Here is a 48,044-nt window from a genome sequence, read left to right on the forward strand (position 1 = left end):
CGCGGGCGGTGCCGCGGCTCGGCGCCTCGCGCCCGCACGCCGCCGGCCGGGCGGCGCTGGGTTCCCCCCCCCCCCCCCCCCTCCACCGGCACCGTGCAGGTGTGGTGCCGGGCGGCGACGCAGAGCGGTCTGACCGACCTGGTGAAGAAGTTCAACGCGTCCCAGAACCGGCTCACCGTCGAGCTGACGCCGGTTCTGGACGCCCAGTACGTGACCAAGCTGGCGACCGCGATCCGCGGCCGGACGGTGCCGGACCTGGTCGACATCGACGACATCAACTCAATGCTGTTCATCTACCGCGACGCGTTCACGGACCTCACGGAACCGCTCGCCGCGCTGGATTTCCGGGACCAGCTGAGCCCGGGCCACCTGCGGCTGGCGACCAGGAACGAGCGCGTGTACGGCGTTCCGTACCTCGCCGACAACTCGATGTTCTGGTTCAACACCGAGCTCTGCGACAAGGCGGACGTCGATCCGGACGAGGCCGTGAAGTCGTTCGGAAACCTGCTGGACGCCGCCCGCCGGTTGCGGAAACTCGGCGACGACATCTACGCCTGGAGTTTCCCGGCGAACAGCCCGGGTGCGCTCGGGTTCGTCGTCCAGCCGATGGTCTGGGCCGCGGACACGGATCTCATCCAGGGCACCATCGGAAGTCAGTCCGGGCACATCATTGGGAACGACACCGTCCGGCAAATGCTCGAGCTGCACCGCCAGCTCTGGGTCGACGGTCTGGTGCCGCGGCCGAACTTCTCGGACGACGCTTCCCGATGGGGCAGTGATTTCCGGGCCGGAAAGGTCGGAATCTTTCCGTCGAACTACAGCGTGGTGGTGTCCGGATCGGACCCGGCTTTCCAGAAGAAGGTCACGCCGCGGCTGTTGTCCGGACCGGACGGCGGCGCGGCGTTCTTCGACGGCGGCGACAACATGTGCATTCCGCGCGGCGCCCGGAACGCGTCCGGCGCGTGGGAGTTCGTCCGGTTCGCGCTGGACCTGCCGCAGCAGATCGACCTGCCGGCCGGCGGATACACGCCGGTGCGGTCGGACGCGCGGACGCCGGAGTTCGCGAAGAAGTACCCGTTGGCGACGCTGCCGCTGGAACGCATCAAGGAGGGGTACGCGCCGACAACGCTTTCCTACAACCTCCTCTACAACCAGCCGGACGGGCCGTGGCTGCAGATGTTCCGCCGCGCCGTGTTCGACGGCGAGCTGGAGGCCGCCATGAAAGAAGCCCAGCAGAACTATGACCGCATTCTCCGTCAGGGGCAGGCATGAGTACCGCGGTGCGCGGCAATCGTCGCCTGGATCCGGGTCTGCGCCGGGCCGCTTCGGCACGCGGCCGAGTGGGTCGCGGCTCGCTGACCCATCCGTCGCGAACCGGCCTGCTCCTGGTGAGTCCCGCCGTACTGTTCGTCGGCGTCTTCGTCCTTGTCCCGCTCGTCTTCGCCCTCGTGATCTCGCTGACCAACTGGCCGCTGATCGGCTCCGTCAAGTTCAGCGGGCTGAAGAACTACACGGCGATCGTCTCCGACGCCGCGTTCGCCAAGTCCGTCCTCTACACGCTGCTCTACACGGTCATCGTGACCGGACCGATCCTCGTGCTCGGGTACGCCCTCGCGGTCCTGGTACGCCGGAAGCGCCGCGGCTCGACGCTGCTGCGCACGGTCTTCTTCCTCCCGTTCGTCGTCGGCTTGTCGACGCTCAGCTTCGTCACGGTCCTGGAGGCCCAGCCGGAGAGCGGAGTGATCAACATCGTGCTCCGCGAACTCGGGATCACCGACGGTACGACGGCCTGGCTGGTGGATGGGCCACTCGCGACCGGACTGATCTGCGTGCTGGTGATCTGGGCGGTCAGTGGGCTGACGATGATGTTGCTGATGGCCGGCATGCAGGCGATCCCGCGGGAGTACTACGAGTCCGCCGAACTGGACGGCGCCGGCTGGTGGAAACAGGAACAGGAAATCACGATTCCGATCCTGCGCCGGACCATCGCGATGGCGGTGATCATCTCGGTGATCGGGTCGTTGCTGGCGTTCTCGCAGTTCTACATCCTGACCCGCGGAGGTCCCGGGACGGACACCACGACGGTGGTGCAGTACATCTACAACCGCGCCTTCGTCCAGCTGCAGCTCGGTGCCGCGACCGCGCTGTCGATCGTGCTGGTGATCGTGGTCGGGCTCGTCACCGCGGCCCAGTTCCGGCTGCTCCGGGAGAAGGACTGACGATGCGACTCAAGAACACGTTTTACGTCATCGGTGGCGGCGGGGCGTTCCTGGTCTTCGCCGTACCGTTGCTGTGGGCACTCTTCCGGTCGGTGCAGCCGAACGACGTGATCGTCGCGGCACCGGACGGAAGGACGTTCTTCCAGCTCACCTGGGACAACTTCCGGACCCTGATCGAGGGACCCGGAAACCTGATCCGGGCGGTCGGAAACAGTCTGCTCGTGGCGATCAGTACGTCGGTCCTGACTGCGCTGCTCGCGACGCTGGCGGGGTACGGGTTCGCGCGTTTCCGGTTCCGCAGCGGGCCGGTGTTGTTCGCGCTCGTGGTGGTGTCGATGATGATCCCGTTCCAGGCGATCCTGACGCCGCTCTACCTGGAGATGAACGTCCTGCGGCTCACCGACAGCCTGCTCGGGCTGGTGCTGTTCTACACCACGGTCAACCTGCCGTTCGGGGTGTTCGTGATGCGGAACTCGTTCTCCTCGGTGCCGGTCGAACTCGAGGACTCCGCCCATGTCGACGGGTGCGGAACGTTCCGGATGATCGGTTCCGTACTGCGCCCGCTGATCACTCCCGGCGCCGCGACGGTGGCGCTGTACGCGTTCCTCGCCGCCTGGACCGAGTTCCTCGGAGCGCTCACGTTCCTGACCAAGGACGAGCTGTACACGCTGCCCGTCGCGCTGGTGAACGTCCAGGCCGGCGCGTACGGCGAGATCAACTTCGGCTCGTTGGTGGCCGGATCGGTGATCGCGATGATTCCGTGCGTCGTGCTGTACGTCGGCCTGCAGCGGTTCTACGTGTCCGGTCTCGCCTCCGGAGCGGTCAAGGGCTAGACCGGAGCTACAAGCTGGGCCGGATCTCGTGGTCGGCGTGCGCCGTGGCGTGGGCCTCGCCGACCTGCCGGCACAGCGCCATCAGGTCTTCCTCGTTCCGGACCTGCTGCTTCGCCTTCGGGCCGAGGTCCGTGATGTGGTCGCGGGCCCGCAGCAGCCGCTGGAAGACTCGCTCCCGCTCGGCCGGGTCGTCGGTGTACTCCGGGTCGAGGTAGGCGACCGCGTCGCGGCGGATGTGGGCCATCGCGGTCTGCGTGCGTCCGCGGGTGCTGAACAGTGAGGCGAAGATCGTGATCAGCAGGACCACCAGGATCACGGCCAGCGAGAGCCCGGTGCTGATCTCGGCCACCTCGACGTGGTCACCACCGTTGATGAACGGCAGGTTGTTCTCGTTCAGCGCGTGCAGGATCAGCTTGGCGCCGATGAACACCAGGATCGCGGCCAGGCCGAAGGACAGGTAGATCAACCGGTCCAGCAGGCCGTCGAGCAGGAAGAACAGTTGCCGCAGTCCGAGCAGACTGAACGCGGTCGCGGTGAACACGACGTACACGTTCTGGGTGAGGCCGAAGATTGCCGGGATCGAGTCCAGCGCGAACATCAGGTCGGTGAAGCCGATCGCGACCATCACCAGCAGCATCGGCGTCAGCATCCGGCGGCCGTCGACCCGCGTCGTCATCCGGTCCCCGTCGTACTCGTCGGTGGTCCGGAACAGCCGCCGGGCCATCCGGACGACGATGTTCTGGGCCTGGTGGGATTCCTCGGTTTCCGGTTTGAGCATGTTCCCGGCGGTCAGCAGCAGCGCGATTCCGAACAGGTAGAACACCCAGGAAAACGTGTGCAGCAGCGCCGAGCCGACGAAGATGAACGCGGACCGCGCGATCAGGCTGACCACGATCCCGACCAGCAGGACCTTCTGCTGGTTCTCCCGTGGCACCCGGAAACCGCTCATGATGATCAGGAACACGAACAGGTTGTCCACCGAGAGCGCTTTCTCGGTGATGTACCCGGCGAAGTACTCCGAGCCCATGCCGGTGCCGCCGATCAGCAGCGTTCCGAGCCCGAACAGGATCGCGATCCCGACGTAGACCGCGGACCACGCCGCGGCTTCGCGGAGCGTCGGCACGTGCGCCGACCGGACGTGGAAGAAGTAGTCGAACAACAGCAGCCCGGCGATCGCCAGCAGCGTCAGCACCCAGACCAGAGGGGACACGGTCATGCCCTAACCCAACCATGCTCGCCCTCCGCGTCTGCCCGACTTCGAGAAAATTGCCGGAAAGGCATCTTTGCTCTTTGGGCAACTTCTGTTACGGTCATGACATGGCAGACGGGTTGCGCGAGCGCAAGAAACAGGAGACCCGGATCGCGCTGAGCTGGGCGGCGGTCCGGCTCACCGTCGAACGCGGGTATGGCAACGTGCGGATCGAGGACATCGCCGCCGAGGCGGGCGTCTCGCTGCGCACGTTCCGCAACTACTTCGACAGCAAGGCCGACGCGATCGCGGCCCGCGAGGTCGACCGGAGTCTGCGGATCGCCGAGGAGCTCCGGGCCCGGCCGGCGGACGAGCCGCTCTGGACCGCGCTCCGGGTCGCGATCGAGGCTCATTTCGCGCTCGGCGAGGAGGGCCACGGCGGCCGGCGCCCGCCGGACGAGAAATGGCTGACAGGCATCCGGCTGATGATGACCGAGCCCGCTCTGCAAGGTGCGGTCGCGCGCGCCTATGCCCGCGCCGGGGATGAGCTGACAGCCGCGATCGCGGACCGGACCGGTACGTCGGGGCTGTATCCCCGGCTGGTCTCGGAGGTGATCAACGCGACCCGTGGCGTTGTGACGGCGGAGTGGCTGCGCGCCGACCCGCCGCGTTCCGTCGCCGACCTGCTGTCGGAGGCGCTCGACCTGGTCGCCGCCGGCCTGCCGATCCCCGAGTAACACCCAGCTTCACAGCTTTGCGAACCCCGGTGAGTCGCCGGGGCGGTCAGTCACGCCTGAGTGGAGGGACGTCATGGACGCCGAAGTCGTCATTGCCGGGGCCGGACCGAACGGCCTCATGCTGGCCGGTGAGCTGCTGCTCGCCGGAATCCGGCCGATCGTGCTCGAGAAACTGCCGGAACGCAGTACGACGCCGCGGGCCAACGGTCTCGTCGGCCAGGTCGTCCGGATGCTCGACCGGCGCGGAATCTACGAACGCCTGAGCGGTACGACGGGCGCGCCGCGGCCGGCTCCGGGTTTCGTGTTCGGCGCGATGCCGTTGCGTCTCGACCTGCTCGAGGAGAACCCGGTCTATCTGCTGCAGGTGCCGCAGGTGCGGATCGAGGAGGTTCTCGAGGAGCGGGCGCTGGAGCTCGGGGCCGAGATCCGGCGCGGTCACGAGCTGCTCGGATTCACCCAGGACGCGGACGGGGTGACGATCTCGCTGTCCGGTCCCGAGGGGGAGTACCAACTGCGGACCGGGTACCTCGTCGGCGCCGACGGTGGTCGCAGCGTGACGCGGAAACTCGCCGGGATCGACTTTCCGGGCGTCACCAACGACTCGATGGTGTCCCGGACGGGCAGTGCCACGGTGCCGCCGGAGTACATCGTGAACGGGGTGCTGAAGGTTCCGGGGTACGGCGTGATCCCGCCGTTCCTGCATCAGCGGACGGAACATGGACTGTTCGTGTGGGCACCGTTTCCGAATCGGTTGCCGGCCGTGAGTACGGGCGAGTGGGACACGCCATCGGATGGCGAGATGACGTTCTCGGAACTGCAGGCGAGCGCGGATCGAGTGCTCGGCGTACATCTGCCGCTGGTCGAGCCGACAGGTGACGGGGTGCGGCAGTTGCGGCGGGTTGTGGGCGGAAACAGCCGGCTGGCGTCACGGTTCCGTTCCGGGCGGGTGTTGCTGGTCGGTGATGCCGCGCACGTGCATTCCGCGATCGGCGGGCCTGGGCTGAATCTCGGGCTGCAGGATGCGGTCAACCTCGGGTGGAAGCTGGCTGCTGAGGTACAGGGTTGGGCTCCGCCGGGGTTGCTCGACACGTACGAGTCCGAGCGGCGGCCGGTGGGGGAGCGGGTGGTGCTGCAGACCCAGGCCCAGTCCGCGCTGATTGCCCCGGGCAACGACGTGACGGAGTTGCGGAAACTGTTCGGGGAGTTTCTCGACGATCCGGGGAACGTGAAGCGAGTGGCCGACCTGATTTCCGGCGCGGACATCCGGTACCACGACGGTCCGCACCCGATGGTCGGGCGATGGGCACCGGATCTCAGGATCGAACGCGATTCCGGGACGGTGCGGCTGACCGAGCTGATGCACGCCGGCCGTTCGCTGCTCGTCGACCTGACACCCGACGGCGCGTTCGCTGCCGAGCCCGTTCCGGAACAGGTGGACGTGATCACCGGCCGCGGCGAACGCCAGATCGCCCTCCTCATCCGCCCCGACGGCTACGTCGCCTGGGCCACAGAACCCGCCGATGCGGCGGCCCAGGATGTGAGTGGTTTGCGCGAGTCCTTGGGGCGGTGGTTTCAGGCGCGGCCCTTGACCAGCGCGACGAGGTAGCGGCAGGGCGTCGTACCGGGGTTGTGGAAGGTGGTCGCCGACGGTGGGCCGAGGTGGAGGCAGTCGCCGGTGTGCAGGTCGTGGACCTGGGAGCCTTCGTGGAAGCGGAGGTGTCCGTCGAGGATCCACAGCTGCTGGTTCTTGAAGATGTAGGCGTCGGCCGGGTACGAGACCGAGGCGCCGGCCGGCAGTTCCACCTCGACCAACTCCAGCGGCCCATCGGTCGCCGGGGACACCGCCCGCCGGCGGTACCCGGTGACCGGATCCGTCCAGACCGGCTGGTCGTCCGCTCTGCGGAGCAGTTCGCCTGTGGTTTCCGCGCGGGCGACCAGTTCGGACAACGTCATTCCGAGCGCGCCGGACAACTTTCCGAGCAGTACGGCGGTGGGTTGCGCCTCGCCGCGCTCGATCTTCCCGATCATCGCCCGCGACACTCCCGACCGCTCGGCCAGCGCGTTCACGGACAGGTCCTGTGCGGTGCGCGCCTGCTGCACGGTGGCCGCCAAGGAACGAGACAGATCGTCGATCACGCTTGCCACTATAGCGCCAGTTGTGGCTACTATCGTGCCATGGTTCAGGTCAGAGACGCCTCGGAAGCTGATGCCGAGGCCTGCGCGGCGATCTACGCGCCCTATGTCACCGGCACCGCGATCACCTTCGAGATCGACCCGCCGACAGTCGTGGAGATGGCCGAGCGAATCGCCAAGGCGCAGTCGACCCATGCGTGGCTGGTCCTCGAAGACGAACACCGCGTCGTCGGGTACGCGTACGCCGGTCCGATGAAACCGCGCGCGGCGTACCGCTGGTCCTGCGAAGTCAGCGTGTACGTCGAACCGGGCCGCCGCCGCTCCGGCGCCGGCCGCGCTCTGTACGAGGCGCTGTTCGCCCGCCTGACGGACCGCGGTTTCCGGACTGCGGTGGCCGGTATGACTCTTCCCAACCCCGCCAGCGAGGGTCTCCATAAGTCCCTCGGCTTCGAGCCCATCGGCACCTACCGGAACATCGGCTGGAAACTCGACACCTGGCACGACGTCGCCTGGGCCCAACGCCCCCTCGCCGAACTTCCCGACCCGCCGGCAGAACCCAGCTAAGACCCTAACCATCCGGTGCCTAGCTCATCGGTGGGCAGGTGCCCCCGGGGGTGGTGGCGAGTTCGAAGTGCCACATTTCGTTGGCGAGGGTCTGGCAGAGGCCGTAGCGGTTGCCTTTGCGGATCAGCCAGTCGTCGGCATCGGTGGGGCCGATGTCGACGGCGTGTCCGGTCACGTGGTGCGACTCGTCCGGGTCGGCGACCCACTTCAGTGCCTTCTTCTTGCTGCCGTATTTCCGGATCGCCTTTTCCAGCAACTCTTCCTGGTATTTCCGGCTCCGCCAGCCGGTGGTGACCTGCATCCTGATCCCGTCGTCCTTCATCGCGGCCTCGGCCCGCTGCACCGCTTTCCGCAGCGCCGGGTCGAGCCTGGCGATCCCGGGCAGGTCGGTGTCCGACGCGGAGGTGTGATCCGGCAGTACGCCGTCCGCGGCGCCCGGACCGCCCGAGCCGGAGCCACCGCGATCGGATCCGCCCCGCATCGGACCGGAGGTGGACGCCGATCCGGGCGGCGTGTCCTGCGCGGAAACCGCTGTACAGGCGGCCAGCGAGAAACTGATGACTGCGGCAACGATCGCCAGGCCGGCCGGAGTGGCCGACCGGCGTCCGCGTCGGTAGATGGCAGCGAGGTGATCGATGAGCATGCCGACAGTCCATCCGGAACGATGTTGCCGGAGCGTCTGCAATTTCGAATACGTTTTCCATACACCCCACCTGCTTCAATGGACGGTATGCGGGTGCTGGTCGTCGAGGACGAGGTCTATCTCGCGGAAGCGATCCAGGCCGGTCTGCGGCTGGAGGCGATCGCGGCCGATCTGGCCTTCGACGGGCACTCCGCGCTGGAGTCCGTGACAGTCACGGCGTACGACGTTGTGGTGCTGGACCGTGATCTCCCCGGGGTCAGCGGCGACGAGGTGTGCCGGCAGATCGTTGCGCAAGGCATCGGGTGCCGAGTGCTCATGCTCACCGCGGCCGGTGATCTCGACGACAAGGTGGCCGGGTTCGAGCTCGGCGCCGACGACTACCTGACCAAACCGTTCGAGCTCCGCGAACTCGTCGTACGCCTCCGTGCGCTGGTACGACGGCCCGCCGCGACGACCCCGACCGTGCTCGAGTACGCCGGGGTGCGGTTGGACCCGTTCCGGCGCGAGGTGTACCGCTCCGGACGCTACGTGAAGCTCCAGCGGAAACAGTTCGCCGTACTCGAGGTATTGATGGCTGCTCGTGGTGGGGTGATCAGTGCGGAAACCCTGCTGGAGAAAGCGTGGGACGAGAACGCGGATCCGTTCAGCAATGCGGTCCGGTTGACGATCTCGGCGTTGCGGAAACGACTTGGTGATCCGTGGGTCATCCACACCGTCCCAGGTGTCGGCTACCGGATCGGTGACGCGTGAGCGGCGGGGTGATGGTGGCGTGAGCGACGAGCAGTTGATGACCTGGCGGCCGCGGTTGACGGTGCGGCTGCGGCTGACGTTGAGTTACGCGGGCCTGCTGGTGCTCTCGGGCGCCGTGGTCGCATGCATCATCTGGCTGGTTTTCCGGATCGTTCCGAACTACCCACTGACCGCTGCCAATCCGCGTGACCTGCGCGACGGGCTGCCGCCGTCACGCGGCGAGATCCTCGACCTCGTGGTGAAACTCTCCGCGGCGGCAATCGGGTTCCTGGCAATCGTCGGGCTGGTCGCCGGGTGGTTCCTGGCGGGCCGGATGCTGAGGCCGCTGCAGGAAATCACCGCCGCAGCACGGAAAGCGGGGAGCGGATCGCTGGACCACCGGATCGGGCTCACCGGGATGCGGGACGAGTTCACCGAGCTCTCGGACACGTTCGACCAGATGCTCGACCGGCTGCAGTTGTCGTTCGAGCAGTACCGGCGATTCGCGGCGAACGCGTCGCACGAACTGCGGACCCCACACGCGGTGATGAAGACGATGCTGGACGTCGCGCAGGCGGATCCGGACCATCAGGATGTTCCGCAACTCGTGAAACGACTGGCGGAAACAAACCAGCGCGGGATCGACATCGTCGAGGCACTGCTGAGCTTGACGGCCCTGAACAACCGGAACGCACTGAGTGAACAGGCCGGCGAGCTGGATCCGGTCGACCTTTCCGCGGTACTGCGGGCCGCCTGGCCGGCGTTGTCGGCGGAGGCTGCCGGAGCCGGCGTCACGCTGTCGTCCGAGCTGACGGAAACTGTTGTCGAGGGCAATGATGTTCTGTTGCACCAAGTGGTGACCAACCTGGTGCAGAACGCGATCCGGCACGGCGGCGGGTCGGTCGAGGTCACGGTTTCCGGCGGCGCACTCGTCGTACGCAACGATGGTGAGCTGCTGGATCCGGAACGGGTTCGGACCTTCGTCGAACCGTTCACGAAGGATCGGTACCGGGCCGGTCACGGGCTCGGGCTGGCCTTGGTGGATCGGATCGTCGAGGTGCATCGCGGGCGCTTGGAGCTCGTCGCGAATCCGGGCGGCGGGCTGACCGCGACCGTCGTACTGCCCGAGGCTGTCGTGGATAGCTGAGCCGACAGTTGGTTGGCCCGGTCCGAGAGCGAGGATTGTCAGGTGAGTGATGACCGCCAGCCGCAACCCGCCCAGCCACACGACAGCCAGCCAGAATCCACTTGGCCGGCTGCCAGTCAGTCAGTCGACCGCGAAGTGACCGTTCGGTTCGCCCGCGAGGAGGACGACGCCGCGCTGCTTGCGATCGAGCGGAGCTCCTGGGATGCGTCGTCCGGGTTCCCGTCCTACCAGGACAACCTCCAGGACACGTTCTTCAGCCGCAGCGGTCCGGAGGCACACCTGGTGGCGGAGTACGGCGGGAAGGTGGTCGGCTACCTCAGGCTTCAGGACAAGTACCCGTTTCCCGAGGGCTCCGGCGTTCTGACGATCAACGGTCTCGCGGTCGCTCACGACGCCCGTCGCCTCGGCGTCGCCAACGCCCTGATGGAGGCCACCACCGCCGAGGCCCGCAACCGCGGCGCCCGCAAGATCAGCCTGCACGTCCATAGCACCAACACGCCGGCCCGCCGCCTGTACGAACGCCACGGCTACGTCCTCGAAGGCACCCACCCCCAAGAGTTCCTCATCGAAGGCACCTACATCGACGCCCTCGACATGGCGAAAACTCTGTAGCGACTGCGGGGGAACAGTAGCGAAGGCGCCGTGCTCATCCGGGGGTGGATGGGCGCGGCGCCTTTTGGCTAGCGGTGGGGGTTACGGGTTGAGGCCGTGTTTGTGGAGCCAGGGCTCGGGGTCGATCGGGTCGCCGCCGCCGGGGAGGACCTCGAAGTGGACGTGCGGGCCGGTGGTGTTGCCGGTCATGCCGATCCGGCCGACCATGGAGCCGGCGTCGACCGAGTCACCGACCGAGACGTCGAACTCTTCCATGTGGCTGTACGACGTGACGGTGCCGTCGGAGTGCCGCACCTTGACCTGGCGGCCGTACGCGCCTTCGAAGTCGGCCTGGATGACCGTACCGGCCATCACCGAGCGCACCGGCGTACCCATCGGGGCCGCGAAGTCCAGACCCGTGTGGTTGTGCGCCCAGCGGCCGCCGGCCTGGTTGAACCGGGCGGTCAGGTGGTAGCCGGTGGTCGGCAGGACGATCTTGGCCTTGGCCTTCTCGGCGGCCGCCTTGAGCGCCGCGGCCTTCGCGGCGACCTCGGCCTTCGCCTCGGCGAGGGCCTTGGCGTTGGCGGCGGCCTTCTTCGCCGCGGCCGCCTTGGCCGCGGCCAGGGCGAGCGCCCGGCGCTGCGTCAGGGCCGCGTTCGCGGCGAGCTTCGAGGCCCGCTGCTGAGCTGCCTTCTGCGCGGCCTGCTGAGCCGCCTTCTGAGCCGCCTTCTGGGCAGCCTGCTGGGCGGACTTCTGCGCCGTCGCCAGCGACAGGTCGATCCGGGACGTGTCCCGCGATCCGAGGTCGCGCCGGTCGATACGAGCGGCGTTCAGAGCGTCGGCCTGCAAGGGGTTCAGGCCGGTGCTCGGCGCCGGTGACGACGGACCGGATGCGGCCGAACTGAGGCCGACGGTGGCGGTTCCGGCCGCGGCCGCCAGGGCGGCGGTCAGACCGATGATCTGGGTACGACGGGTCGCGTGGCGACGGATGAAGCGGTGCTTGGCCACCCGGCGCAGCGCAGCCGGACGACGCGACGCCGGCCGGTCTGCGTCCGGCGCGTCTTGATGAGGGGGCACGACAAAACCTTCCAGGGAGGGGCTGCCGCCGCTGAGGGGGTACGACGACTGAACGACCATAACGACCGGGTCACGAACGCCTCAAACACAGATTGCGGAAAGTTCAACGAAATCGAACACGCTCGGTGAGGCCACCCTGCCGCCCGGTGCATGCTCAGGCGTGAACCGCCTGGGGAAGAAAGGCGGCGTCGAGGTGACGCGGATCACGTCCAGATTAGGGCCGAACGGCCCTTTCGGACCGGTATAAGCCGTCCACATATTGAGAGCTTTGTCGACCAACTTACTAATCTTTCAGGCGCGTCCCATACTGAAGTGACACGGCCGACGAGAGGGGACGGACATGACGCGCAAGCCGCCGTACTACCGCCTCCACATCGACCTGCTCCGCGTCTCCAGCGCACTCTGTCTGCGCTGATCCGGTGTCTGAGCCGTATCTGAGCTGAGCCACCGCACGTCCTGCTGACGGCGTCCGCTTCCCGGACGTCCGCTGCCACCTGCCGCCCTCCGCCGCCGAAGGGCCCGCGAAGCCTGCCCACCGCCAGGGAGTCTCATCGTGTCCACCACGTCAGTCACGTCCGCGTCCGGTACGACCGGTCCGCCGGCGACCGCGATACCTCTCGAAGCCGATCTCCCCGTCGTCGCCCGCCGGCATCCGTGGCGCTGGGTCGGCGTCGGCGTCGTACTGGTCCTGCTCGCGATGTTCGTGCACGGCCTCGTCACGAATCCGGGGTGGGACTGGCCGACGTTCTTCCAGTTCTTCGCCACCCGGACAGTGTTTTCCGCACTCTGGGTGACCATTCAGCTGACGGCGTACGGCACGGTGCTCGGCTTCGTACTCGGGGCGGTGCTGGCGTCGATGCGGCTGTCCAGCAGCCCGTTCCTCCAAGTCGTTTCCTGGGGCTACATCTGGGCGTTCCGTTCGATTCCGTTGATCGTGCAGCTGCTGTTCTGGTTCAACATCGCGTACCTGTATCAGGAGCTCAGCCTCGGCATCCCGTTCGGTCCGGAGTTCGTGCACTTCAGTACCAACGACCTGTTCGGTCCGCTGGGGGCCGCCGTACTGGGGCTCGCGCTGCACCAGGCGGCGTACGCCGCGGAGATCATCCGTGGCGGAATCATTTCTGTCGACGCCGGCCAGCTGGAGGCCGCCGCGGCACTCGGCATTCCGAAACCGCGCCAGTTTTTCCGGATCGTGCTGCCGCAGGCGATGCGGTCGATCCTGCCGAACGGCGCGAACGAGGTGATCAGCCTGTTCAAGGGCACCTCGATCGTCTCGGTGATGGCGATCCCCGAGCTCTTTTACCAGGTCCAGGTGATCTACGGCCGGAACAGTCGCGTCGTACCGCTGCTGATGGTCGCGACGGTCTGGTACATCGTGCTGACCACGCTGCTGTCGATCGTGCAGTACTACGTCGAGCGCCGCTTCGCCCGCGGGACGACGCGATGATCGACATCAAGGGCGTGCACAAGAGCTTCGGCGACCTCGAAGTACTGAAGGGGATCGACCTCGACGTACCGGCCGGCGCGGTCACCGTGATCCTCGGACCGTCCGGATCGGGAAAGTCGACGTTGCTGCGGTCGATCAACCACCTGGAGAAGGTGGACCGCGGGCTGATCCGGATCGACGGCGAGCTGATCGGGTACAAACGGCGCGGGAACAAGCTGCACGAACTGCGGGAACGGGAGATCCTCCGGCAACGGTCGCAGGTCGGGTTCGTGTTCCAGACGTTCAACCTGTTCGGGCACCTGACCGTGCTGCAGAACGTCGTCGAGGCACCGGTTTCCGCACAGCGCCGGAAACGCAGCGAGGTCGAGCCGTACGCGCGGGAGTTGCTGGAGCGGGTCGGGGTCGGCGACAAGGCCGACGTGTACCCCAGGAAACTTTCCGGCGGTCAGCAGCAGCGGGTCGCCATCGCCCGCGCGCTGGCGCTGAAACCGAAGGTCCTGCTGTTCGACGAACCGACCAGCGCGCTCGACCCGGAGCTCGTCGGCGAGGTCCTCGACGTGATCAAGGAACTCGCGCGGGACGGCGCCACGATGGTCGTCGTCACCCACGAGATCGGCTTCGCCCGGGAGATCGCCGACACCGTGGTCTTCATCGACGGCGGCCGGATCGTCGAGTCCGGCCCACCGCGCGCGGTCCTCGACAACCCTGTCCACGAGCGCACTCGCGCCTTCATCTCCAAGGTTCTCTGACTGATGAAACGACTCCTGCTCATCGCCGCGGCCGGTCTGCTCGTACTCGGAACGGCTGGTTGTGGCACCGAACCGCAGGCGACTGCGGCCTCTGACACCGGCGTGAACACCTCCGCGGAGCAGAACCGCGTGACGACGACGAAGAACGAGGCCGCCGCCGCGCTGCTGCCCGCCCAGGTCCGCGACCGCGGCACCTTGGCCGTCGGTGCCGGCTTCGGCAGCGGCAGCGTGCCGCTCGGCTTCTACGCCGACGACAACAAGACCCCGATCGGCCTCGAGGTGGACATCGCCTATCTGGTCACGCAGGCGCTCGGCCTGCGGCCGGAGATCGAGGTGACGAGTTGGGAGAACCTGTTCGTGGGTCTCGACTCGGCCAACTACGACGTCGGGTTCTCGAACATCACGGTCACCGAGAAGCGGAAACAGAAGTACGACTTCGCGACGTACCGCAAGGACGACATCGCGTTCGAGGCGAAGAAGGGCGGCAGCTGGCGGGTCGCCGGCGCCAAGGACATCGCCGGGAAAACGATCGCGGTCGGTTCCGGAACGAACCAGGAAAAGATTCTGGTCGACTGGAACGAGGCGAACATCAAGGCCGGGTTGCCCGCAGCAACCATCAAGTACTTCCAGAAGAACACCGACACGTACCTGGCGCTCAGCTCCGGCCGGATCGACGCGTACCTCGGGCCGAACCCGTCGATCGCCTACCACGTGAAGACGTCCGGTGAGACCGAGACGATCGGCAAGTTCTCCGGCGCCGGGCCAGCGTTGCAGGGGCTGATCGCGGCCACCACGAAGAAGGACAGCGGCCTGGTCAAGGCGTATCAGGCCGCGATCAACGGCGTGATCGCGGACGGCAGCTACGCCAAGGTCCTGGCCCGCTGGAACGTGAGCAACGAAGCCGTCACCACCTCCGAGATCAACCCACCCGGCCTCCCGCTGACGAGCTGAGGACATCAGATGAGAAGACGTTGGACCTTGCTGTACGGCGTGGTTCTGCTGGCGGCGGCCGCCTGCGCCGGCCCGCAGACCAGTGCGCCCCCGAAGAGCGGTGACGCGTCGCAGGTCGCGTTCGACACCTCGGCGACGCAGCAGCACATCACCACGGCGAAGGTGGATGCGATCGCAGCGGAACTGCCGAGGGCGGTGCGGGAATCCGGGAAGCTGGTGATCGGGAACGGGTCAGCGGGCGGTGGCCTGCCGCCGCTCGGGTTCACGGCCGACGACAACAAGACGCCGATCGGGACCGAGATCGACATCGCGTACCTGGTCGCGAGCGTGCTCGGGCTGCGGCCGGAGATCGACACGACCAGCTGGGAAAACTTGTTCCTGGGACTCGATTCCGGAAAATACCAGGTCGGAATCTCGAACATCGGGGTCTCCGAACTGCGCAAGGAGAAGTACGACTTCGCGACGTATCGGCTCGGGCTGCACGCCTTCGAGGCGAAGCTCGGTTCGGGACTGAAGATCAGCGGACCGGCGGACATTTCCGGAAAGACCGTCGCGGTCAGTTCCGGAACGTTGCAGGAAGCGATCCTGGTCGACTGGAACAAGCAGAACGCCGCGGCCGGCCGGAAACCCGCGAACCTGAAGTACTACCAGCAGGCCGCGGACACCTATCTCGCGCTGCAGTCCGGGCGGATCGACCTCTATCTCGGTCCGAACCCGAACGCGACGTACCACGTCGCCACGCAGCACCAGACCGAGATCGTCGGCACCGTCTCGTCCAGTTACCCGGTGCAGGGGCTGGTCGGGATCACCACGAAGAAGGGCAACGGCCTGGCCAAGCCGCTCGCCGACGCGCTGAACGCCGCGATCGCCGACGGCAGTTACGCGAAGGTCCTCGCCAAGTGGGGCCTGCAAGGCGAGGCCGTCCCGAAGTCGTTGGTCAACCCGCCCGGCCTTCCCAAGAAATAGGAGAGCTCCATGGCGATCATCGCAACGATCTCCAGCAGTCCGTCCGTTCCGTCCCGCACCGATGCGGTCCTCGACTATGTCACCAAGCGTCTGATCAGCCACGGCCACACCGTGACCCCGATCGTGCTGCGGGATCTCCCGGCCGAGCCGTTGCTGCACGGGCAGGCCGATCATCCCGCGATCGCCGCCGCGGCCGCGGTGCTGGAAACCGCGGATGCCGTTGTCGTCACGACACCGGTCTACAAAGCGGCGTACTCCGGGTTGTTGAAGGTCTTCCTGGATCTGCTGCCGCAGTACGCGTTGAAGGGCAAGAATGTGTTGCCGTTGGCAACAGGTGGGACGCCGGCGCATGTGCTGGTGATCGACTACGCGCTGCGGCCGGTGCTGACCAGTCTCGGGGCGGGAGCGATCGGACAGGGCTGGTTCGTGCTGTCGTCGCACATTCAGGTGTACGACGGGGGCGGGGTCCTGCTCGATGCGGCGGCGTCCGTCCCGCTGTATCAGGTGACCGAGGCGTTCCTCGCGACCGTCGAGGGCGGGCCGGCGGAGGAGAGCGTGCCGGTGCCGATCGGTGCGGTGGAGGCGGTCCGTGTGCGTCCCGAGGATCCGGCGGCGGCGCCGCTGCTCGCGGATCTGGTGGTCGAGTACAGCACGCGGTACGGGCGAACCAACGAGAACACGCAGCTCACCGAAGTACCGCCGTCGGATTTCCATGCCGAGCAGGGCGGGGCGTTCGTGCTGCTGCGGTACGGCGGTCGCACGGTGGCCGGCGGCGCGATCCGGAGGTACAACGACGAGACCGCGGAGGTGAAGCGGATGTGGACGTCGCAGCTGCATCGGCGGCAGGGGCTCGGTCGGCGGGTGCTGGCGGAGCTCGAGGCGGTGGCTGTCGATCTCGGGTATCGGCAGTTGTATCTGACGACGGGTCCGCGGCAGCCGGAGGCGGCGGGGTTGTATCTGGCGGCCGGGTTCCTGCCGCAGTTCGACACCGAGGTGGATCCGGAAACGATTGGTCCGTTGCCGTTCCGGAAAGAGATTCCGGTGGCTTTCCGGGTGGCGTCATGATCATCGGAGTCGAGATCGATGGTGCCGGTGGTGACTCCGCGGCGTGGCGGGGGTCCGAGGTTGATCCGCGGGCGGTGCTCACCGGGGAACTCGCCGTACGGGCGGTGCAGCGGGCTGAGGCGGCCGGCGTCGACTTCGCGACGTTCGTGGATGCGTTGGAGGCGCCGGACGACGTACCTGGGCAGGTGAGTGTTCGGCTGGATGCGCTTGGGCTGGCGGCTCGGGTTGCGCCGGTGACGCGGCGGATCGGGTTGCTGCCGACGATCACCGTCACGCACACGGAGCCGTTCCACGTGCAGGCGTCGGTTGCGACGCTCGACCACATCTCGGCCGGGCGTGGCGGGTGGGTGGCTGATGTTTCCTCTTCTGCTGAGGCTGCGGCGGTGATTGGTCGTCGCGAGCCGGCACCTGCGGCGGAAACGTGGCGCGAGGCGCGGTACGTCGTTGATGTCAGCCGGCGGCTGTGGGATTCGTGGGAGGACGACGCGATCATTCGGGACTCGTTGACGGGGCGGTACATCGATCGGGACAAGCTGCATTACGTGGACTTCGAGTCCCCGACGTTCGCGGTCAAGGGGCCGTCGATCGTGCCCCGGCCTCCGCAGGGGCATCCGGTGACTGCGATTCGCGTGAGCACGCCAGAGGCGCTGGAGGCCGCCGCGGACGCCGAGCTGGTGCTACTGCCGGCATCGGACGCCCTCCCAACCCAGGTACGGGCGTTGCGCGGCGAACACCGGGGCGCACGCGAAGCGCCGCGTGGCGCGGGCGGGGCATCGGGGACGGGACCGCGTCGCGAGGCCGGAGCGACCGAGGGTGGAGCGGTCGCGGGTCTAGCGGGTGGGCGGCGGAGTGTGGCGCTGACGGCGGGGGATGGGGGCCGGAGTGTGACGGTGTCGGCGGACGCGGCTCGGCGGGACGAGGTGGCTGAGCGGGGTGGCAAGGCTCAGCGGGGTGATGCGGCCGCGCGCGGTGATGCGGCTGGGCGGGGGTCGGGTGGGCCGGTGGTGCTGGCTTCTGTGCGGGTGGAGTTGCATCGGGATGGGGTGGAGCGGGTGGTGCGGGCGATCGAGGGGTGGATCGCGGCGGGGGTTGACGGGGTGCATCTTCGGCCGGGGTCGTTGGAGCTCGATGTTCCCTTGATCGCGGACGAGTTGTTGCCGGCGTTGCGGAAACGCGGACTGGTCGGGCCGCCGGAACGGGCGGGAAGTTTCCGCGGCCGGCTCGGACTGCGGCGGATGCGGAACCGGTACGCGGGGAGTCCGCGATGACGAAGCAGATCCACCTCGCGGCGCACTTCCCCGGCGTGAACAACACGACCGTCTGGTCCGACCCGGCCGCCGGGTCGCAGATCGATTTCGGATCGTTCCGGAAACTCGCTGAAACCGCGGAACGCGGAACGTTCGATTTCTTCTTCCTCGCCGAAGGCCTGCGGTTGCGGGAGGTCAAAGGCAGGATCCACGACCTCGACGTCGTCGGCCGCCCGGAGTCGTTGACCGTGCTCAGCGCCCTCGCGGCGGTCACCACTCACCTCGGTCTGGCCGCCACCGTGAACTCGACCTTCAACGAGCCGTACGAACTGGCCAAGCGCCTGTCCACCCTCGACCATCTCTCCGGCGGCCGCGCGGCCTGGAACGTCGTCACCTCCTGGGACGCGTTCACCGGCGAGAACTTCCGACGCGGCGGATACCTAGACAAGGCCGACCGCTACGTCCGCGCGCAGGAATCGCTCCGGATCGTCCGGAAACTCTGGGATTCCTGGACCGCCGACGACCTCGTCCTCGACCAGGCGGCGAGCGTTTTCGCCCGCGAGGGCGCTGGGGCCTTCGCGGACGAGGGCGACCACTTCACGATCCGCGGACGGTTCGGGCTGCCGCCATCACCGCAGGGCCGGCCGGTGATCATCCAGGCCGGTGACAGCGATCAGGGCCGGGAGTTCGCGGCCTCGAGTGCGGACGTGATCTTCAGCCGGCACGGGACGTTCGAGGCCGGGAAGACCTTCTACAAGGACGTGAAGTCGCGACTCGCGAAGTACGGGCGGGCCGAGGACTCGCTGAAGATCATGCCCGCGGTGACGGTCGTCGTCGCGGACACCGATGCGGACGCGATCGAGAAAGCGGCGTACATCCGGGAGCAGCAGGTGTCGGGGCCGACCGCCTTGGTGCTGGCCGAGTTGCTGTGGGGTCGCGACCTGTCGGCGTACGACCCGGACGGGCCGCTGCCGGCCGAGGACCCGGTGGTCGGTTCGTCGGTGACGCAGGGGCGGGTCGGCTACAACGATCCGTTTCCGATCGTTGCGGAATGGCGGGCGCAGGCGGAGCTGCACGGCTGGTCGCTGCGGCAGACCGTCATCAACCAGCAGAACCGCCAGACCTTCGTCGGCTCGCCGGAAACAGTTTCCGAGGCGGTCAGCCGGCACGTCCAGGAGGACGCCGCCGACGGTTTCGTCCTCGTTCCGCACCTGACTCCCGGTGGACTCGACGACTTCGTCGACCGGGTCGTCCCCTTGCTCCGCGAGCGCGGCGTTTTCCGTTCCGAGTATTCCGGTACGACGCTCCGCGACCACCTCGGGCTGCGCGGATGACGGACTCACGGGCGAGCGAAATCCGGTGCGTGCCGCTGCAGCGGATATCCCCTGAGGCTGCCGGTTCGCACGCTCGGCACCGCGACGGGTCCGCCCGCTCTGTGACCGGGGATGGGACGGCGACCATCGTGTTCGTCGGCGGGGGTCCGCGGACCGTCGGGCTGCTCGAACGGTTCGCGGCGAGTGCGCCGGAGCTTCTCGACGGGCGAGAAGTGCACATCCACGTGGTGGATCCGTTTCCGGCGGGTGGCGGGCGGATCTGGCGGCGGGAGCAGTCGCGGCTGCTGTGGATGAACTCGATGACGTCGGACATCACGATCTTCACCGACGAGTCGGTCGAGTGCGCCGGGCCGATCACGCCGGGTCCGGATCTCGCGACCTGGGTCGCCGGTGAGGGCGCGGTGATCCTCGAGCGGGCCGGGCTCGAACCGCCCGGGCCGATGGACTTCCCACCGCGTCTGGTGCAGGCGGAGTACCTGGCGTGGGTGTGGGAGCGCGTCGTCCGCGATCTCCCCGCGACCGTCACGACCCATCGGGAACGGGCGGTCGCGCTGATGCCGGATCAGCGGGTGATCCTCGCGTCCGGCCGGGAGATCGCGGCCGACGCGGTGGTCCTCGCGCTCGGGTACCTGGATCGGTTGCCGACGGCCTCGGAAGCGGCGTGGGCCGCGCAGGCCGCGGACGCGGGGCTGACGTACGTCCCGCCGGGCTACACCGCCGACGTCGACCTCGACGGGTTGTGGCCGAACGCGCCAGTGATCGTCCGGGGATTCGGGCAGGCGTTCGTCGACCTCATGGTGCTGCTCACCGAAGGCCGTGGCGGCTGGTACGACGAATGCGGCGGACTGCTCACGTACCACCCTTCCGGCGACGAACCGATCCTGTACGTCGGTTCGCGCCGCGGCGTCCCGTACCACGCGAAACTCGGCTACACCGTGGCCGGTACCAAGCCGGTGCCCACGCGCTATCTCACCAAGGAGGCGTTGGGCGGCGGCCTGCTCGACTTCGATCGCGATGTGCTGCCGTTGATCGAGAAGGAGTTGGCGCACGCCCACTACCGGCAACTGTTCACCGCACATCCGGAACGCACCCGGTGGTCCTGGGCCGACTTCGCTGCGGTGCTGGACCGTTGGGAGCCGGCGGAGTGGGATTCCGCGGTTTCCGCCGCCGTTCCGGATCCCGACGACCGATTCGTCCGGCACGAGGTGGACCGGCCGCTGGCCGGAAAGTTGTTTCCGGAACGGAATCAGTTCGAACGTTTTCTGACCGAGCTGATCGAGAAGGACCTGCTGCGGCGCGCGGATCCGGCGTACTCGGCCGATCTGGCGGTGTTCAACGCGCTGCTGAGTATCTACAGCGTGCTGTCGCGGGCGATCACCGACGGGCAGCTGTCCGACGAGGACCGGGTCCGGCGGGTGGAGTCCGAGTGGCACGGGTTCTTCTCGTTCGTGGCCAGCGGGCCGCCGCCGCGACGGCTCGAGGAACTGCTCGCGTTGCACCGGGCCGGCATCGTACGGTTCGCCGGGCCCGACCTGGAAGTTGCCATCGACAACGATCAGTTCGTGGCCCGGAGTCCCGGCGTGGCAGGCGAGGTCCGGGCCCGGGCGTTCGTCGAGGCGCGGTTGCCGAGGCCCGACGTACTCGCGACGACGGATCCGCTGCTTCGCGGACTGCTGGACTCCGGCGCGCTGGCCGCCGACGAGTTGTTCGCCGCTGACGGCACGAGTCTCGGCGGCGGTCAGCTCAAGGCAGACTCCCGGTCCCGCGCGATCCGCGCCGACGGAACGGTCCATTCCGCGTTGTTTCTGCTCGGTCCGTCGGTTTCCGGATCGGCCGGATCGTCGGGTTTCTCCCGGCCGCACTTCAACGGTCCCGGCTTCCGGCAGAACGACGCCGTCGCCCGCGACCTGCTCACGCTGCTCGCACCCACCGTACGGAAGGAAGAACGCCATGCCAGTTGAGTTCCTCGGCATCGCCGGGACGAATCCGGCCAGCGAGGTCACGCCGCGCACCGGCGGTCCGCTGGACCTGGAGTACACGGCCAAGCTCGCCCGCGCCCACGAGGACAACGGGTGGGACCGGATCCTGTTCGCCTACCATTCCGGCTCGCCCGACCCGGCCCAGGTCGCGGCGTACGTCGCCGGCCGGACCGACCGGATCAACCTGGTGGTCGCGCACCGGCCGAACGTCGCCTACCCGACGCTGACCGCGAAGACCTTCGCGACCCTGGACCACATCAGCGGCGGCCGGTTCGAGGTGCACGTGATCACCGGCGGGTCGACCGCGGACCAGGCCGCAGAGGGCGACTTCCTGGCCAAGGACGACCGATACGGGCGGACCCGCGAGTTCATCCAGATCCTCAAGCAGGCCTGGACCTCGGACGAGCGGTTCGACTTCGCGGGTGAGCACTACCGCTTCGAGCAGTTCCTCGCGGACATCAAGCCGTTGCAGCAACCGCGACCGCGGATCTCGTTCGGTGGCTCGTCCGCGGCGGCGTACGCCGTTGGCGCGGCCGAGGCGGACATCTTCGCGCTCTGGGGCGAACCGCTGTCCGGGACCCGGGACCAGCTGGCCACCATCGACGCGGAGGCCGCCCGTGCCGGACGCGCCGACCGGCCGGCGATCCAGATCGCTTTCCGGCCGATCATCGCGCCGACCGCGGAGTTGGCCTGGGAGAAGGCGGAAAACGTTCTCGGCCGGATCAAGAACGCGCAGGCCGGCGGCGTTCCGTTGAGCACCCGGCTCCGGTCGAAGACGCCGGAAAACGCCGGATCGCAGCGGTTGCTGAAGGCGGTCGCGGCCGGTGAGCGGCATGATCGCGCGCTCTGGACGGCGCCGACCGGCCTGACCGGTGGTGGCGGAAACTCCACGGCACTGGTCGGAACGCCGGAAACCGTGGCCGCCGCGTTGCTCGACTACTACGACCTCGGCGTCCGGATCTTCTCCGCCCGCGGGTACGACATCTACGACGACGCGATCGACTTCGGCCGGTACGTCATCCCGCTGGTGCGCTCCGAGGTGGCTCACCGCGAACAGAGGAAAGCGTCATGACCGTCATCTCCGACCTCGAGCAGGACTGGCACACCTGGCACGCGGCGCGCGAACGCGACCTGGACACCGACTACGGCTGGCTGTCCATCGTGGCGTTCGACTGGCTCCCGGTGGAACCGGGCACGATCGACGGCCTGCCAGGCACCTGGTGGGCCGACCAGCAGGCCCATGTGACGGCAGCCGGCGACCTGACGCTCGGCGGGGAGCCAGTCCGGGGAACGATTTCGGCCAGCGTTCCGGAAGCCGGTTCACTGAGCTGGCTGCTGTACGGCGACCGTTTGGCGGAGCTGGTGTTGCGCGGTGGACGGTACGCCGTCAGGCAGCGGGATCCGCGCGCTGTCACGAGGCAGCAGTTCCGCGGCGTACCGGCGTACCCGCTCGATGACGGTTGGGTGGTGACGGGGTACTTCAGCCCGTTTCCGAAGGCGCAGCAGTTGGAGGTTTCGACGGCGCGGGATGACCTGCGGCAGCATGTGACCGCTGTCGGGACCGTGCACGTGGCGCTGGGCGGTACGGCGTACGAGCTGGTTGCGACCGCTGCGGGGGACAACCGGCTGAACGTGTCGTTCCACGACAAGACGAACGGCGAGGAGACAGCGCCGTGGCGGACGCTGACGACCGGACCGGTGCAGCGGGACGGCTCGGTGCTGATCGACTTCAACCGGACGATCAACCTGCCGTTCGCGTTCACGGCGTACGGAACGTGTCCGGCACCAGTTTCCGGAAACCGCCTGGCCCTGCCGGTCACCGCGGGCGAGAAGAAACTCCGATGAAGTTCTGCACCTTCACGCTGATCGACAACTCCCCGGACCCGATCAGCGGGGTGCAGCTCACGCCGGCGGAGCGGTTCCAGGACGTGGTCAGCCAGGCGCAGTGGGCGGACGAGCTCGGCTTCGACGCGTACGGCGTGGGGGAGCGGCACGCCCAGCGGTTCATCTCGTCGTCTCCGCCGGTCGTGCTGTCTTATATCGCGGCGGTGACGTCTCGGATCCGGCTGCTGACGACGGTGACCGTACTGTCGTTGCTCGACCCGGTGCGAGTGGCGGAGGACTACGCGACGCTGGACCAGCTGTCCGGTGGGCGGCTGGACATCATCATCGGCAAAGGAAACGACCCGGAACAGAACGCACTGTTCGGGTACGAACTGGACGGACAGTGGGACCGGAACCGGGAGAAGTACGAGCTGCTCCGCCGGCTGCTCCGGGAGATCGGGGTGACGTGGTCGGGGAAGTACCGGCCCGCGCTGACCGACGCGACCACGCAACCGCGGCCGTACCGTCCGGAGGGCATTCCGCTCTGGCACGGTTCGGCCTCGTCGACCGAGTCCACCGAACTGGCCGCCCGCTGGGGTGACCCCTTGTTCTCGGCGAACGGGTTCCATCCGCTGGAGAAGTACGCCGGGCTGATTCGGCACTACCGCGAGCGTTGGGAGGCATACGGCCGTGACCCGGCCGACGCCGTGGTCGGTGCCGGGTTCAACGGGCTTTACGTGAAGAAGACCTCGCAGCAGGCTGTCGACGGGTACCGGCCGATCTTCGATGCCTTCATGGACTCACCGGGCGCCCGGCACAACCAGTTGCCGTTCCGCACGCTCGAGGAATTCCTCGAGGGCGGGTCGGTGCTGGTCGGGTCGCCGGAACAGGTGATCGACAAGTTCGGGCGGTACCAGGAAACGTTCCGGCACGAGCTGTCCGGGATTTCCCTAGCGGTCGCTGGACTCCCGGTGGATGAGAACCGGGAGTCCGTTGAGACCTTCGTCACAGAGGTGATGCCGGTACTGCGGTCTTCGTACCCGAGTCGTGTCTGGGCCTAGCCGTACGTCGGCTCCTGCGGCCAGCCTTCGGGGGAGTCCTCCCAGTCCTCCTGGCGGCCGTACGGCGCGAGGTCGGAGACGCTGGTGCTGAACAGCAGCCGGTCGACCCCGCGCTGCCCGGTGGAGTAGGTGCGGTAGACGGTGTCGCCGTCGCGGAGGAACAGATTGAGCAGGAATCCGCCGCCCGCGCCGCAGTCCGCGGAAAACGTCGTACCCGCGGAGGATGCGAACGGGATGTGTTCCCAGCTCATTTCCTTCCAGTAGCCGGCCATCTGGTCGATCGGCATGTCGGACACGGTGGCCCAGGCGATGTCGTTGCGCGCCAGGCCGGGGAGGTTGGCGACGTTCTTGGTGAAGTACGTGCAGCCGGGGCAGAACGCGTCCGGGCCGGCGTTCATGAACTGGTACAGCGCGAGCTGGCGGTGGTCGCCGAACAGCTCCCGCAGCGTCACCGGGCCGGCGGTCGAAGTGAACGTGTACTCGTCGAACCGCACCATCGGCAGCCGCCGGCGCTGGGCCGCGATCCGGTCGAGGGCGCGGGTGGCCTCTTTCTCGGCGGCCAGCAGCTCGGCGCGGGCCTGCGCCCACTCTGCGGGCGGCACCACCGGGGGCATCGCTGTCTCGGACATCGGCTCTCCTCTCGTAGGTCTTGTCCTGATGACGAAGCCGCCGGACCGTTCTCGACACCGGTTCGGAAAATTGGTCAGGAGCACTCCGTGGAGCCGGTATGCTTTCCGGGACGGACTGAGGGGCCTGCAAGGCGCTCCTGACCCGATTTCACATCGGGCCGGGAGACCGTGTAATCTCTCTCCTCGGCCCGCCCCTTTAGCTCAGTCGGCAGAGCGTCTCCATGGTAAGGAGAAGGTCTACGGTTCGATTCCGTAAAGGGGCTCAGAGTGTGGCATCCCATCTTCGGGTGGGATGCCTGACTCACCCGGCGGGGTAGCTCAGGTGGTTAGAGCACACGGCTCATAATCGTGGTGTCGCGGGTTCGACTCCCGCCCCCGCTACCGAATCAGTATTTCGAGAGTGCGATCACCCAAGTTGCGTACTCATGACATGAAGAGGTAGCTGTGGCCAAGTCGACCGACATTCGCCCGAAGATCACGCTGGCGTGCACGGTGTGCAAGGAGCGGAACTACATCACCAAGAAGAACCGGCGCAACGACCCGGATCGTCTTGAGCTGAAGAAGTACTGCCACCGGTGCAACGACCACACCGACCACCGCGAGACCCGCTGACCTCAGGTCGTCTTCGCAAGGGCCGCTTCGGATCATCCGAAGCGGCCTTTTGCTGTTCCCACGAGCGCCCTCACACCGTGAGGATCGGGCGCCCACCCTCGTAGGCGGTGAGACGCTCGTCACGAGGAGTGAGGCAGCAGGACCCGCACAGAGTGCCGTCGCCGACCTCGCTCGTGTAATAGAGACAGCAGGTTTTCCGCAGGTAGACGAGTTTCTCTGCCGCGATCTCGACGTCCCCGAGTCGGGCCAGTCCACCTGGCGCGTTCGCCGCGAAGGTCCGCCACCGCTCCAGCAGGAACGCCGGCTCCACGGTGACCTCCTCCCGCGTGGCAGCGCAGAATCCCATCGCACAGCCCGCCGCGACGCCGCCGTACACCTGCCGGAGCCCGGCCCGGGTCCGACGGTGCAACTCCTCGGAAAGTGGCAGCAGGTGTTTCCGCAGTACGACGTCGTACAACGTTTTCAGGCCGCCGGGGAGGAAACCCGCGGAACGGATCGCGACGGCCGCGATTCCGTGTCCGTCGTGCGGGCGGACCCAGAGGTTTTCCGGGCGGATGTCGAGTACTCGGCCTTCCAACGCCCACAGCAACAGCGCGGTCGCCGGCGCACGACCGGCGTAGAACGACATCAGACTGAGCGCGTTGGCGTGGGCCGAGCGGTGCGAACTGGCCTCGTCGTCGCGTTTGAGCAGCTCGGTGAGCTCGGGACTGCCCGGCTCGAGAATGCGGTCCACCCGCAGCCACTCGGAGCCTTCCGGCTCGCCGATCTCCACCTTGTACCGAGGCGCGTACCTGGCCAGCGCCGCCACTGCCGTCACGTTCGACCTTTCCGTCGGATCGTGGGTGGCGGAAACCCGGGCCACAGTCTGCCAGTAGGGTTAGCGGATATGACGATCGACGCCACGATGGTCGGCCGGAGCTACACGGCCGCCGAGTCCTACCAGGTCGGCCGGGAGAAGATCCGGGAGTTCGCCGACGCGATCGGTGACGGTAACCCGGCGTACCGGGGCGATGACGCGATCGCGCCGCCCACGTTCGCTTTCGTGATCGGCAGCCGCGCGCTCGAGCAGCTGCTGAACGACGACGAACTCGGTCTCCGGCTGGACCGGATCGTGCACGGCGCGCAGAAGTTCAGCTACACCCGCTCGATCAAGGCCGGCGACGAGATCGCCGCGACCGCCACCATCACCACCGTGCGCAAGGCCGGTCCAGTCGAGGTGATCATGTACGAGACCACCCTGGCCACCGTCGACGGCGAGCCGATCGCCACCTCCACGTCGACCCTCTCGCACAACCGGGCGGACGCATGAGCGAGCGCAGCGAGCGAACAAACAGTAGAGCCGAGGTAGGCACGGAGCTCCCGCCGCTGACCGTCACCTTCCGGCGCGAGGACCTGGTCCGGTACGCCGGCGCGAGCGGCGACTTCAACCCGATCCACTGGAGCGACCGGATGGCCGGCGCGCTCGGGCTGCCCGGCGTGATCGTGCACGGAATGCTGACGATGGCGACCGCGGTGCGGGTCGTCACGGACTGGATCGACGACCCGGCCGACCTGGTCGAGTACGGCGTACGGTTCACCAAGCCGGTCGTCGTACCGGATGACGACAAGGGTGCGAGTGTGACGTTTTCCGCGAAGGTCGACAAGGTCGCCGACGGGCAGGCCGAGATCGACATCACGGCGGTTGCCGGCGAGGAGAAGGTCCTCGGCCGGGCCAGGGCGGTCGTGCGCGTCCGGTGAGAACGCACGTGTCGCTGGCCGACTACACCACGCTGCGGATCGGCGGGTCGGCCGACAAGTTCATCGAAGTCACTACCGAGGACGACCTGATCACGGCGGTCCGGGATGCGGATGCGGCCGGGGAACCGGTTCTGCTGCTTTCCGGCGGTAGCAATGTCGTGATCGGTGACGACGGTTTCCGCGGCACCGTCGTGAAGGTCGCGACCTCCGGAATCCGGGTCGACGCGGACATGTGTTCCGGCGCGATGGTGCGGATCGCCGCAGGTGAGGACTGGGATGGCGTCGTCCAGCGCGCGATCGCGGAGGAATGGAGCGGCCTCGAGTCGATGTCCGGGATTCCCGGGCTCGCCGGCTCGACCCCAGTCCAGAACGTTGGGGCCTACGGGCACGAGGTCGCGGAAACCGTTGCCTCCGTCCGGGTCTGGGACCGGGTCGAGAACGCGGTCCGGACGATCTTCGCGGCGGACTGCGGATTCTCCTACCGGAACTCCCGCTTCAAGGCCGACCCGGCGCGGTACGTCGTCCTCGAGGTCACGTTCCAGCTGAAGCTCGGCGACCTGTCGGCACCTGTCGGGTACGCCGAACTCGCGCGTGTCCTCGACGTCGAGCCGGGTTCCCGGGCGCCGATGACCGAGGTCCGCGAGGCCGTGCTCGGTCTGCGCCGGAGCAAGGGGATGGTTCTCGACGCCGACGACCACGACACGTGGAGCGCCGGCTCGTTCTTCACCAACCCGATCCTCGACACGCCCGCCGAAGTACCGGCCGGTGCGCCGCAATGGCCGCAGCCGGACGGGCGCGTCAAGACCAGCGCGGCCTGGCTGATCGAGCACGCCGGCGTCTCGAAGGGCTTCGCCATCGGCGGCGCCTCCGTCTCCACCAAGCACACCCTCGCCCTCACCAACCGGGGCCAGGCCTCCGCGAAGGAACTTCTCGCCCTGGCGGCCCACGTTCGCGCGCAGGTCCAGCAGTCCTTCAACATCACCCTGGTCAACGAACCCGTCCTGGTGAACTGCGACTTCTGACCCGGTACCGAAGAACGGGTAGTGGTACACGCTCCGGCTGACTGGTCGGTTCGGTTACGCCTGCTCCCACCGACGGAGCCGGACCACTACCCGTCCTTCGGTACCTGTGGACAAAGCTCGGCACAGAACTGGCTTCAGCAGGCACTATGCGTCGGTGGTTTCCGTCGTGGAGGTGCTCGCCCGGTTGGGTGGCTGGGCGACGTCCGCCGACCTGGTGCGGGCGACGTCGCGGCGCACGCTGGCGGCAGCTGTCCGGCGTGGTGACGTCGAGCGGCTGACCCGCGGGATCTACGGACTGCCAGGGCTTGCGATCGACCTGGCCACCGCGATCGCACATGACGGCGTGCTGTCGCATGTGAGCGCTGCCGCGGTGTGGCGGTTGCCGCTCCTGTCCTCCCCGGCCAAGCCTCATGTGACGCTGCCGATGGACCGGAACGCGAAGGCCGCGCCGCCGGCGGTCCTGCACTGGGCGGACCTGCCGTCGGCGGATCGGCTGGCGCGCCGGACGTCGCTGCTGCGAACGGTCCTGGACTGTGCCCGCATTCTCCCGTTCGGCGAAGCGCTGGCGGTGGCTGACGCGGCGTTGGCCACCGGACGGGTGACCCACGAGGAGTTGATCGCGGCGACGGTGGCCATGGCCGGCCCCGGTCGGCCGAACGCTCTGCGGGTCGGGGCCGAGGCGACCAGTCTCTCGGAGAGCTTTCTCGAGTCGATGCTCAGAAGCCTGCTGGTGACCGCGGGGATCGAGGGGTTCGAACCGCAGTTGGTGGTGGACACCGGGGAGTCCCGGATGCGGGTCGACCTCGGGAACCGTGCAGCCCGGGTCGCTCTGGAGGCCGAGGGGTACGAGTTCCACGGCTCGCCTGCCAAGTTCGCCGCGGACTGTCGCCGGTACGACGATCTGGTGGCGGCCGGGTGGCTCGTCTTGCGGTTCGCGTATCAGCAGGTGATCGGCGATCCGCGGTGGGTGGTGGGCAGCGTGGGGAGTGCGCTCGCGTGCCGGAACGGCGTACCGAAGAACGGGTAGTGCTGGCCTCGGCGGTGCGCTCGCGAGCGTGGGGGTGGGCCAGATGGGGCCGATCAGGGGACCACTACCCGTTCTTCGGTGCGTGAAAAAGATTTACGTGGAGGGTAGGCAGGGGCGCCTCGGATTGCTAATCTTTTACGCAATCTGGTGGGAGGTGGGTAGTGAGGCGCAAAAGATTTTCTCGGCGGGAGGTTCTGGCCGGGGCCGGGGCAGGGTTGGCTGCGGCTGTGGTGCCGGGGTGTTCCGGCGGCGACAGCGGGCGGTCGAGTGCTCTGCAGGTGTGGGGTGGGGTCCCGGCAGCATCCGGGCCGGCCGATGTGGTGAAGGCGTTCCAGCAGAAGTTTCCGCAGTACAAGGTGAACTACACGCGGTTCGTGAACGACGACCGCGGCAACCTCAAGCTCGACACCGCCCTCCAGGGTGGCGTCGACATCGACGTGTACTTCACCTACTCCCAGGGTGCGATGGCGTTGCGGGCCGGGTCCGGACTGGCGGCGGACCTGACCGATCGCGTGACCGCGGACCCGGGTCTGAAGGTGTTCCTGGACACCGAGCAGCCGCGGTCGTATATCGACAAGGGCCGGGTCAAGGCGCTCGCCACCGCTCGTGAGCCGTACTTCGTGCTGTTCAACGAGAAACTCCGGCAGCAGGCCGGCGTCGACCTCCCGCACGCGTGGACGATCGACGAGTTCCGCGCGACGGCCCGGAAACTGACGACGGACAAGACGGTCGGAACGTACACGCTCCCCGACGTCGCCCGGATCGCCCTCGGTCCCAACTACTGGTACGACGGCGACCGCTCGAACTTCGGTGATCCGCACTTCGAGCAGGGTTTCCGCCTCGGTCGCGAGATGATCGCCGACGGAACGGCGTTTCCGTGGACCGAAGTACTGTCCCGGCACCTGGACGCGTACCAGCAGAACTCGTTCCTCGGCGAGGAGTTCCACCTCTGGTCGACGGCTCCGTTCAACTTGCGCTACCTGTATGACGCGAAGAAGTACCCGCACGACTTCAAGGTCGCGTTCGCGCCGACGCCGACGGTCGACGGCAAGGACTGGAACCTCGGCTCGTTCAGCAACTTCATCATGATCAACCCGAAGTCGCCGAAGTTCGAGGCGGCCTGGGCGTTCGTGAAGTTCTGGCTGACCGAGGGTGCGACGCCGATGCTCAAGGGCGGCAAGATGCCGTCGCTCGGCAGCGTCACCGACGACCAGATCGTTTCCGGAATGCTCGGGAAAGAGCCGGAGAAGTACTTCGATCTCGACTCGTTCCATCGCGTCGTCCTGGACGCGGATCCAAAGCTCGCCACCGACACCCGGCTGACCGGGTTTCCGGAAATCACGCAGGCGGTGAAGCAGCAGCGGGACCTGTGCTGGCTGGGGGAGAAGGACCCGGGCGTCGCGATCCGTGAGGTACGTCGGCTGGCCGACGCCGCGATCGCCCGCAACGAGAGGAGGCCCTGATGGCCACCGCCACGGTCGCCACCGCGCGTACGGCGGCCAGCACGGAGCGAGGTTCCGGAATCCGCCCGTCCGGCTGGATCGGTTTCCTGTTCATCGCCCCGAACCTGCTCGGCGTGATCGCCTTCACCCTGATCCCGCTGATCAGCGTCGTCGTGCTCGCCTTCACCGACTGGAACCTGGTTTCCGGCATCGGCGGAATCACGTTCAACGGCCTCGACAACTTCGTCGCGATCGCCCGCGACCCGGGGTTCTGGCACGCGATCGGCCTCACCCTGGTGTACGTCGTGGTGTCGGTCCCGCTGACCGTCGTACTTGGGCTCGCTCTCGGCATCGCGCTGAACCGGCCGCTCCCGGGACGGGCCGTCCTGCGGGCGATCTTCTTCCTGCCGTACATCGTCAACGTGGTCGCGATCGGCATGACCTGGCTGATGCTGATGAACCCGAAGGCCGGCCTGGTCAACCAGGTGCTGGACGTGTTCGGGATCCAGCCGGCCTGGTTCGCCTCGTCGCACTGGGCGCTGCCCGCGCTGATCGTGATGGCGGTCTGGGGCGGTGTCGGGTACTGCTCGCTGATCTACCTGTCCGCGCTGCAGGACGCGCCTCGGCAGCTGTACGAAGCGGCCGACATCGACGGCGCGTCCGCGTGGGCGAAGTTCCGCGTGATCACCTGGCCGTCGTTGCTCCCAACAACGATCTTCCTGCTGGTCACGCTGATCATCGGCGCGTCCCAGGGCTTCGGTCTGATCGCACTGATCACCGCGGGTGGTCCGGGCGACGCGACCACGACGATCTCGTACTACATGTACCAGACCGGCTTCCAGTTCTACCGCTTCGGATACGCCTCGGCGATCGGCCTGGTGACCTTCGCCGGTGTACTCGTCCTGACCCTGCTCACCTGGCGGGCGCAGCGAGGGAAGGCCCTCAATGACCAGTAAATACAGCAAGTGGATCTGGGGGATCCCGTTGTGGATCCTCGCGATCGCGTTCCTCGCACCGTTCGCGTGGATGATCTCGACCGCGCTGAAGCCGGACGTGGACGCCTACAAGATCCCGATGCAGTGGATCCCCAACCCGTTCCAGTGGGACAACTTCACCACGGTACTGAGCGGGGCGACCTCGGTCCTGCCCGCGTTCGGTCGCTCGGTGTTCGTCGCCGTACTGCGGGTCGCGGGTGAGCTGATCACCGCGACGATGGCCGGGTACGCATTCGCGCGGATGTCGTTCAAGGGGCGGGACAAGTTGTTCCTGCTGTACCTGGCGACGGCGATCATTCCGGCGCAGTTGCTCCTCGTTCCGCGGTTCATCTACTTCCAGAAACTCGGGCTCTACGACACCTTGTGGGCGCTGATCCTGCCCGGGATGTTCACCGTGCTCGGAACGTTCCTGATGCGGCAGTTCTTCATCAGCCAGCCGGCCGAGTTCGCCGAAGCGGCCCGGATGGACGGCGCCAACGAGTGGCGGGTCTTCACCCGGATCTACTTGCCGCTGGCAACACCGGTGATGAGCGCGCTCGGCATTCTCGCGTTCGTCTGGTCGTGGAACGACTACGAGACCCCGCTGGTACTGATCAGCAACCCCGACCGCTACACGCTGCCGCTCAGCCTCACGAACTTCGTCGACGAACAGGGGCAGATCGCACCGGGCCTGACGATGGCCGCCTCGGTGATCTCGATCGTGCCGGTACTGATCGTCTTCGTCGTCCTGCAGCGGCGGTTCATCGCCGCCATGACTCATACGGGAATCAAATGACCACGAACGTTTCCGGTGTCTTTCCGCATCTCGCCCAGATCGGCGACTTCGGTCCGCCACGCAGCGAGATCGGCGTCGGGTCGCTGATGCCGTGGAACGGAAAGCTCTACGTCCAGAACTACAACTCCCACAAGGCTGCGTCCGGCGGCGGAGTGAGCCTGCGCCGGGTCGACGCCGATCTGTCGATGGAAATCGTTCCCGAAACACTCGGCGTGGACGGAACGTACACGAACCGGTTCGTGCATTTTCCGACCTCGCAACTGGTCCTCGGACCGCACGTGATCAGTACCGACCACAAGATCGTCACGATCCCCGAGCTGCAGCCGCTCCGGGTCTGCGGTACGTCGCGGCACCTGACCAAGCCCGACACGCATGTGTATGTGCTCGCGATGGAAGGCGAGCTGTTCGAGCTCGACCTCACGACGTACGAGTGCACGCAGCTGTTCGACCTGAACGACGAGCTCGGGACTGACGGCGAGATGAAGGTCCACTACAAGGACTGCTACACGAGCTTCGGCCGGCTGGTGGTGTGCTCGAACGAGTACGCCGAGCCGGAGTGGGCCGGCGAACGGTCGCGCGGGCGCCTGGCGGAGTACGACGGCACGTCCTGGACGATCCTCCGCGAGGACCCGTTCACCGCGATCGGCGGCCGGCACGAGTTCGGCGGCACGATCTTCGCGACCGGCTGGGACCGCGCGTCGGCGATCCTCGAGGTGTTCACCGAGTCCGACCAGAAGTGGACGCGGTACCGGCTGCCGAAGGCGTCGCACTGCTTCGACCACAAGTGGCAGACCGAGTGGCCGCGGATCCGCGAGGTCGAGCACGAGCGGCTGCTGATGGACCACCACGGCATGTTCTACGAGCTGTCGCCGTGGGCGTACGGCGGGCGGATCTGGGGCGTGCGGCCGATCTCCACGCACCTGTGGGTGCTCGGCGACTTCTGCTCCTGGCGCGGAATGCTCGTCGCCGGGGCGGACAACGCGTCGCCGAGCCACGGGATGAACCCGACGACGGCCGAGCCGCAGTCCGGACTGTGGTTCGGCAAGACCGACGACCTGTGGAGTTTCGGGCCGCCGGCCGGATGGGGCGGACCGTGGTGGGAGACACCGGTTTCCGCGGGCGTTCCGTCCGATCCGTACCTGATGACGGGTTTCCGCGGAAAGTGCGTGCACCTGGAGAACTTCTCCGACACCGCACTCACGATCACGCTCGAGATCGACTTCCACGGGCACGGCCGGTTCGGCGCGGTCGAGACGCTGACGGTCGAACCGGGACAAGTACGGACACACGTTTTCCCCGACGGGTTCAGCGCGCACTGGGTGCGCGTGGTCAGTGACACCGACGGTGTGGCGAGTGCCCAGTTCGTCTATACGTGATGATCACGGAATGGATTCATCGATGGAACGAGCCGGCAGTCCGAGTCCGTTACAGCTGGTCAAGCAGGCCCTGCCCGAGCTGAACGGCGCGATGCAGCGGGTCGCCGAACAGATCCTGGCGAGCCCGGACGAGGTCGCGCGTGGGTCGATCACCAAGCTCGCCGGGGCCGCACAGACCTCGGCGGCGACAGTGACGCGGCTGTCCACGCACCTCGGGTTCGAGGGCTATCCCGCGCTGCGGGCCGCGCTGGCGATGGAGGTCGGGCGCGGCCTCGAGGCGGGCTGGGCGAGTGACATCGGGCTGGCGATCGGCCCGGCGGATCCGCCCGAGCAGGTGCTGAACGTGCTCGCGTCCACGCAGGCGAACGCATTGCGGAACGCGTTGTCCGCGATCGACCTGACCGCGGCCACCCAGGTCGCGGACGCGATCGCGGGCGCCCGGCGTACCCACATCTACGGCGAGTGGGGGGACGCGATCCCGGCCCGGGAGCTGTACATCCGGCTGTTGCGGATCGGGATTCCGGTGTGGTTCTTCGACGGGCCGCAGTCCTCGCAGATCGGGGCCGGCCTGCTCGGCCGCGGTGATGTCGCGCTGACCGTGGCGCGTTCCGGAACCGATCCGACCACGCTCGAGTACATCAAACGGGCGCACGAGCAGGGCGCGCTCACGGTCGCGATCACCGGGATGGTCGACGCGCCGATCAGCCGGTTCGCCGACGTCACCTTCAACACCGGAACGCCGAACGGCGCGACCTGGACCGAGTTCTTCGCCGGCCGCGCGAGCGACGTACTGACGGCCGGACTGTTGTTCGTCCTGGTCGCACAGCGGGTGCCCGATCACCTGACCGCACATCATCCGAACGGGCCGGGGCAGCCCGTCGTCCAGCGAGATACCTGAGAGGTCTTGTCGATGCAGCAGCTCGAGGTCCAGTCCGATCTGACCGTCGTCGGTGGCGGGCTCGCCGGAATCTGCGCGGCGATCGGCGCCGCGCGGCAGGGGAACACCGTGGCCCTGGTGCAGAACCGGCCGATGCTCGGCGGAAACTCGTCCAGCGAGGTGCGGGTGTGGGTGTGCGGGGCGACCGCCCACGGCACCCAGAGCTTCGCCCGCGAGACCGGCATCATGGGCGAGCTGTTCGTCGAGAACCAGTACCAGAACCCACTGGGGAACCCGTACTACTGGGACCTCGTGCTGCTCGAGGCAGTACGCGCCGAGCCGCTGATCACGCTGTACCTGAACACCGACGTCCGGTCCGTCGAGGCGGCCGACTCCGAGATCCGGTCGGTCACCGGCTGGCAGATGGGGTCGGAAAAGGAAATCCGTTTCGTCAGCCCGGTGTTCGTGGACTGTTCCGGCGACGGGCTGGTCGCAGTGCTCGCGGGAGCGGAGTACCGGACCGGTCGGGAGCCGCAATCGCTGTACGACGAGTCGTGGGCGCCCGAGGTGCCGGACTCGAACACGCTCGGCAGCACGATCCTCTTCTACACGAAGGACGCCGGCGAGCCGGTGCGGTTCGTGCCGCCGTCGTTCGCGCGGGACGTCACGGAAACCGCGATTCCGGAACGCCGGGTGATCCGGACGGACATGAACGGCTGCGCGTTCTGGTGGATCGAGTGGGGCGGTTCGCTGGACGTCGTCGACGACAACGAGGCGATCCGCGACGAGTTGCAGGCAGTGGTCTACGGAATCTGGGACTACATCAAGAATTCCGGCCGGTTCGACGCGGAGAACCTGACCCTGGAGTGGATCGGGTCGGTGCCGGGGAAACGCGAGTACCGGCGTTTTCTCGGCGATCACGTGCTGACCCAGCACGACGTACTGGAGCAGACGGAATTCGAGGATCCGGTCGCCTTCGGCGGTTGGTCGATCGATCTGCACCCGCCCGGCGGCGTCTACGCGTCGGAGCGCGGGTCGAAGCACTGGCACCCGGACGGGATCTACCACATTCCGCTGCGTTCCTTGTACTCGAAGAACGTGCGGAATCTCTGGCTGGCCGGCCGGAACATCAGCGCCAGCCACGTCGCGTTCGGTACGACGCGGGTGATGGCGACGTGCGCGCTGCTCGGTGAGGCTGCCGGTATCGGCGCGTCTGTTGCTCTACGCAACGGACTGACGCCGCGGGAACTGGCGCAGGACCACTTCGACCTGGTGAAGCACGCCATGACCCGCGCCGACTCCTCGGTCTTCGGCGTCCTGGACGACGACCCGGCGAACCTCGCGCTGTCCGCGACCGCCACCGCATCGTCCACGCTCACCCGGTCCGCGGCGGAGGTGTCGTCCGGAACGCTGCCCCTGACGACCGACGTCGGCATGGTCCTCCCCGTCGATCCGGCCCTCGACGGCTTCGAGCTCCTCGTCGACTCCACCGGCGGTTCCTTGACCGTCGAACTCCATGACCCGGTCAAGCCGCAGAACTATCTCCCCGCGGCACTCATCGACTCCTGCACCCTTGAGATCCCGGCCGGCGAGAAGCGCTGGGTCCACGTCCCGCTGACCTGGAACCCGTCCGGTCCTGCCAACGCGTTCGTCGTACTGAAGAAGACGCCCGGCATCTCAGTTCACACCACGACCACGCCGCTCCCGAGCACCGTGCACTTCGCGCATCGCGAACCGGCGGCCGATGAGCAGTGGACCGAGCAGTTCCGTGCTTGGAAGCACATCCTGCCCCGCGAGGGTCTCTGCCTCCGCCTCGGCGAGACCACGGCGTACGACGCCTCGAAGGTCATCGGCGGCTACGCGCGCCCGTACGGCGGCCCGAACCTCTGGTCCTCCGAGGACCTCGCGTGGGACGCGGCCCCGTGGCTACAGCTCACCTGGCCGGAGCCGGTCGAGCTGTCCGAGGTTGTGGTCGTCCTGGACGCGGATGTCCAGGAGGACCTCATCAACCTGCACCACCACCGCACGCCGTTCGAGACCCTGCCGACCCTCCTGGCCGACTACACCCTCGAAGCCCGCACCGAGGGCTCTGGCTGGCAGGTGATCGCAGAGGTCACGTCCAACCACCACCGCACCCAACGCCACCGTCTGGAGACTGCCACGCCGGTCACCCAGCTCCGGCTGACCGCGCACAAGACGAACGGCGCTCCGAGGGCTCACGTGGTGTCGATCCGCGCCTACTAGTAGCGCCACTCGAGCTCGTGATCCTGCATCCAGCGGGTCAGCGGGTCTGCGACGCGAGCTGACGTGGCTGCACCTGTCAGGAGGTCCGAGAGGACCTGGGCGGGTGCAGCCAGGCGGAGGCCGGTGTCGGTCTTTCGGGTGCGGGTGTAGACGATGTCCTCGGTTGTCTCGGCCAACACGATCGACCTGCTCGTTGCGGGGATCAGCTCCCAGACAGTGGCTGCCGCCACCGCATCGGGTGTGTAGATCACCGTCGGGCCGTTAGGCGTACCAGGAGCCCAGTGCTGGGCAGCCTGGGTCCCGCTGACCGCGTGCCGGAGCGAGCTGCCCGGTAGGTCGTCCAGGAGCTTCCCAGTGGGTTGTTTGCTGCGCCAGTACGTCAGCCGAGCGTTACGGCCGAAGCGCGCCGCCCGGTTCCAGCGACGTAGAAGGGCCAGCCAGCTCGGTACAGCGACGACGCCGGGCGCTGTGCGCTCGACCAGGTCTTCCCGGTCGAGCTGCTCGACCACGCGGCGGATCGTCGGCGCCGGGACGCCGGTGGTCGTGACCAGGTCGTGCGTGGTCCAGAGACTGCGGAAGTCCAGCAGCGCGCGGATGGCCAGCGCTGCCGCGTCGTCGGACAGCAGGTCGGCTGCGGTCGCACTCATCAGCCCGCTCCGGTGTCGTCGGATCGGCGGAACGGAAGCCCGAGCGGGACGGTGGCGTACGTCGACCACTCGTACTGCTCTTGGTCGCTGTTGAGCACGATCAGGCTGACGTCGGTCAGCTGCGTGGTGCCGTACCCGCCGCCGAGTGCCCGCGTGCGTTGGATGAGCGGCTCGGCCGGGGCGATCTGGTTCCAGTAGCCCAGAGAGATGTGGGGGTCCAACTCGGGCAGTGCGGGGACGGAGTCGGGGCCCCAGACATCGGTGATCGCGGCGCGCAGTTGGGCGCGGAGCCGGCGCATCCGGTCAACCGGGGCCACCGGGAGCTGCAGACTCTCGACGTCGACGACCGCGGGACCGATCCGGATCTCGAACGGCTTGAAGTGTTCGAGCCGCTGCCGAGCGGCCTCGACGATCGGACGCAGATCCGCCGACGGCACCTTGTCGACAAACCCGACGCCTTGCAACGTCAGGTGTAGCCAGCGTGCTGGGACCGGGGTGATGCCGGGGAGTGAGTCGACCAGCTGCTGGTACGCCGTGTGCAGCTCGAGGAGTGCCGTGTTCTCGGGGAAGACGATGTGCCAGGTGTAGAACGATCGCCCGGGACGCCAGTTCGGGCGCCAATACCAGTGATTGCGGACGTCCTTGATCATCTCCGGTCCTCTCTCGCGCGTCGTGCCGGATGGGCTCGGTGGGCATCGGCCAGTCCGTTGGGCGTCGGCCGGGGCTGGCGAGTGGGGAGAGCGGGGCGCTGGGTGAACTCGGCGATCCGGTCCCGCAGCATCCGGCCCGTCGAGCTCCGCGCGTACGGCGAGGTCAGGGCCGCTACCTCGGCGACTCGCTGGATCAGTGGGCGGACGCGGTACTCCATCGGGATGTCCAGGACCGGTTCGACGGCCTCGAGCGCACCGTCGAGCTCGCCGAGGAGCAGACGGGCCTTCGCCTGCTGAAGCCGCGCCATCCGTTCGGATCCGAGGTTCCGGAGGGGGTACGGCGCTGCCTCGAACAGGGCGACGCTGTGATCGGCGTGGTCCGCGGTGCGCTGGGCCTCGCCGAACGCCAGGTAGGTGTCCGCCCAGAAGCCTTCGGCGCGCTCCGGCGTACAGAGCAGGACGCCGCCTGGTTCGGACTCGGCTGGGCGGACGTTGAGCGTTCGGGCGACGTCGAGGAGTTCGCGGGCCTTGTCCGGTCGGCCTGCGCGGGCGAGGTCGACCGAGGCCGCGCTGGCGAGGAACAGTCGCGCCGTACCGGCGGCGTACCGCAGGCCGTCCTCGGCGTACGTCGCGGCTCGGGCGAAGTCGTCCTGCCAGAACGCGGCGGTGTGCTGGGTCGCGCGGATCCAGCCCCGCAGGGCGTCGTGGTCCGCGGCCTCCGCGCAGGCCCAGGCCGTCCGGGTGTGCGCCTCGGCGACGTCCGGCCGGCCGAGGTCGACCGACATCCAGGCGAGCAGCGTGATCGCCCAGCCGGCGGCCGAGTACAGGTCGCGGGACTGGCGGGGTGCTTGGTTGCCGGCCAGCAGGTTGAAGGCGCGATTCCGGATGGCCCGGCTCTTGGTGAACAGCTGCCTGGTCGGAGTGCGGAGGTAGGACTGGGCGATCCGCTCGATGTCGGCCCGAAGCTGCTCCACGGTGAGCTCGCCGACGTTGGACTCCTCGGCGAAGGAGAGCAGCGCGACGGACTCGTCACCGGCGTTGATCAGGTCGTCGTCGTGGCCGACCATCGAGGGTGGTGGCTGGTCCTGGTCGGTCGCGGAGGTTCCGGACGGCGGGAAGAATCCGAGTTCGTTGTCGGCGGCAACTTGCAGGACGTGGCGTAGACCGGAGCGATAAGCCGCGCCGGGCCAGCGAACCGCGCCGCGTTCCAGCTTGGCGATGTAGTGGCCGTCGAGTTCGTACTTGATCTCGGTGGTTTCCCACAGCCAGGAACAGATGGTGTCGGCGAGCTCGCCGCGGGACAGGGATTCGCCCGGCGCGCGGCGTGACGGAGTGCGCTCTCGCGCCGCCCGCAACAAGTCGTTGGGCTCTGGCATGGCGGTAACTGTAAGACGCCGAACACCCTCCGCGACCAGGAAATCGGGCCCTGTGGATGATCTGCCCCTGGCTGCCCCAGGATGCCCCGAATTCGTTGTGGAAAAGGAGGTTTCGGCCGTCGTGACCGGCGTTATCGCGTGGTGGGACCTCCGTCTCGGGGGATCGTGCGGGCTCGACACCGCTCGCTGAGCGTGAGCGGCGTGGGGCATTCAGGGGCAGATAGGGGCAGCCCTCGCGAGTTGGGCTCTGGGTGCGGGGTGGGTGGTTAAGGTTGTCGGGTGCCTGAGGAAGCCGTGACGACGTTGCGCGCCGATCTGCCGCGCTTCGGACGGGTGGAGGAAGGGTTCGCTCTGCTCGAGGTGTTCCTGGAGGTTGCCCGGCCCCGGCTGGGCGCGGTCGTGCTGGATCCGGTGGAGATGCGGCTGCCGGACGAGATGACCGAGCATCGGGCGGTGGTGCAGGGCCTGATCGATGACATCGATCAGGCGCAGCGAGGGAAGGGTCGGGTCGTCGAGCGCGAGTTCGACATGGACGACGAGCAGGCGCGGTGGGACTACGTGCGGCTTGCGTACAGCTCGAGTCAGGCGACGGTTTGGAGCCGTCGGCAACGGACGACGTACTTCGAGGCGTCCAGTGGGGCCAAGGCGACGTACTGGCTGCCGGACAGTCTGAAGGCTGAGTACTTCGAGGCGTTGACCTCCCGTGGGTGGGCGATTCCGGAGGATTGGCTGGTCGCGGTGGCCAAGCGGCCCAAGCCTTGGTGGAAGCGCGGGGGCCGCTGACCTACTGCGGACGGATGGGTTGAGCGGTCGTCAGGTGAGGGCTGGGAGATGTGAGAGGGCCTCGGCAACGGCTGACTGGATCTCGGCGTCCTCCCAGGAGCGGTCGGTCATGGTGTTGGACAGGTACGCGTCGTAGGCGGCCAGGTCGAGATGACCGTGGCCGCAGAGGGCCGTCAGGATGACCTTCTCCTCGCCGGATTCCTTGCAGCGTTGAGCTTCTTCGATGGCGGCGGCCAGGGCGTGCGTGGGCTCGGGGGCGGGGACGATGCCTTCGGTCCGGGCGAACTGGAGTCCGGCGGCGAAGCATTCGGACTGCGGCTTCGCGACCGCTTCGAGCTCACCCGTTTCGTAGAGGTGGCTGATCAACGGGCTCATCCCGTGGTACCGCAGGCCGCCGGCGTGGATCGGATCCGGGACGAAGTCGTGACCGAGGGTGTGCATCTTCATCAGCGGGGTCATGCCGATCGTGTCGCCGAAGTCGTACGCGTACGTGCCCTGAGTTAGCGAGGGGCACGCTGCCGGCTCCACCGCGCGCACGACCGGTGACATCCGCCCGGCCCACCTCTCGCGCAGGAACGGGAAGGCGAGGCCGCCGAAGTTCGACCCGCCGCCGGTGCAGCCGACGATAAGGTCGGGGGTCTCGCCGACCATTGCCAACTGCATCAGCGCTTCCTCGCCGATGATGGTCTGGTGCATCAGCACGTGGTTGAGCACCGATCCGAGGGCGTAGTGCACCTCGGGATCCTGTACTGCGGCCTCGACTGCCTCGCTGATCGCGATCCCCAGTGAACCGGTGGAATCCGGGTGCTCGGCGAGGATCTTCCGCCCGGCTTCGGTGAGCTCCGACGGGCTCGGGTGCACGGTCGCGCCGAAGATCTGCATCATCGTCCGCCGGTACGGCTTCTGGTCGTACGACGCCCGCACCTGCCAGACCTCACAGTCCAGCCCGAACTGCGCGCAGGCGAACGCCAGCGCCGTACCCCACTGTCCTGCGCCGGTTTCGGTGGTGAGCTTTCGGACGCCGGATTTCGCGTTGTAGTACGCCTGGGGGACTGCGGTGTTGGGCTTGTGTGAGCCCGCCGGCGAGACGCCTTCGTATTTGTAATAGATCCGCGCCGGTGTATCGAGCGCCTTCTCGAGACGATGCGCCCGGTAGAGCGGGCTGGGTCTCCACAGCCGGTAGACGTCGAGCACTTCGCCCGGAATGTCGACGTACTGCTCCTGCGAGACCTCCTGCAGGATCAGATCCATCGGGAAGAGCGGTGCGAGATCGTCCGGGCCGATCGGTTGGCCCGTGCCTGGGTGCAGCACCGGTGGCGGAGGCGTCGGCAGGTCGTGAAGCACGTTGTACCAACGCGTTGGCAGTTCGTCCTCGGGAAGCAGGATCTTCGTTGGCGTCATACCGCAAAGCTAGGCGCGCTCCGACCCCCGAACAATGACCCGAACCGGAACTCAACCGGCACTTATTCTGCCCACACCAACCGATCGACCGTTCCTCCTGCCTCCACGCGATAAATCACGTCGGAAGGCTGCCGCGTTCCCAGCGCATCGGCCACACCGAGTCGTCGCAGGAGCACGCGCCCGATCATCTCATGCGACACCACCAACGGCCGCCGAGCCCCACTCCGCCCCACCATCGTGGAGCTCCTCTGCCTACAGCAGTTCGGCGTTTCTGGTGGCTTGTTGGAGGCCGACGGGGGTGAGTGGTGAGTCGAGGCGGCCTTGGCGGTGGCCGGTGGTGTTCCACTCGGTCTGGCCGTGGCGGGCCAGGTAGATCGTCAGACCGGCAGGGTGGCTGGGGTGCCGAGCCATTGGTCTATTTCGGTGAGGAGGGACTTTTGGGTTTCTGGTGGGGCGGTGGAGGCGAGGACCGAGGAGCGGGCCAGGTCGGCGAGCTCGGAGTCGGTGAAGCCGTGGACGGTGCGGGCGGTTTCGTACTGCTCGGCCAGGCGGGAGCCGAAGAGCAACGGGTCGTCGGCTCCGAGGGCGATGCGGGCGCCGGCTTCGTAGAGCTCGCGGAGCGGGACGTCCTCGGGACGGCGGTAGACGCCGAGTGAGACGTTGGACGCGGGGCAGACCTCCAAAGCGATCTGCGCGTCGACGATCCGCTTCAACAGGTCTGGATCCTCGACAGAGCGGACGCCGTGACCGATGCGGCCGGCACCGAGCTCGTCCAGGCAGGTGCGGACGGTGGCGGGCCCGCAGAGCTCACCACCGTGCGGCGCCGCCAGCAGGCCGGCGTGCCGTGCGATCCGGAACGCCGGCTCGAATTCAGACGTCGTACCCCGGCGCTCGTCGTTCGACAGTCCGAAACCGACCACGCCGCGTCCGACGTACTGCGAGGCCAGCCGCGCCAACGTCCGGGCATCGAGCGGGTGCCGGGTCCGGTTCGCGGCGATGATCACCTGGACGTCGATCCCGGTCGACGCGGACGCATCGCGCGCGGCGTCCAGTACGAGATCGGTGAACTCGGTGATCCCGTGGAACCGGTTCGCGTACCCGGACGGGTCGACCTGGATCTCCAGCCAGCGCGAACCGTCGGCCCGGTCGTCCTCGGCCGCCTCGCGCACCAGACGCCGTACGTCGTCCTCGGTCCGCAGCACCGAACGCGCGATGTCGTAGAGCCGCTGGAACCGGAACCAGCCACGCTCGTCAGCCGCCGACAGCTCCGGCGGCCAGTCGGTGCGCAGCGCATCGGGCAGCCGGACGCCGTGCTTGTCCGCGAGCTCTACCAGGGTCAGGTGCCGCATCGACCCGGAGAAGTGCAGATGCAGGTGCGTCTTCGGCAACACCCGCAGATCCCGCTGCGTCATTACCGAAGGTTACCGAGCCCGTACCCGACCGGCGAAATCCGGGATCGCCCCAGCAGCTTCGCGATCCGCCCGAGGCCCTCGGCCAGGTCGTCGTCGCCGAGCGCGTAGGACAGCCGCAGGTACCCAGGAGCGCCGAACGCCTCGCCCGGCACGACCGCCACCTCGACCTCGTCGAGGATCAGGTCGGCCAGCTCGGCGGACGTGGTCGGAGTCCGCCCGGCAACCTCCTTGCCGAGGACGCCCTTGACCGACGGGTACGCGTAGAACGCGCCGGTCGGCTCCGGGCACTCGACGCCGGGGATCTCGTTGAGTATCCGGACCATGGTCCGACGGCGCCGATCGAACGCCTGCTTCATCTCGTCGACTGCGCTCAGATCGCCGGACACCGCGGCCAGAGCGGCCCGCTGGGCGATGTTGCAGACGTTCGAGGTCTGGTGCGACTGCAGGTTCGTCGCGGCCTTGATCACGTCCTTCGGGCCGATCATCCAACCGACCCGCCAACCGGTCATCGCGTACGTCTTGGCGACCCCGTTGAGTACGACGGTCTTGTCCGCCAGCTCCGGTACCGCGACCGGGATCGACGTCGGCGTCGCGTCGCCGTACGTCAGGTGCTCGTAGATCTCGTCGGTGATCACCCAGAGGTCGTGCTCGAGCGCCCAACGGCCGATCGCCTCGACCGCCTCCGGGCTGTCGACCGCGCCGGTCGGGTTGCTCGGCGAACAGAACAGCAGCGCCTTGGTCTTCTCGGTCCGCGCCGCCTCGAGTTGCTCGACGGTGACGCAGTAGTTCTGCGACTCGTCGGCGAGCACCTCGACCGGTACGCCGCCCGCCAGCCGGATCGTCTCCGGGTACGTCGTCCAGTACGGCGCCGGAAGCAGCACCTCGTCGCCCGGGTCGAGCAGGGTCGCGAACGCGTTGTAGACCGCGTGCTTCCCGCCGTTCGTGACCAGGACCTGCGCGGCCTCGATCTCGTACCCGGAGTCGCGCTTGGTCTTGTCGGCGATCGCCTGCTTCAGCTCCGGCAGGCCGCCGGCCGGGGTGTACCGGTGGTTCTTCGGATCCCGCGCTGCCGCGACCGCAGCCTCGACGATGTAGTCCGGCGTCGGGAAGTCCGGCTCACCCGCGCCGAACCCGATCACCGGGCGCCCGGCCGCCTTGAGGGCCTTCGCCTTGCTGTCCACCGCCAGCGTCGCCGATTCACTGATGGCGCCGATCCGCGCCGAGATCCTGGAACCCATGACGACCATCCTGGCACCACGCCGTACGGCGGTGTTCGGCGGTTTCACGGGGTGGTCCGGGGAACGCGCCGGGGGTGTGGTGCGTTGGGGATCACTGGAGGCTGTATGGTTCTGACCGCGGTGCGGCGCCTGGTGACGGGTCGTGCGGGCAGGGTCAGGACGAAGGAGGCCGAGAGGCTGAGTTCGACCAGGTGGCTCCGACCCCGTACACTCATCTAGTCCGGGCGTTGATGGCCCTGATCCGGCATGCCCGAGATCAGGTCCGACGCGGCGTCCAGATGGATTGCAGAGGGCACTAGCTCAACTGGCAGAGCATCGGTCTCCAAAACCGAAGGTTGGGGGTTCAAGTCCCTCGTGCCCTGCAAATCCTGACCGGCGCAGGGCCGGTCAGGCCGCCGCTAGCGAAAGAGGTAGGTCGTGACGGAGACGCGCACCCCGGCACCGTCCGGCGCCGGCAAGCCGGCGGAAGGCAAGCAGGGCAGGGGCCTGCTGCGCTTCTACCGCCAGGTTGTCGCGGAGCTCCGCAAGGTCGTCTGGCCTACCCGCAAGCAGCTGTCCACCTACTTCGTGGTGGTCCTGACGTTCGTGGTGTTCGTGATCGCGATCGTCTCGGTCCTCGACCTCGCCTTCGGCTGGGCGATGTTCAAGATCTTCGGCTGAGGTTTCGCCACGGCCGACGACCGCACGCAGGTCCCGGGCTCCTGACCCGACCCGAAGCAGACAAGACCCCGATGCACAGATGACGGAGTACGACGTGTCCGAGCGCGACGACGAGGTCCTCGACTACGAGGGCGAGTTCGACGTATCCGACTCCGACGACGACCTCGATTTCGACGAGAACGCCACCGGTGACGACCTCTTCGGTGACGACGACGATGACGACGACCCGTTCGCGGATCTCGACGACGACGATGACGATGACGACGACGAGGATGCCGACGCGGACGAGAACGAGTACTCCGCCGACGACGAGTCCGAGGTGCCGAGCGCTGACGCCGACACGTCGGACGACGAGCCGGTCGTCGTGGTCGCACCCGCCGACGAGTCCGAGGTCACCGAGGTCGTGACCGAGGACGACGTCGAGGACGCCGCCGAGGAGCTGGCCGAGGAAACCGCCGAGACCGCGCCGCTGACCACCACCGAGCCGCCGGCCGCGGCCGACGAGGTGGTCTTCTCGAGCGCTGACGACGGCGACGAGGACAGCGACGACGAGGACGATGCCGACGTGGACGCGCTGGCTGCGGCCGCCGCCGCGGCGCAGGCCGACGACGAGGCCGAAGAGGCGGAGCCCGAGGAGCCGGGTGACCCGCTCGAGGAGCTGCGCAGCCGGCTACGTTCGCAGATCGGTGACTGGTACGTGGTGCACACGTACTCAGGGATGGAGAACCGGGTCAAGGGCAACCTGGAGAACCGGATCAACTCCCTGAACATGGAGGACTACATCTTCGAGATCATCGTGCCGACCGAAGAGGTCGCCGAGATCAAGAACGGGCAGCGCCGGATGGTGAAGCGCACGGTGCTCCCCGGCTACGTCCTGGTCCGGATGGATCTGACCGACGAGTCCTGGTCGACCGTGCGGCACACGCCGTCGGTGACCGGCTTCGTCGGGAACAGCCAGAAGCCGGTCCCGCTCAGCCTCGAAGAGGTCGAGAAGATGCTCGCTCCGGCCGTCGTGGCGGCGGCCGAGGCGGCGGCAGCCGAAGCTGGTGCCGCACCCGCCAAGACCGCGGCCAAGAAGAAGGTCGAGGTCGCCGACTTCGGTGTCGGGGACTCGGTCATGGTGGTCGACGGGCCGTTCGCGACCCTGCACGCCACAGTCACGGAGATCAACGCCGAGGCCCAGCGGATCAAGGCCCTGGTGGAGATCTTCGGCCGGGAGACCCCGGTGGAACTCAGCTTCAACCAGATCCAGAAAGTCTAAGGACCCGACGAATGCCTCCCAAGAAGAAGATCGCTGCACTGGTCAAGGTGCAGCTCCAGGCCGGTGCCGCGACGCCGGCACCGCCGGTCGGTACCGCGCTCGGTCCGCACGGCGTCAACATCATGGAGTTCTGCAAGGCGTACAACGCCCAGACGGAGTCCATGCGCGGCAACGTCGTACCGGTCGAGATCACGATCTACGAAGACCGTTCCTTCACCTTCATCACCAAGACGCCGCCGGCGCCGGAGATGATCAAGAAGGCCGCCGGTCTGCAGAAGGGCTCGGCCGTCCCGCAGCGCGACAAGGTCGGCAAGATCACCAAGGACCAGGTCCGCGAGATCGCCACCACCAAGATGCCGGACCTCAACGCCCGCGACATCGACGCCGCGATGAAGATCATCGAGGGCACCGCGCGCTCCATGGGCGTCACGGTCGACGGCTGATCACAGCCCTCGGTACGACGTACCACTCAGCACTTCACGTAGTTGTGGCAGGGCGAAGCGCCGCCCGGAGACCACACCCCAGAGAGGAACCGTAGTAATGGCACAGCGCAGTAAGGCGTACCGCGCGATCGCGGACAAGATCGACTTCGATCACCTGTACACGCCGCTCGAGGCGATCCGGTTGGCCAAGGAGGCCGCCGGCAGCAAGAAGTTCAACTCCACCGTGGACGTCGCGATGCGTCTCGGGGTCGACCCCCGCAAGGCCGACCAGATGGTGCGCGGCACCGTCAACCTTCCGCACGGCACTGGCAAGACGGCACGGGTCCTCGTCTTCGCCACCGGCGAGAAGGCCGAGGCCGCGAAGGCCGCCGGCGCCCACTTCGTCGGCGACGACGACATGATCAAGAAGGTCACCGACGGCTGGCTGGACTTCGACGCCGTCGTCGCCACCCCTGACCTGATGGGCAAGGTCGGCCGCCTCGGTCGCGTCCTCGGCCCGCGTGGTCTGATGCCGAACCCGAAGACGGGTACGGTCACCCCGGACGTGACCAAGGCCGTGTCCGACATCAAGGGCGGCAAGATCGAGTTCCGGGTCGACCGGCACTCGAACCTGCACTTCATCATCGGCAAGGCGTCGTTCGACGAGGCCCAGCTGGTGGAGAACTACGGCGCCGCGCTCGAGGAGATCCTTCGGCTGAAGCCGGCCAGCTCCAAGGGCCGCTACATCAAGAAGACGGTCTTCTCGACCACGATGGGCCCTGGCGTCCAGGTTGACCCCAACGTGACTCGCAACCTCTCCGAGGACTCGGTCGAGGCCTGAGCCTCCACCCCCGTCACACCAGAAGCCCCCGGGATCTGGCGGGTTCATGCGGTCCTCGCAACACCTCGATTTGAGGAGTTGCGGGGACCGTGTCGTTTTCGGAGGAGTTGGCCGGCCTGTTGAGGTTGGTGG

At 67.6% G+C, this 48,044-nt stretch carries 50 protein-coding genes and 3 tRNA genes; 40 read left to right on the plus strand and 13 right to left on the minus strand.

The window, feature by feature from the left end; all coding sequences use genetic code 11:
- Positions 1–93 precede the first annotated feature (93 nt).
- Genes ACWGID_RS02595 through ACWGID_RS02605 form a run of 3 tightly spaced genes read left to right on the plus strand, consistent with a single transcriptional unit; the run spans position 94 to position 3,052 of the window.
- Positions 94–1,272: an extracellular solute-binding protein gene (locus ACWGID_RS02595; protein ID WP_452193712.1), complete on the plus strand. Its 1,179-nt coding sequence runs from the start codon at positions 94–96 to the stop codon at positions 1,270–1,272.
- A complete protein-coding gene (locus ACWGID_RS02600; RefSeq protein WP_452193713.1) occupies positions 1,269–2,219 on the plus strand; it encodes a carbohydrate ABC transporter permease in 951 nt (316 codons plus the stop codon). Before ACWGID_RS02595 ends, ACWGID_RS02600 begins: the two co-directional genes overlap by 4 nt.
- A 2-nt stretch (positions 2,220–2,221) precedes the next feature.
- Positions 2,222–3,052 carry a carbohydrate ABC transporter permease gene (locus tag ACWGID_RS02605; protein WP_452193715.1) on the plus strand — a complete coding sequence of 277 codons (831 nt, stop codon included), beginning with the start codon at positions 2,222–2,224 and terminating at the stop codon, positions 3,050–3,052.
- A gap of 7 nt (positions 3,053–3,059) precedes the next feature.
- Here the strand turns inward: ACWGID_RS02605 and ACWGID_RS02610 are convergent, their stop codons facing one another.
- Positions 3,060–4,268: a TerC family protein gene (locus tag ACWGID_RS02610; RefSeq protein WP_452193717.1), complete on the minus strand. Its 1,209-nt coding sequence runs from the start codon at positions 4,266–4,268 to the stop codon at positions 3,060–3,062.
- Between the two features lie 101 nt (positions 4,269–4,369).
- Here ACWGID_RS02610 and ACWGID_RS02615 point away from each other — a divergent pair, with 101 nt between their 5' ends.
- Together ACWGID_RS02615 and ACWGID_RS02620 are read left to right on the plus strand one after the other, a co-directional pair.
- The gene (locus ACWGID_RS02615) at positions 4,370–4,978 is read left to right on the plus strand and encodes a TetR/AcrR family transcriptional regulator (protein WP_452193719.1); all 609 of its coding nucleotides are present in this window, start codon (positions 4,370–4,372) and stop codon (positions 4,976–4,978) included.
- A gap of 73 nt (positions 4,979–5,051) precedes the next feature.
- Positions 5,052–6,584 carry an FAD-dependent monooxygenase gene (locus tag ACWGID_RS02620; protein WP_452193721.1) on the plus strand — a complete coding sequence of 511 codons (1,533 nt, stop codon included), beginning with the start codon at positions 5,052–5,054 and terminating at the stop codon, positions 6,582–6,584.
- Here the strand turns inward: ACWGID_RS02620 and ACWGID_RS02625 are convergent.
- Positions 6,551–7,114, minus strand: a complete 564-nt coding sequence (locus ACWGID_RS02625; protein ID WP_452193722.1) for a helix-turn-helix domain-containing protein — start codon at positions 7,112–7,114, stop codon at positions 6,551–6,553. The two genes, ACWGID_RS02620 and ACWGID_RS02625, sit on opposite strands and share 34 nt — an antisense overlap.
- Before the next feature lie 39 nt (positions 7,115–7,153).
- Between ACWGID_RS02625 and ACWGID_RS02630 the strand changes: the two genes are divergently transcribed.
- Positions 7,154–7,675 carry an N-acetyltransferase family protein gene (locus ACWGID_RS02630; protein ID WP_452193724.1) on the plus strand — a complete coding sequence of 174 codons (522 nt, stop codon included), beginning with the start codon at positions 7,154–7,156 and terminating at the stop codon, positions 7,673–7,675.
- A gap of 19 nt (positions 7,676–7,694) precedes the next feature.
- On the opposite strand, the gene ACWGID_RS02635 is transcribed toward ACWGID_RS02630, so the two are convergent.
- On the minus strand, positions 7,695–8,318 hold the full coding sequence (locus ACWGID_RS02635; protein ID WP_452193726.1) for a M15 family metallopeptidase: 624 nt from the start codon (positions 8,316–8,318) through the stop codon (positions 7,695–7,697).
- Between the two features lie 87 nt (positions 8,319–8,405).
- On the opposite strand from ACWGID_RS02635, the gene ACWGID_RS02640 reads away from it, so the two are divergent.
- From ACWGID_RS02640 to ACWGID_RS02650, 3 genes are all read left to right on the plus strand, one after another.
- Positions 8,406–9,068, plus strand: coding sequence for a response regulator transcription factor (locus tag ACWGID_RS02640; RefSeq protein ID WP_452193727.1), 663 nt, complete (start codon positions 8,406–8,408; stop codon positions 9,066–9,068).
- Between the two features lie 19 nt (positions 9,069–9,087).
- Complete coding sequence (locus tag ACWGID_RS02645) at positions 9,088–10,194, plus strand: sensor histidine kinase (RefSeq protein ID WP_452193729.1); 1,107 nt, start codon at positions 9,088–9,090, stop codon at positions 10,192–10,194.
- A gap of 135 nt (positions 10,195–10,329) precedes the next feature.
- Positions 10,330–10,806, plus strand: a complete 477-nt coding sequence (locus ACWGID_RS02650) for an N-acetyltransferase family protein (RefSeq protein WP_452193731.1) — start codon at positions 10,330–10,332, stop codon at positions 10,804–10,806.
- An 81-nt stretch (positions 10,807–10,887) separates the two neighbouring features.
- Here ACWGID_RS02650 and ACWGID_RS02655 read toward each other — a convergent pair whose 3' ends face one another.
- Positions 10,888–11,862: a M23 family metallopeptidase gene (locus ACWGID_RS02655; protein ID WP_452193733.1), complete on the minus strand. Its 975-nt coding sequence runs from the start codon at positions 11,860–11,862 to the stop codon at positions 10,888–10,890.
- A 340-nt stretch (positions 11,863–12,202) separates the two neighbouring features.
- Between ACWGID_RS02655 and ACWGID_RS02660 the strand changes: the two genes are divergently transcribed.
- The 12 genes from ACWGID_RS02660 to ACWGID_RS02715 all read left to right on the plus strand — a co-directional run bounded on the left by ACWGID_RS02660 (position 12,203) and on the right by ACWGID_RS02715 (position 24,485).
- A complete protein-coding gene (locus ACWGID_RS02660) occupies positions 12,203–12,277 on the plus strand; it encodes a putative leader peptide (RefSeq protein ID WP_355483003.1) in 75 nt (24 codons plus the stop codon).
- Between the two features lie 138 nt (positions 12,278–12,415).
- Positions 12,416–13,309: an amino acid ABC transporter permease gene (locus tag ACWGID_RS02665; RefSeq protein WP_452193735.1), complete on the plus strand. Its 894-nt coding sequence runs from the start codon at positions 12,416–12,418 to the stop codon at positions 13,307–13,309.
- Positions 13,306–14,058: an amino acid ABC transporter ATP-binding protein gene (locus ACWGID_RS02670; RefSeq protein WP_387771110.1), complete on the plus strand. Its 753-nt coding sequence runs from the start codon at positions 13,306–13,308 to the stop codon at positions 14,056–14,058. The genes ACWGID_RS02665 and ACWGID_RS02670 overlap by 4 nt, the downstream gene beginning before the upstream one ends.
- A 3-nt stretch (positions 14,059–14,061) precedes the next feature.
- On the plus strand, positions 14,062–15,009 hold the full coding sequence (locus ACWGID_RS02675; RefSeq protein ID WP_452193736.1) for an ABC transporter substrate-binding protein: 948 nt from the start codon (positions 14,062–14,064) through the stop codon (positions 15,007–15,009).
- 9 nt (positions 15,010–15,018) lie between these two features.
- Positions 15,019–15,975 (plus strand): ABC transporter substrate-binding protein, encoded by a 957-nt coding sequence (locus ACWGID_RS02680; RefSeq protein ID WP_452193738.1) that lies wholly within the window; start codon positions 15,019–15,021, stop codon positions 15,973–15,975.
- A 9-nt stretch (positions 15,976–15,984) separates the two neighbouring features.
- The gene (gene ssuE / locus ACWGID_RS02685; protein WP_452193740.1) at positions 15,985–17,040 is read left to right on the plus strand and encodes an NADPH-dependent FMN reductase; all 1,056 of its coding nucleotides are present in this window, start codon (positions 15,985–15,987) and stop codon (positions 17,038–17,040) included.
- Positions 17,037–18,308 (plus strand): LLM class flavin-dependent oxidoreductase, encoded by a 1,272-nt coding sequence (locus ACWGID_RS02690; protein WP_452193741.1) that lies wholly within the window; start codon positions 17,037–17,039, stop codon positions 18,306–18,308. The genes ssuE and ACWGID_RS02690 overlap by 4 nt, the downstream gene beginning before the upstream one ends.
- A complete protein-coding gene (locus ACWGID_RS02695) occupies positions 18,305–19,621 on the plus strand; it encodes an NtaA/DmoA family FMN-dependent monooxygenase (RefSeq protein ID WP_452193743.1) in 1,317 nt (438 codons plus the stop codon). Before ACWGID_RS02690 ends, ACWGID_RS02695 begins: the two co-directional genes overlap by 4 nt.
- Before the next feature lie 101 nt (positions 19,622–19,722).
- Positions 19,723–21,582: an FAD/NAD(P)-binding protein gene (locus ACWGID_RS02700; protein WP_452193745.1), complete on the plus strand. Its 1,860-nt coding sequence runs from the start codon at positions 19,723–19,725 to the stop codon at positions 21,580–21,582.
- Positions 21,572–22,672, plus strand: a complete 1,101-nt coding sequence (locus ACWGID_RS02705; RefSeq protein WP_452193747.1) for an LLM class flavin-dependent oxidoreductase — start codon at positions 21,572–21,574, stop codon at positions 22,670–22,672. The genes ACWGID_RS02700 and ACWGID_RS02705 overlap by 11 nt, the downstream gene beginning before the upstream one ends.
- Positions 22,669–23,445 (plus strand): DUF1684 domain-containing protein, encoded by a 777-nt coding sequence (locus ACWGID_RS02710; protein WP_452193748.1) that lies wholly within the window; start codon positions 22,669–22,671, stop codon positions 23,443–23,445. Before ACWGID_RS02705 ends, ACWGID_RS02710 begins: the two co-directional genes overlap by 4 nt.
- Positions 23,442–24,485, plus strand: a complete 1,044-nt coding sequence (locus ACWGID_RS02715; protein WP_452193750.1) for an LLM class flavin-dependent oxidoreductase — start codon at positions 23,442–23,444, stop codon at positions 24,483–24,485. The genes ACWGID_RS02710 and ACWGID_RS02715 overlap by 4 nt, the downstream gene beginning before the upstream one ends.
- Here the strand turns inward: ACWGID_RS02715 and ACWGID_RS02720 are convergent.
- Positions 24,482–25,114 carry a DUF899 family protein gene (locus ACWGID_RS02720; RefSeq protein ID WP_452193751.1) on the minus strand — a complete coding sequence of 211 codons (633 nt, stop codon included), beginning with the start codon at positions 25,112–25,114 and terminating at the stop codon, positions 24,482–24,484. The two genes, ACWGID_RS02715 and ACWGID_RS02720, sit on opposite strands and share 4 nt — an antisense overlap.
- A 190-nt stretch (positions 25,115–25,304) precedes the next feature.
- On the opposite strand from ACWGID_RS02720, the gene ACWGID_RS02725 reads away from it, so the two are divergent.
- The 3 genes from ACWGID_RS02725 to rpmG all read left to right on the plus strand — a co-directional run bounded on the left by ACWGID_RS02725 (position 25,305) and on the right by rpmG (position 25,726).
- A tRNA-Thr gene (locus ACWGID_RS02725) sits at positions 25,305–25,377 on the plus strand.
- Between the two features lie 44 nt (positions 25,378–25,421).
- Positions 25,422–25,495: transfer RNA gene (locus ACWGID_RS02730), tRNA-Met, on the plus strand.
- 63 nt (positions 25,496–25,558) lie between these two features.
- Complete coding sequence (rpmG, locus tag ACWGID_RS02735; RefSeq protein WP_130384703.1) at positions 25,559–25,726, plus strand: 50S ribosomal protein L33; 168 nt, start codon at positions 25,559–25,561, stop codon at positions 25,724–25,726.
- 70 nt (positions 25,727–25,796) lie between these two features.
- Here rpmG and ACWGID_RS02740 read toward each other — a convergent pair whose 3' ends face one another.
- Positions 25,797–26,543: a hypothetical protein gene (locus ACWGID_RS02740; RefSeq protein WP_452193753.1), complete on the minus strand. Its 747-nt coding sequence runs from the start codon at positions 26,541–26,543 to the stop codon at positions 25,797–25,799.
- A 69-nt stretch (positions 26,544–26,612) separates the two neighbouring features.
- On the opposite strand from ACWGID_RS02740, the gene ACWGID_RS02745 reads away from it, so the two are divergent.
- The 10 genes from ACWGID_RS02745 (at position 26,613) to ACWGID_RS02790 (ending at position 37,221) form a co-directional block, all read left to right on the plus strand.
- Positions 26,613–27,035, plus strand: coding sequence for an FAS1-like dehydratase domain-containing protein (locus ACWGID_RS02745; protein ID WP_452193755.1), 423 nt, complete (start codon positions 26,613–26,615; stop codon positions 27,033–27,035).
- Positions 27,032–27,463, plus strand: coding sequence for a MaoC/PaaZ C-terminal domain-containing protein (locus tag ACWGID_RS02750; protein ID WP_452193756.1), 432 nt, complete (start codon positions 27,032–27,034; stop codon positions 27,461–27,463). The genes ACWGID_RS02745 and ACWGID_RS02750 overlap by 4 nt, the downstream gene beginning before the upstream one ends.
- Complete coding sequence (locus tag ACWGID_RS02755) at positions 27,460–28,485, plus strand: UDP-N-acetylmuramate dehydrogenase (RefSeq protein WP_452193757.1); 1,026 nt, start codon at positions 27,460–27,462, stop codon at positions 28,483–28,485. Before ACWGID_RS02750 ends, ACWGID_RS02755 begins: the two co-directional genes overlap by 4 nt.
- 154 nt (positions 28,486–28,639) lie before the next feature.
- A complete protein-coding gene (locus tag ACWGID_RS02760; RefSeq protein WP_452193759.1) occupies positions 28,640–29,512 on the plus strand; it encodes a type IV toxin-antitoxin system AbiEi family antitoxin domain-containing protein in 873 nt (290 codons plus the stop codon).
- 227 nt (positions 29,513–29,739) lie between these two features.
- Entirely contained in the window at positions 29,740–30,975 is a 1,236-nt protein-coding gene (locus ACWGID_RS02765) for an ABC transporter substrate-binding protein (protein WP_452193760.1), read from the plus strand.
- A complete protein-coding gene (locus ACWGID_RS02770) occupies positions 30,975–31,910 on the plus strand; it encodes a carbohydrate ABC transporter permease (protein WP_452193762.1) in 936 nt (311 codons plus the stop codon). Before ACWGID_RS02765 ends, ACWGID_RS02770 begins: the two co-directional genes overlap by 1 nt.
- A complete protein-coding gene (locus tag ACWGID_RS02775; protein WP_452193763.1) occupies positions 31,900–32,724 on the plus strand; it encodes a carbohydrate ABC transporter permease in 825 nt (274 codons plus the stop codon). Before ACWGID_RS02770 ends, ACWGID_RS02775 begins: the two co-directional genes overlap by 11 nt.
- A complete protein-coding gene (locus ACWGID_RS02780; RefSeq protein WP_452193765.1) occupies positions 32,721–34,100 on the plus strand; it encodes a hypothetical protein in 1,380 nt (459 codons plus the stop codon). Before ACWGID_RS02775 ends, ACWGID_RS02780 begins: the two co-directional genes overlap by 4 nt.
- 10 nt (positions 34,101–34,110) lie before the next feature.
- Complete coding sequence (locus ACWGID_RS02785) at positions 34,111–34,998, plus strand: MurR/RpiR family transcriptional regulator (protein ID WP_452193767.1); 888 nt, start codon at positions 34,111–34,113, stop codon at positions 34,996–34,998.
- Positions 34,999–35,010: 12 nt separating this feature from the next.
- Positions 35,011–37,221 (plus strand): FAD-dependent oxidoreductase, encoded by a 2,211-nt coding sequence (locus tag ACWGID_RS02790; protein WP_452193769.1) that lies wholly within the window; start codon positions 35,011–35,013, stop codon positions 37,219–37,221.
- On the opposite strand, the gene ACWGID_RS02795 is transcribed toward ACWGID_RS02790, so the two are convergent.
- Genes ACWGID_RS02795 through ACWGID_RS02805 form a run of 3 tightly spaced genes read right to left on the minus strand, consistent with a single transcriptional unit; the run spans position 37,218 to position 39,894 of the window.
- The gene (locus ACWGID_RS02795) at positions 37,218–37,868 is read right to left on the minus strand and encodes a hypothetical protein (RefSeq protein WP_452193770.1); all 651 of its coding nucleotides are present in this window, start codon (positions 37,866–37,868) and stop codon (positions 37,218–37,220) included. The two genes, ACWGID_RS02790 and ACWGID_RS02795, sit on opposite strands and share 4 nt — an antisense overlap.
- Positions 37,868–38,518 carry a 2'-5' RNA ligase family protein gene (locus ACWGID_RS02800; protein ID WP_452193772.1) on the minus strand — a complete coding sequence of 217 codons (651 nt, stop codon included), beginning with the start codon at positions 38,516–38,518 and terminating at the stop codon, positions 37,868–37,870. Before ACWGID_RS02800 ends, ACWGID_RS02795 begins: the two co-directional genes overlap by 1 nt.
- Positions 38,515–39,894: a hypothetical protein gene (locus ACWGID_RS02805; RefSeq protein WP_452193773.1), complete on the minus strand. Its 1,380-nt coding sequence runs from the start codon at positions 39,892–39,894 to the stop codon at positions 38,515–38,517. Before ACWGID_RS02805 ends, ACWGID_RS02800 begins: the two co-directional genes overlap by 4 nt.
- 279 nt (positions 39,895–40,173) lie before the next feature.
- Between ACWGID_RS02805 and ACWGID_RS02810 the strand changes: the two genes are divergently transcribed.
- Positions 40,174–40,677 (plus strand): hypothetical protein, encoded by a 504-nt coding sequence (locus ACWGID_RS02810; RefSeq protein ID WP_452193775.1) that lies wholly within the window; start codon positions 40,174–40,176, stop codon positions 40,675–40,677.
- A gap of 30 nt (positions 40,678–40,707) precedes the next feature.
- Here ACWGID_RS02810 and ACWGID_RS02815 read toward each other — a convergent pair whose 3' ends face one another.
- The 4 genes from ACWGID_RS02815 to ACWGID_RS02830 form a co-directional block, all read right to left on the minus strand.
- Positions 40,708–42,078 (minus strand): TrpB-like pyridoxal phosphate-dependent enzyme, encoded by a 1,371-nt coding sequence (locus ACWGID_RS02815; protein WP_452193776.1) that lies wholly within the window; start codon positions 42,076–42,078, stop codon positions 40,708–40,710.
- 252 nt (positions 42,079–42,330) lie between these two features.
- Positions 42,331–42,489 carry a phosphoglycerate mutase family protein gene (locus tag ACWGID_RS02820; RefSeq protein ID WP_452193778.1) on the minus strand — a complete coding sequence of 53 codons (159 nt, stop codon included), beginning with the start codon at positions 42,487–42,489 and terminating at the stop codon, positions 42,331–42,333.
- Positions 42,456–43,490, minus strand: coding sequence for an adenosine deaminase (locus tag ACWGID_RS02825; RefSeq protein ID WP_452193779.1), 1,035 nt, complete (start codon positions 43,488–43,490; stop codon positions 42,456–42,458). Before ACWGID_RS02825 ends, ACWGID_RS02820 begins: the two co-directional genes overlap by 34 nt.
- Positions 43,490–44,728, minus strand: a complete 1,239-nt coding sequence (locus tag ACWGID_RS02830; RefSeq protein WP_452193781.1) for a pyridoxal phosphate-dependent aminotransferase — start codon at positions 44,726–44,728, stop codon at positions 43,490–43,492. Before ACWGID_RS02830 ends, ACWGID_RS02825 begins: the two co-directional genes overlap by 1 nt.
- A gap of 289 nt (positions 44,729–45,017) precedes the next feature.
- Here ACWGID_RS02830 and ACWGID_RS02835 point away from each other — a divergent pair.
- The 5 genes from ACWGID_RS02835 (at position 45,018) to rplA (ending at position 47,912) form a co-directional block, all read left to right on the plus strand.
- Positions 45,018–45,090, plus strand: a tRNA-Trp gene (locus ACWGID_RS02835).
- Positions 45,091–45,145: 55 nt separating this feature from the next.
- Positions 45,146–45,388, plus strand: a complete 243-nt coding sequence (gene secE / locus ACWGID_RS02840) for a preprotein translocase subunit SecE (RefSeq protein WP_130384685.1) — start codon at positions 45,146–45,148, stop codon at positions 45,386–45,388.
- 319 nt (positions 45,389–45,707) lie between these two features.
- Positions 45,708–46,649: a transcription termination/antitermination protein NusG gene (nusG, locus tag ACWGID_RS02845; protein ID WP_452193807.1), complete on the plus strand. Its 942-nt coding sequence runs from the start codon at positions 45,708–45,710 to the stop codon at positions 46,647–46,649.
- An 11-nt stretch (positions 46,650–46,660) separates the two neighbouring features.
- The gene (rplK, locus tag ACWGID_RS02850) at positions 46,661–47,092 is read left to right on the plus strand and encodes a 50S ribosomal protein L11 (RefSeq protein ID WP_132319511.1); all 432 of its coding nucleotides are present in this window, start codon (positions 46,661–46,663) and stop codon (positions 47,090–47,092) included.
- Positions 47,093–47,189: 97 nt separating this feature from the next.
- The gene (gene rplA / locus ACWGID_RS02855; RefSeq protein WP_452193784.1) at positions 47,190–47,912 is read left to right on the plus strand and encodes a 50S ribosomal protein L1; all 723 of its coding nucleotides are present in this window, start codon (positions 47,190–47,192) and stop codon (positions 47,910–47,912) included.
- The last annotated feature ends 132 nt before the right edge of the window (positions 47,913–48,044 follow it).

The sequence above is a fragment of the Kribbella sp. NPDC054772 genome, assembly GCF_053611945.1.

Excerpts from the sequence above, each read along its gene's own strand:
- ACWGID_RS02600 (WP_452193713.1), top strand. The coding sequence starts at position 1,269 with ATGAGTACCGCGGTGCGCGGCAATCGTCGCCTGGATCCGGGTCTGCGC.
- ACWGID_RS02605 (WP_452193715.1), top strand. The coding sequence starts at position 2,222 with ATGCGACTCAAGAACACGTTTTACGTCATCGGTGGCGGCGGGGCGTTC.
- ACWGID_RS02610 (WP_452193717.1), bottom strand. The coding sequence starts at position 4,268 with ATGACCGTGTCCCCTCTGGTCTGGGTGCTGACGCTGCTGGCGATCGCC.
- ACWGID_RS02615 (WP_452193719.1), top strand. The coding sequence starts at position 4,370 with ATGGCAGACGGGTTGCGCGAGCGCAAGAAACAGGAGACCCGGATCGCG.
- ACWGID_RS02620 (WP_452193721.1), top strand. The coding sequence starts at position 5,052 with ATGGACGCCGAAGTCGTCATTGCCGGGGCCGGACCGAACGGCCTCATG.
- ACWGID_RS02630 (WP_452193724.1), top strand. The coding sequence starts at position 7,154 with ATGGTTCAGGTCAGAGACGCCTCGGAAGCTGATGCCGAGGCCTGCGCG.
- ACWGID_RS02635 (WP_452193726.1), bottom strand. The coding sequence starts at position 8,318 with ATGCTCATCGATCACCTCGCTGCCATCTACCGACGCGGACGCCGGTCG.
- ACWGID_RS02640 (WP_452193727.1), top strand. The coding sequence starts at position 8,406 with ATGCGGGTGCTGGTCGTCGAGGACGAGGTCTATCTCGCGGAAGCGATC.
- ACWGID_RS02670 (WP_387771110.1), top strand. The coding sequence starts at position 13,306 with ATGATCGACATCAAGGGCGTGCACAAGAGCTTCGGCGACCTCGAAGTA.
- ACWGID_RS02675 (WP_452193736.1), top strand. The coding sequence starts at position 14,062 with ATGAAACGACTCCTGCTCATCGCCGCGGCCGGTCTGCTCGTACTCGGA.
- ACWGID_RS02680 (WP_452193738.1), top strand. The coding sequence starts at position 15,019 with ATGAGAAGACGTTGGACCTTGCTGTACGGCGTGGTTCTGCTGGCGGCG.
- ssuE (WP_452193740.1), top strand. The coding sequence starts at position 15,985 with ATGGCGATCATCGCAACGATCTCCAGCAGTCCGTCCGTTCCGTCCCGC.
- ACWGID_RS02690 (WP_452193741.1), top strand. The coding sequence starts at position 17,037 with ATGATCATCGGAGTCGAGATCGATGGTGCCGGTGGTGACTCCGCGGCG.
- ACWGID_RS02695 (WP_452193743.1), top strand. The coding sequence starts at position 18,305 with ATGACGAAGCAGATCCACCTCGCGGCGCACTTCCCCGGCGTGAACAAC.
- ACWGID_RS02705 (WP_452193747.1), top strand. The coding sequence starts at position 21,572 with ATGCCAGTTGAGTTCCTCGGCATCGCCGGGACGAATCCGGCCAGCGAG.
- ACWGID_RS02710 (WP_452193748.1), top strand. The coding sequence starts at position 22,669 with ATGACCGTCATCTCCGACCTCGAGCAGGACTGGCACACCTGGCACGCG.
- ACWGID_RS02715 (WP_452193750.1), top strand. The coding sequence starts at position 23,442 with ATGAAGTTCTGCACCTTCACGCTGATCGACAACTCCCCGGACCCGATC.
- ACWGID_RS02720 (WP_452193751.1), bottom strand. The coding sequence starts at position 25,114 with ATGTCCGAGACAGCGATGCCCCCGGTGGTGCCGCCCGCAGAGTGGGCG.
- ACWGID_RS02745 (WP_452193755.1), top strand. The coding sequence starts at position 26,613 with ATGACGATCGACGCCACGATGGTCGGCCGGAGCTACACGGCCGCCGAG.
- ACWGID_RS02750 (WP_452193756.1), top strand. The coding sequence starts at position 27,032 with ATGAGCGAGCGCAGCGAGCGAACAAACAGTAGAGCCGAGGTAGGCACG.
- ACWGID_RS02770 (WP_452193762.1), top strand. The coding sequence starts at position 30,975 with ATGGCCACCGCCACGGTCGCCACCGCGCGTACGGCGGCCAGCACGGAG.
- ACWGID_RS02775 (WP_452193763.1), top strand. The coding sequence starts at position 31,900 with ATGACCAGTAAATACAGCAAGTGGATCTGGGGGATCCCGTTGTGGATC.
- ACWGID_RS02780 (WP_452193765.1), top strand. The coding sequence starts at position 32,721 with ATGACCACGAACGTTTCCGGTGTCTTTCCGCATCTCGCCCAGATCGGC.
- ACWGID_RS02785 (WP_452193767.1), top strand. The coding sequence starts at position 34,111 with ATGGATTCATCGATGGAACGAGCCGGCAGTCCGAGTCCGTTACAGCTG.
- ACWGID_RS02790 (WP_452193769.1), top strand. The coding sequence starts at position 35,011 with ATGCAGCAGCTCGAGGTCCAGTCCGATCTGACCGTCGTCGGTGGCGGG.
- ACWGID_RS02795 (WP_452193770.1), bottom strand. The coding sequence starts at position 37,868 with ATGAGTGCGACCGCAGCCGACCTGCTGTCCGACGACGCGGCAGCGCTG.
- ACWGID_RS02800 (WP_452193772.1), bottom strand. The coding sequence starts at position 38,518 with ATGATCAAGGACGTCCGCAATCACTGGTATTGGCGCCCGAACTGGCGT.
- ACWGID_RS02805 (WP_452193773.1), bottom strand. The coding sequence starts at position 39,894 with ATGCCAGAGCCCAACGACTTGTTGCGGGCGGCGCGAGAGCGCACTCCG.
- ACWGID_RS02815 (WP_452193776.1), bottom strand. The coding sequence starts at position 42,078 with ATGACGCCAACGAAGATCCTGCTTCCCGAGGACGAACTGCCAACGCGT.
- ACWGID_RS02820 (WP_452193778.1), bottom strand. The coding sequence starts at position 42,489 with ATGGCTCGGCACCCCAGCCACCCTGCCGGTCTGACGATCTACCTGGCC.
- ACWGID_RS02825 (WP_452193779.1), bottom strand. The coding sequence starts at position 43,490 with ATGACGCAGCGGGATCTGCGGGTGTTGCCGAAGACGCACCTGCATCTG.
- ACWGID_RS02830 (WP_452193781.1), bottom strand. The coding sequence starts at position 44,728 with ATGGGTTCCAGGATCTCGGCGCGGATCGGCGCCATCAGTGAATCGGCG.
- rplK (WP_132319511.1), top strand. The coding sequence starts at position 46,661 with ATGCCTCCCAAGAAGAAGATCGCTGCACTGGTCAAGGTGCAGCTCCAG.
- rplA (WP_452193784.1), top strand. The coding sequence starts at position 47,190 with ATGGCACAGCGCAGTAAGGCGTACCGCGCGATCGCGGACAAGATCGAC.